Origin of the sequence: Bacillus swezeyi (assembly GCF_001969815.1) — a bacterium.
GTDB classification, from domain to species: domain Bacteria; phylum Bacillota; class Bacilli; order Bacillales; family Bacillaceae; genus Bacillus; species Bacillus swezeyi.
The window spans coordinates 287,950-345,620 of the sequence record NZ_MRBK01000001.1 but is presented as its reverse complement, the minus strand read 5'-3'; the positions used below and the strand labels follow the sequence as shown (position 1 = coordinate 345,620).

At 46.2% G+C, this 57,671-nt stretch carries 9 protein-coding genes and 1 pseudogene (2 of these 10 only partly in view); 3 read left to right on the top strand and 7 right to left on the bottom strand.

Translation table 11 applies throughout. The features are described 5' to 3' along the window. A protein-coding gene (locus tag BTA30_RS01285) for an amino acid ABC transporter ATP-binding protein (RefSeq protein WP_076758267.1) crosses the window boundary here: on the top strand, positions 1 to 534 show its 3' portion. 210 nt of this gene lie to the left of the window's left edge; only the last 534 of its 744 coding nucleotides appear in the window; its start codon lies beyond the left edge, outside the window; the stop codon is at positions 532 to 534. Between the two features lie 41 nt (positions 535 to 575). Here the strand turns inward: BTA30_RS01285 and BTA30_RS01280 are convergent, their stop codons facing one another. Both BTA30_RS01280 and BTA30_RS01275 read right to left on the bottom strand, forming a co-directional pair. Beyond that, positions 576 to 2,297 carry a methyl-accepting chemotaxis protein gene (locus tag BTA30_RS01280; protein WP_076758265.1) on the bottom strand — a complete coding sequence of 574 codons (1,722 nt, stop codon included), beginning with the start codon at positions 2,295 to 2,297 and terminating at the stop codon, positions 576 to 578. 15 nt (positions 2,298 to 2,312) lie between these two features. Further along, positions 2,313 to 3,974 (bottom strand): pyridoxal phosphate-dependent decarboxylase family protein, encoded by a 1,662-nt coding sequence (locus BTA30_RS01275; protein WP_076758263.1) that lies wholly within the window; start codon positions 3,972 to 3,974, stop codon positions 2,313 to 2,315. A gap of 421 nt (positions 3,975 to 4,395) precedes the next feature. Between BTA30_RS01275 and BTA30_RS23590 the strand changes: the two are divergent. Both BTA30_RS23590 and BTA30_RS01270 read left to right on the top strand, forming a co-directional pair. After that, positions 4,396 to 4,524: pseudogene (locus tag BTA30_RS23590) on the top strand (hypothetical protein); the annotation flags it as partial. 256 nt (positions 4,525 to 4,780) lie between these two features. Further along, entirely contained in the window at positions 4,781 to 6,022 is a 1,242-nt protein-coding gene (locus tag BTA30_RS01270; RefSeq protein WP_076758261.1) for a cytochrome P450 family protein, read from the top strand. A gap of 307 nt (positions 6,023 to 6,329) precedes the next feature. On the opposite strand, the gene BTA30_RS01265 is transcribed toward BTA30_RS01270, so the two are convergent. The 5 genes from BTA30_RS01265 to BTA30_RS01245 all read right to left on the bottom strand — a co-directional run. After that, complete coding sequence (locus tag BTA30_RS01265; protein ID WP_076758259.1) at positions 6,330 to 14,018, bottom strand: beta-ketoacyl synthase N-terminal-like domain-containing protein; 7,689 nt, start codon at positions 14,016 to 14,018, stop codon at positions 6,330 to 6,332. A gap of 14 nt (positions 14,019 to 14,032) precedes the next feature. Beyond that, the gene (locus tag BTA30_RS01260; RefSeq protein WP_094777264.1) at positions 14,033 to 30,499 is read right to left on the bottom strand and encodes a non-ribosomal peptide synthetase; all 16,467 of its coding nucleotides are present in this window, start codon (positions 30,497 to 30,499) and stop codon (positions 14,033 to 14,035) included. A gap of 67 nt (positions 30,500 to 30,566) precedes the next feature. After that, positions 30,567 to 43,385: an SDR family NAD(P)-dependent oxidoreductase gene (locus BTA30_RS01255; RefSeq protein WP_076758255.1), complete on the bottom strand. Its 12,819-nt coding sequence runs from the start codon at positions 43,383 to 43,385 to the stop codon at positions 30,567 to 30,569. 15 nt (positions 43,386 to 43,400) lie between these two features. Next, positions 43,401 to 57,131: an SDR family NAD(P)-dependent oxidoreductase gene (locus tag BTA30_RS01250; protein WP_094777259.1), complete on the bottom strand. Its 13,731-nt coding sequence runs from the start codon at positions 57,129 to 57,131 to the stop codon at positions 43,401 to 43,403. Continuing rightward, positions 57,115 to 57,671: the end of a non-ribosomal peptide synthetase gene (locus tag BTA30_RS01245; protein WP_076758251.1), read on the bottom strand. Its footprint extends 14,581 nt past the window's final position; only the last 557 of its 15,138 coding nucleotides appear in the window; its start codon lies off the right edge, out of view; the stop codon is at positions 57,115 to 57,117. The genes BTA30_RS01250 and BTA30_RS01245 overlap by 17 nt, the downstream gene beginning before the upstream one ends.

The window sequence follows — 57,671 nt, the reverse complement described above, 5'->3', positions numbered from 1 at the left end:
CATAAACCTGCTGATCTGCTTCGCCTGCGGAGAAAATCGGGAATGGTGTTCCAGGCCTATCACCTGTTTCCGCACCGCACTGTGCTTCAAAATGTGATGGAAGGTCCTGTGAAGGTGCAAAAGCGCAATAAAGAGGAAGTCAAAAAAGAAGCCGTCCAGCTGCTGAAAAAAGTCGGACTTGAGGAGAAAATGGATCTTTATCCGTTTCAGCTGTCAGGCGGACAGCAGCAGCGCGTCGGCATTGCCCGGGCGCTGGCGATCAAGCCTGAGCTGATGCTTTTTGACGAGCCAACATCAGCTCTTGATCCCGAACTGGTCGGTGAAGTGCTGAAGGTCATGAAAGACCTTGCAAATGAGGGATGGACGATGGTCGTCGTCACACATGAGGTCAAATTTGCGCAGGATGTCGCTGATGAAGTCGTTTTGATCGACGGCGGCGTCATCGTCGAACAGGGTCCGCCCGATCAAATCTTTTCCGCGCCAAAAGAGGAGCGCACTAAACAGTTTTTAAACCGGATCCTCAATCCGGTTTAAAACAAGGCAGCCTGATCATTTCTGATCAGGCTGCTTGCTTTTTATTCGGCCAATTTAAACTTGGATGCCGCTTGATTTAAATCTTCGGACAGAGAGGACAGCTGCTCAATCGCCGACGCGATTTCCTGCATGCCGGCGCTTTGCTGTTCGGCCGCGGCCGCCACTTCTTCTGAGCCTGCCGCCTGCTCCTCGGTTACGGCGGAAATCTGCTCCATAGCAGAAGAAATGCTTTGATAAGATTTTTCAACTTTTAATAAGGATTGCAGCAATTGATCTGTTCTTTCGGCAAATTGAGAAATCCCTTTAAAAATGCCTGAAAAATTCTCATATGTGCCGTTGATTAAAACCTGCCCTTTGTCAACCGCATCATTGCCCTCCTGAATCCGTTCCATCACTAGACGGCTGCTTTCCTGTGTCCCTGTTACAAGCTGGGAGACGGATAAAGCGGCGTCTGCCGAGCGTTCGGACAGCTTTCTGACTTCTCCCGCCACAACTGCAAAGCCTTGTCCTTCTTCACCGACCCTTGCAGCTTCAATCGAAGCGTTCAGCGCCAGTAAATTCGTCTGTTCGGCTATTGAAGAAATCATTCCGATCACTTTTTCGATTTCTTCTGTGTGATTCTGCATGTCTGCTGCCGCTTGTTTTGATTCTTCCATCACGTTCTTGATCATATGGGTCTGACGCAATGTTTCTTCGACAAGCTCCTGCCCGGTCTTGGAATCTTTGCTGACGCCTTCGGCGACATCCTTCATCTCGTTCACTTTGTCTGTCACGTTGGAAATCTGCTGATCAATTTCAGCGGCCGATGTATGACAATCTGTAACAGATGAGACGACCTCATTGATCCCCTCGCTCATGCTGTTCATGGATTCAGCTACTTGAACCGCACTCTCACTAGATTCAGCCGAGACATTTTTGAGCTGGAGACTCGTTTTAGACACCTCTTGGGATGAATCCGAAATTTGTCCGATCAGCTGTTTTAAATTTTCACTCATCCGCTTAAAGGATTCGGCTAATTTGCCGGCCTCATCACGGCTTTTGACAGAGATTTCGGCTGATAGATCACCGTCCGCAATTTTTTCCGAGGCCTTCATCAACTGCCGGATCGGCTTTGCAATGTAAGTGCCGAGGAAATAGGCCATGATCAATCCAATCAGTATGACAAATACCGCGATTCCGAGCGTGTACCATTTTGCTTTATCGGCTGTGGCCGGAATGACAGAAGCATCCAAATCGATGCCCAAAATCCCCGTCTGTTCACCGGAACTGTCTGTCAGCGGCAGAAAAATCGACTGATGAATCCCGTATTTATCCTCGTACACATCGCTTAACATCACTTTATTTGCAGTTAAAGCTTCTTTCATTTCGGGTGAAAAGCCATATGCGGTGCCGAAATCATCCTCTGTATCGGATAAAACGAGTATTCGTTCCTTGCCTCCCTGATTGGAGAGAACATAAATATTTTCAAGGTTGTTTTTCTTTTTTAATTCATTAACGGTTTTTTTCGTTTCCTGATAAAGCGGGCTGTCAGCTGAGTCCATATCAAGCGTGTTCCCGTCAATTCGGCTGATTTGATTTTCCGCGAGATGAATATCGGTATAAAGCCGGTTTTGAAACTGCTGTTTCAGCTGTTCTGACAAGTCTTTGCTTATGATATTAAAAACGATCGAAAAGCTTGCAATCGTAATAAGGAGAACCAAAGCGACACCGATCATGATTTTGGCTGATATGTGTTCCGTTAGCTTTTTCTTCAATGTTTTCATCGTCTATATCCCCTTTTAATTTGTCATGAGAGAACCGTGCGCCCGGCAGACTTCCTCAATATTCTCTTTTAAATAATCAATAATTCCCGGAATATGCTCAGGCATTGTATAAGGAGAAATGACGAAAAATTTGCTGACGCAGAGCGGAACCTCAATCCCTTCACGTGTTCCCGCAAGCAAATGCTTTTTCGTATCGCCAAAAAACATTTGATCCCTCTTCGCTCCGAGCTTTTCAAATAATTTTTCATTCAGTGCATTGTTTCTTTCCAGCTCTTGAACCGTGCACGCTCCCGAGATTTCATCTGAAAACCTCGGCGCCCCTTCAGGATAAATCCGAAACAGCGTCGACATGCCGGTGTTGTCCGGATTCATAATATCCGCCTGTGGAATGCGACGTGCGAGCTGTTCACGAAAATGCAGATTCACTTCAAGAAACTGGCCGAGCAGTTTTTGGTAGCCTTCACGTCCAAATGCCATGAGCGCGCTGTACATACTGATCGAGCTGGCCATCCGGGAACATTCCAGCGTGTAGCCCGTATGATAGTCGCCATAACCGCGGTGGCCGACATAAGGCGTTTCATCAGGATCCAGGTCAATCCGTTTCAGATCATGGGCATCCTGAACGAGAAACAGGCTTGTTACATACGGCGTCTGACCGAGCTTCTGAAAATCAAAACAAAGTGAATCGGCTAAATGCAGGTGCTTCATCTTCTCTTGAATCGGCTTGATCATGCTGATGACGGCAGGGCTGAAAGATAAAGCGTTCTCATGAAGATCATACTCATTAAAAAACGCAAAAAATCCGCCGAGCGCAGAATCTGCGTGAATATGGGGAGCCTGCAATCCAAAATCATGAGCCGTTTCCTCGGCGGCGGACCGGACAGCACTGACATCATCGATTCCGATCGCATCTGTCGTCCCTGTCGTGGCAACGATATAAACAGGAATGCCTCCGCTTTCACACACCTGTCTCAGCTTTCTTCGCAAATCCTCCGTGTCCATGGAATGATCGGAATGAGTTTTGACCTTGATCAGGCGGTCACTCCCGAGCCCAACGGCTTCCATTGACTTATACAAGCTGTAATGAGCCGCTTCAGAACAGAATGCATAGAAGTTTCCGGGCACCCCTTGTTGAAGGGACGAAGGCGCCATTTTGGCAATCGCGATCCGCAGACCGCTGTAGACTGCGCCCTGTCCTCCCCAAGTCGTGTAGCCCCCGCTTTTTTCGGCATCATAACCCGCAAGCTTTGACATCATTGCAGTGACCTTCACTTCCGCCTCTGCTCCGGCAGGACCGTACACATCCCACAGGTTGTTGCCATTGACCATAAAGGCCGTAAGCATTCCTAGGATGCCAGGTATGCTGGCCATAGGGAGAATATTTGTGAAAAAGTATTTTGAGTGGTATGGATGTCCATGCAAAAGTTTCAACAGCTCTTCATTGACATCTTTCATCGGCTTACCTGAATTGGGAATCCGGCTTTCGGAAACCAATTTTTCATAAAACAAGCCTTCCCTGTTCTTTTCACCGCCAAGATTGACTTGATCGGGGTTTTTCAGATCATCCACTCCTTGAATCAGCTGCCCGATCAGATCCATAAATTCATTTCTTTTCGCTTCATTTCCGTCCTCGCTCGGAAACCATTTCTGTACATCTGATATATTGCTTTGCTGCATGTGTCTCTCTCCTGCCTCGTCTGTTTATATTTCAGAAAAACATTTCATTTGCCATATCGGTATTTATTCCTATATTTTTAGACCTTCCGATAAAAAGTTCATGAAATTGTTGATCTTTTACTTTGGATTGAGCTTGCTTCAGCATTAGAACTCTATAATGGTTCTGATTTGGAAGTGATCAATAATGCGTAAAGAAACTTCTCAATCAAACTTAAAAACAGACCGACTAAAGCTCCATCTGCTTACTTGTACAACACACTCGTTTAATATAAGAAAAGATCTCCTTCAAAATTATTTAGGGATTAAAGAAAGAGCCAAGAGGTTTTAAAACTGCCTTTATTAATAAAAAAAGGTCTAAAAGAATATCATAGATTCAAAGAACAAGAAAAAGACAAGGCTCCCTCTTCTGGGAGCCCTTTGTGCTTATGAGATCCCTTTACTCGGTGTCATACACATTCATTAAGAAACCAGAGGACTTAAGGTTCTGACAGATCGTGCGGTATATACAATCGATGTTTCAAAACAACTAACAAAAATTGTAATCCTATGAAAACATACAGTCTTGTTAGCGTCTTTTGAGTTCATTCAAAGGCGCTTATTTAATTGACCATTTATACACCAGACAATCCAATTTTTTCATCTGGAAACTATTGAATCATGTCTGAAATAGATATATAGTTTTAGACATAACAGACTGTCGCTGATCTCAAACGATATCTGTTTTTAAGAGGGCGTACAGACATCGCAAAGCTCGATTCTAACTTCTGATCTATCTGAGTTTTAATTATGAGGCGAGGAGAATGCAAATGGAAAAATTGATGTTTCATCCGCATGCTAAAGAATTTAATGAAAATCCCTTTTCAGTTTTGGGACGTTTTAGAGAGCACGCCCCCATTCATCGATTTGAATTAAATCGGTTTGGAAGTACATATCCGGCATGGTTAATCACCCGTTACGATGATTGTATGGCGTTCCTAAAAGATAATCGAATTACCAGAGACGTAAAAAACGTGATGAGTAAAGAACAAATTAAAATGTTAAATGTCAGCGAGGATGTCGATTTCGTATCTGATCATATGCTGGCGAAAGACACACCTGATCACACCCGCCTAAGATCATTGGTTCATCAAGCGTTTACCCCCCGCACGATTGAAAATCTGCGCAGCAGCATCGAACAAATTACTGAACGGCTTTTAGATGAAATGGAAAAAGAGAATGAAACGGATATCATGAAATCATTTGCGTCCCCGCTGCCGTTCATTGTGATCTCAGAAATGATGGGAATACCTAAAGAAGATCGTTCACAGTTTCAAGTATGGACCAATGCCATGGTTGATACTTCAGAGAGTAACAGAGAGCTGACCAATCAATCCCTCAGAGAGTTTAAAAGCTATATCGGGAAGCTGATAGATGAAAGAAGGATATACCCAAAAGACGACTTGATTAGTAAACTTGTGCACGCTGAAGAGGATGGCCAGAAGTTAAACGAAAAAGAGCTTTATTCAATGCTGTTCTTGTTGGTTGTGGCGGGTCTTGAAACGACGGTTAACTTACTCGGATCAGGCACCCTCGCTTTGCTTCAGCACAGGGAAGAATTAGAAAAACTTCAGCAGCATCCCGAAATGATAGACACAGCTGTTGAAGAGCTGCTGCGATACACCTCCCCTGTCGTCATGATGGCGAATCGATGGGCCATCGAGGACTTCACATACCAAGGCCATTCTATCAAAAAAGGAGATATGATTTTTATAGGCATCGGTTCTGCCAACCGTGACCCTGAACGTTTTGAAAATCCAGAAACATTCGATATTACCAGAACACCTAACCGGCATATCTCATTTGGCTTTGGCATCCACTTCTGTTTAGGGGCGCCGCTGGCCAGACTGGAAGGGCAAATTGCGTTTAACGCACTTCTGAAACGATTTCCGAATATCGAACTTGCCATAGCGTCTGAAGAGATGAAATGGAGAAAAAATGCCTTTTTAAGAGGATTAGAAAGCCTTCCTGTCTCACTTGCAAAGAACAACTCGCTTTCACACCTCAGCTGATCATAAGAGATAAAAGCCCCCTGCCAGCACAGGGGGGCTTCAGATCGTTGACAAAATCCTAAAACGGTTTAAAGTTTTAGGATTTTGTCATCCTTTCAGCGTGATCCGAAACCTTTGCAGTCTAGGAAGGACGAGCATAGGGCTTTCACAGAAAGTGATGACGGCGGCGTTCAGGCAGGACGCCTGAGCGATTAGCCGCCGTTCCTTCCTTGGACGTGACCACCGACTCAGCAGGCCTGACAACGAATGCGAGGGTTTGTCGACACGCTGAAAGCCCCCTGCCAGCACAGGGGGCTTTTGTGTTTCTTCACCGCTTCACCAATTCGTCTGCTCTTTCTTCGCCTGTTTCGTGTCTTTTTCGGAAAGCTTTAAGAAAATTCGCGTTTACTACGCCTCTATTTGAATATAGCTTTTCACAAAACTCTAACATGGCTTTGGATGCTTTAGGCTCCGTCAACATCATTAAATGATTGGTAGAATTCACATCTATCAGATGGAATTGAGAAATTTGCCGTTCCCATTCCTCCCAGTAGGCAGTATGATCTAACGGTATTTTTTCATTTGAAATGGTAAAGTAAATGTCCAAGTCACCAAGGAATGACCTGCTTTTATTGCGGAAGTAATAACATTTTACTGCTTCAGGATCAGCAAGCGGCTGCACAGTGTACGCCTCAAATTCATAAGCGTGCTGAGCTTTCACCATTTGTTTAAGTTGTGTCCGTATTTGCTTCTCCGTTTTGTTCAGCCCCCGTTGTCTGGCCAAACCAATCAGTTCTGTTAAAAATACTTCATCCTCTGCGTTTATATTTGCCTCTTCACGGCTGATGAGAACGTCATGAAGCTTTTCCGGCTGGGAAGCGGCTGCCAGCATCGTATTTATTGTTTGCAGCATTGACGTTTTCAAGGAAGGTTCATTCTCTTGATATTCAGTACTATACGGAGAATCCACCATGACAATGCTTTTGACAACGTCCCCTTGGTTTTGCAGCTGGCGTGTGACTTCATACGCCAGGATTCCGCCCAAGGAATATCCGCCTACATCATAAGGGCCCTCCGGCTGTATGGTTCGAATGATTTCTATATAATAGGAAGCCATTTGTTCAATCCCTTGTAAAGGAGCATGGTTAGTCATAAATCCCTTTGCTTGTATTCCGTAAAAAGGACGCTGGCTTTTACGGGCAAATGGCTGATAGATTTCGACTCCGCCTACTCCTCCATGAAACCAAAACACAGGGCGTCCCTGCTTGCTGTTATTTAACGGTATCAATTCAGGATACTGTCGGCAGACAGTCTGAACCGGCTGGTCTGATAATGATTTATCCTCTTTTTTTGATATCAAATCCATCATATCATGCACGGTTTGACATGCTTTCAGCTCCGCCAGGCTGATCGAAGGATCAACACTGGATTGCAATTGCTGCAGTAACTGTATACAAAGAATAGAATCAAATCCGTAATCTTGCAAAGATTTATGAAGACTTAGTTCTTCCGGAGCCATCCCTAATACATCAGATATCAGCCGAATATCGCCGTCTTTCTGAGGAATATGCCCATCATCTGAAAAAGAAGGGGCTATCTCCGGCGATTGAAAACCATTCCAGCATTTTCTTTTTTCAAACGGATAAGAAGGCAATGATATTCTGCGCGCACCTTTTCCTTGATGGAGCCGCTCCCACGGGATTCGGGCCCCTTTTGTCCAGCAAAAAGCGATCTTTTCAAGATTGTTTTCAGACATCAGCGTCTGCATGACGACCTCTCCCAATGTGCCTTCAAGCAAGGTGCCGATATCTGATAAGCCTTCTTCTGAATTCCCGATAAAGAATGGTACAGTATGTTTCAGCTTATTGTCTTCTGCTTTTAAGTAATCTTCCAATCCAAGCACCAGTTCGTCTTTACTGCGGATCACCAATGCGAGCCGGTCGCTCATCTCCTCGCGTCCGACTTGAAGTGTATAAGCATAATTTTGTAATGATAGTTCTTTTTGCTGTTTTACATAGTCAAGCATTTGCTGCACTGCGGCTCTGAGTCTGTCTTGGTTCTTAGCAGAAAGGACCACTATCTGAGGCTCATTTACGTTTTCGCACAACGCTTCTGGTTGAGAAGGAATATATTCTTCTAAAATGACGTGCGCATTCACTCCTCCAAACCCATAGCTGTTAATACCCGCTCTGTGCGGGGTCCTTCTGCCTGCATCATCGTTTACTTCTTCCCACTGCCGGTTCTTGTCGGTCATTCGGAAACGGCTGCCTTGCAATGACACCTGATCATTTAAAGACACAAAACCGGGAATACCGGGTATTGTTTTATGCCGCATCGCCATGCTGACCTTTATGAGAGCGGCCATGCCTGAGACAAGTTCACCGTGCCCCATTGTCGGCTTTAAACTGCTGATATAACATGGCGTTTCCTCTTGCAATTGCTGTGAGTGCTCCATTTCAAGCTGACTGTAGCCCGATTTCAACGCATCTATTTCAATCGCGTCCGCCAAAGGCGAGGCGATTCCGTGCGCTTCTACATAAGTCACCGTCTTTGGATCGACTTGTGATCCATGATAAGCCTTCAGCATCGCATCCTTCATGCCGACCGGATTAGGCGCGTGCAATGACATACCCTTGCCGCCATGCGATACACCTGTCCCTTTTATGACCGAATATATATGATCTGAATCTTCCATTGCTTTTTGTAAAGGTTTAATGATGAGAACCCCTGCACCTTCACTTCTGACAAACCCGTTCGCCTCTGCTTGAAAGGGCTTGGCTTTTCCTTCCGCGCTCAGGTATCCCATTGAATCGAAGCTGATGAAACCTTTTGGTGAGAGCAGCAGATTCACAGCCCCGACAATGGCTTGCTCACATTCGTCGTTTCGAATGGATTGAATAGCTCTGTGCAAAGCGACAAGAGCTGAGGAACAGGCAGCCTCATAATATTCACTCGGCCCTTTTACATTCAGCGCATAGGATATACGGTTTGGAATTAAAGAAGGGATCACAGCTGCATCGGTATTGCCGGCTGCGACAAAAACTCCTGTCGGGCGGCTGGATAAGGCTTGGCCTGTTATACCGGCGTCTTCCATCGCCTTCCACGCATGTGTCAAAAGCAGAAACTCCTGAGGATCCATTGCCGCCGCTTCTTTCGGTGAAATGCCAAAAAACAGCGGGTCAAACTCACCTATGCCTTCTATAAAACCGCCCCATTGGAGGCTTGACTGCTCCCCTTCAGCTTTTTCGGCATATTCGCGCCAGTCCCATCGTTCTTCCGGCACCTCAGAAATACAGTTCTTTCCGTGAATCAGGTTATCCCAATATTCCGTTACATTATTTGCTTTCGGAAACTGTCCCGACATGCCGATAATGGCTATACCGTCTGCCGGATATTCTTTTGTTTCATCCGCCTTTCTTTCATCTGTTTGAATTGGTTTTATTTTGTTTTCTTTTATATCGGGGAATGCCTGCTGTTGATTGGCCCCGCCAAGCAATTGAACAAAGGATCTTTCATGTTTTTCCGCAAAAAAATCGGTCAATTCTTGAACAGTCGGATATTCAAAAAACAAAGTAGGGTTTAATTCGATCTTTGTCTCTGATTCCAGCTCTCTTGTCAATGCAATCAATTGGGAAGAATCGATCCCCAAATCCATGATATGAACTTTTGTCAGAGACAGTTTTGATGGATCGGCCATCTTGTCAGCCAGTTTATCTGTGATATAGCTTCGAATGCGGTCTCTTATATCGTACATTTGGACTTCCTGATTCCCCTCTTTTTCCCCTTGATCTGTCAAACGGAATTGCTTTAAAGAGTACCCTGAATAGCGCAGTACCGTCTCTGACGATTCATTGATCACATCTACGTCAAACAACAGCATTTCACCGGTATTCTTAACGAATGTGATCAGAAGCCAGCAATCTTCTTTTATTTTATTTTTTGTGAATTGTATATCGTTGATTCCAAATGGCAAGAAACGGCCCGCTATGTCGAATTGTTCTATGAAACTGAGAATGGCCAAGTAAGCGCTGTTAGTAATCAATGGGTTTACAGTGTAGTGATGCGCATTTGCCATGCCGTTTTGAGACAAACGCACTTTTGCAAGGATCGAGTCATTGCCTCTGTATAGATGAGTAATGGTTTTATACAAGTCTCCCCACTCAGCGCCGCCATCGCCGGTTTGATACATTTGTTCAATATGATCCAGCTCGATTAACGAATGTTTTAATCTTTCGATGTTGACTTTTTTTGTTTCAAAATGACCCTTTTGACATTGTCCGATTGCGGCAGGCTTCCAGGTCTCAGATGCCTGCTCACGATACATGATTTGCAAATCGAGTTCATGATCTTTTTGAAGCGGCTCAGTTTTCAGTTCAATTGTTTGCCCTTGTTTTATGACAACAGGGTTTAGATAACTTAATTTACTGATACGGCCGCCGTTTTCCTCAGGGAACATGTCAAAAAATGCATCAATCGCCAGACTTGCGTAGGTTGCACCGACGAGCACCCGTTCGTTGTTGAACACATGGCCTTGAACATAAGGCTCATCGTAATCGAATGAATCTTGGATCAACGGATGATGAGCCGTCTGCTCATCATGTCTTTTCCCATTTTCATCCGGCAGGGCATCAAAATGAAATGCTGTATTATGGTCAAATGCATAGTGAGGCAGATTGATCCAGCCAGATCCTTTCCCTTGATGTATATGGTCAAAATGAATCGAGGCCCCCGCTGCCCATTGCTGCGCTGTTTCATGGGCTAATCCTGCATTCGGAGAAATCGCACCTGATTGTAAATCAAAGGATGTATAGATACCTTGCTGGAGTGAGCTTTCTTTTGATATTTGGAAAATCTTTAGTTTTTCAATCAATTCTTGCGTCGACGTAACCGTAAAAGCAGCCCTATGTTCTAAGTCGTGGTTGATCCTGTGTAATGAATGTACAACTGCTTCAATAGCAGAAGAAGGGTTCTTTTCTAAAAACACCCGCATTTTTTCAAGATAGCTGAGCAGGCTCCATTTCGTTTTCGCTGAAAAAACGGCCAGACATTCCTGCTGGTGAGACACTGTTTGTTTCTCAGGTGCGGCGCCGATAAATTCTTCTATAATGAGATTCGCATAGGCCCCTCCCGCCCCGAAAGAGTTAATCATGCTTCTTCTGGGCAGATACTTTCCTGTTTCAGGATCTTTTAACTGATGCCATGGCTCCGTTCGTTTCTGAAGAAAAAATGCTGTGTTTTCCAGGTTAATATTTGGATTGACAGGAGCGGCATTGATCGTCGGCACAAGCGTTCCCTTTTTCATCTGTAACAGAACTTTCGTCAGCTGAGAAATGCCGGAAGCCGCCTCCAAATGTCCAAGGTTCGATTTCACAGAGCCTATCGCGCAAAACTGCTTCTTATTTGTGTACTGTTGAAATGCGTTCGTTAGTGCGATCACTTCAATCGGGTCGCCTAACGCTGAGCCGTTTGCCGCAGATTCAATATAGCCGATTGTTTCCGGGTCAATGCCGGAATGCTGAATCGACTTGGCGATTAATGCAGCTTGCTGCTTCGGATCTGGCGCTGTATACATCTGTCTTCCGCCGCTATGATTGGCAAAACTGCTTTTGATAACGGCATAAATATGATCCTGATCTTCTATCGCCTTAGAGAGCGGTTTTAGCAGGACAGCTCCGACACCTTCACCCGGAATAAGTCCGCTTCCTGTGCCAAAGCTTTTGCTTTGATTTCCGTTTTCCAAAAGATTTGCGCGCTCCAGCGCATCATACTTGGAGAGATCCAGTGTTAAATTGACACCGCCGGCTATTGCCATCGAACAGCTTTTCAGTTTCAAACTTTCACACGCAAGATGGATTGCGTTTAATGAACTGGAGCATGCGGAGCTGACAGCCAGACTCGGTCCTGTCAGATTAAAAAAATGAGAAACGCGATTTGCAATATGCCAGTCTCCGCCATTAGAGCTCAGTACCGCCTGTTCTAATGAAGGGATATTCCAAAAATACTGATTATACATGTTTCCAACAAAGACGCCCACACCCGCTTCGCTGTCTTGCAGTTCATTTAATCGGATTTGGGAATAGCCGCCGTCCTCAAATGTTTCCCAGACGGTTTCTAGAAACAATCGGAGTTCTGGCGTCATTTCCATCACTTGGTTCTGATCCACTTCAAAAAGATGATGATCAAACGCATCTATGTCTTCTAAAAATCCGCCGTAGCGTTTCTTATCTGATGACTGTAATGGTTCTTTCGATAATGTGTTCAATAAAGATGTCCGCCATCTTGATTGCGGGGCCTCTGCAATACAATTGTCTCCGGCTATTAAATGCTCCCAGAACTCTTCTAAGTGATCAGACATCGGATAACGGCCGCTTATGCCGATAATCGCAATATCCTCTGTGCCATGATGATTCGGCGTCGTTGCTTGGGAATTGATTGCCTTTTCCTTTTTCACTGTCCCGGTTTTTTCTTTTGGATTCACCTTTGCCTGCTGAGTTTTGATAGTCTGCTGCTCTCCGGCAAAACGGCGCGTTTCATAAGTAAACGGTTGTGCAGGGCTTTCAGGCTTTGTTTGGACAGGTGCTTCTTTTTTTGCGGGATGTGATTTTTCTTTTAGCAGTGATGTCCGCAGCTTCCCTTCATGCTCCTTTATGAGATAATCGACGAGTTCTTGCGTGTTGCTGTGTTCAAATAAAATCGTTTTCGGAAGCTCACCCGTCAGTTTTTCTAACTCACGAATAAAGTTCACCTGCAAAATAGAATCGATCCCATACTTCTCAAACGTTGTTTCTGCATGTATACGCTCCGGTGACAGTTTGATGGATTTTGCTAACGTGTTTTTCACAAATTGTGTCGTTTGTTCAAGGAGAGAATCGCTTTCCTCATCACTGTCTTTTTCAGCCTTTATTTGTGAATGATGTGTTTCTTGACGGTGATCTTTGATTTCTTCCGTTAAGTGCGCTGTTCTCATTTTTTGGCGGACGATTCCGTCACTTTCAGCTGCGATGATCTGCTGGCCGAGCTGATGTGATTGTTCAGCCATAAAGGAGACATAACGAAATCCCTCACTCTCAAGCACCATTTTCCATGTGTCTGGATATAAACCGGGGCAGCCCGGGATACGCAGATCGGGGTCTTCATACAGCCACCAGCCTTCTAATAGGCCAAATGTCAGGTGTGAATACACATTATGGTCATTAATTTCATTCAGAAGGAGAAGGCCGTTTTTCTTCAACACCGCTTTGGCATTTCGCAATGTCTGCCGGATGTTTTTCGTCGCATGAAGCACATTTGCAGCGACAACCACATCATAGCCGCCCGCTTCTATATGTTGTTCAGCCGCCGGCTCTTCCACATTAAATACCTGATACGTCAAATAAGGATTGTCCGGACCGTACGCTTTCTCTGCATGCAGTAAAAACGCTTTAGAGAGATCTGTATAGCAATATTCTTTTATATGTGACTGATAGGCTTTCATTTTTTGAAAAACGGCCGCGCTTGTACCGCCGGTTCCCGCTCCGATTTCTAATATACGAACCCTTGCTTCAGGCTCTTGCTTCAGACGTTCTTGCATATAGGCAGCCAAAGTGTCCGCCAGCACATCATTAAAATAGTCTGCGACTTGATTGTTTTTATAGATTCCTTCTACTAACTCCATAGATGAGTTCGGAAAAAGGATATCGGTGGCAGATGCCTTGCCGGTCAGAATATCCGGCAAGGCTTTGAGTGCGGTCTCCACTAACACCACCATGGCTTTCATGTTACTGTCTTGAAGCAAATCTGCTTTTTTTTCATCCCATTCGTTCCACAATTCATTTATGTCATCTGTTGAGCGGGTTAGAACGTAGCCATTTTCCGTTTGTTGAAGAAAGCCATGCCGCTCCAAAATTGATAGGCTCTCGTCAAACCATCTGCCATAGAAATTCTGCAACACCGGCTGAGGTTTATTTTCTTTGAAAAATCCTATCGACTGCAATTGTGCTAACAGCATCTTACAGAGAATGTCTTCTGTGTTTCGCATTGGCGCTTCCCCTCCTATAACAGTTGTTGTATCTTTGTGCTGTCTCCCGGGTGATAACTTCGCAGTTTCTGAATGGCGGAGCTATGAGTTTCCGGATACACTTCAATTGTTTCTTCAGTCTGTCCCGAGTCATTGCCGGTTTCGTCGTTTGCCATCTTCATCATCACAAGCTGTTTCAGCGGTCCCCCGAGCAGCAATTCCAATGCTTCCATCGCTTCAGGGGCTTCAATGGAGCCTATGCCCGCCTGAGCCATTCTTCGCTGATAATCAGGTGAGGATACAACCCCAATACTCCCCCAGTAACTCCAATTGATCACAGCCACTGTGCAAGGCCATACTTGTGAAAGCCGATGAGCAAAAGCATCCTTAAAGCTGCAGCCGGCAGCATAATTGCTCTGTCCGGAAGCTCTTGCAAATGATTGGACTGAAGAGAAAAACAAAACAAAGTCCAAGGGCTCTTTCTGGAAGACTTGAGCCATTCGCACACTTACATCCACTTTTGCAGAAAGAACATTTCTGAAACGTTCCTCGTTCATATTCATCAGGCTTTGGTCTTGCAAAACGATGGCAGAATGAATGATGCCGTTGATCTCTCGATGAATTTGTTTGATAGTCGCATAAGCGCGCTCCAATTCCTCTCGGTTTGCCGCATCAGCTTCGATATAAAACGGAGCCGGCCCTAAACGCGCAAGTCTGTCCAGCTTGCTTTGAATGGATGCATCTTTTTTTCTTCTGCCAATCCAAATGACATGTGCTTGGTATGTTCGAATCACATATTCGCTCCAGGCTTCTCCAATTCCGCCCGCGCCTCCTATGACAACATAAACGCCTCCGTGCTTATACTTGGTGTGCACCGGCTGATTGCTGTGTACAGGGATCAGACGCTGTTTATGCCAGATCTTGTTCCGATACGCCCAAGTATTTCCCTCTCGGTCGGAAGGCAAGGAAAAGATCTCAGACACCGGCCAATCCTCATTTTGATCTACATCGATCAGCTTTGTCTGCCAGTTTGTATATTCTTTTGCCATCGAGCCGATCAGACCGTGAACACCGGCATCAATTGGATCGACAATGTCATGCTGATCAACACATTGCGTATTCGCCGTCACGACCGTCCAGCTTATCGTCTTCTCTCCATAGCCTAAAGAAAGCATCGCCTTAATAAGTCTGTACAATTGAATAACGCCTTGGTTTTGGGCTTCAATCATTCCATCACCGACTTCGCACTCCGTAACACGGGAAGGAGAAATCCACACAATACGGTCAAACGCATCAAATGCTTCAAGCTGGCTTGCGATATCGTGCGGCTCGATGTGCAGCTCTTTGGCAAGCGGGAACTGTCTTTGCACAGCGCTTCTGCTGTTGTCATCCCCTCCGAGGATGACAACACGCTCATCAGCAGACGGAATGTCCCCGCTCTTCTCCGTTTTCACTTGATCCCATACCGGGGCCATTAGAAGTGCTCCATTAAGAGACGCCTCAATTTCGGACGATTTCAGTTCTTCCGGGCGTTGAATGTCTTCTTCCATCATCCTTGAAGAGATGCCCTTGATTCTTACACACACTTGGCCTTGTTCATCACACAAATCAATATCAAGTCTTTGTATTCTGTCCTCGTTTGGACGAGATGTGACAGACACCCACATGTTATTTGTACATGGACTATATACTTCAAGCTCTTGCAGTGCAAAAGGCAATGAAAGCTGTTCGTCACCGGAATTCAGCTTTAACCCGATCGACGCCTGCAAAGCAGAATCCGTCATACTCGGATGAAGAACAAATTCGTTCAGCGTTTGAGATACACTAGGAGGCAGTGAAAGCTCTGCCAAGGCTTGATTGCGGCCAATGCAAAGCTGCTGTATTCCTTGAAAACCAGGTCCGTATTCTATGCCGATCGCTTTAAATAACTCATAGCACTGTTCGTTTGCAAGTGCGCTTTGACTGCATTGCGCTTGCAGCGCGCTGATGTTATGGGAAGGAATGTCCCTTGCTCCGCTTATTTCAACACTGCCCTGACTGTGTATCTTTCGTGCGTTCTCCCCGTCTTCTGTAAAGATTTCAAAAGCAATCTCACCATCGCGCTGAGGATCAAGACTGATATGCACTTGGACAGGCTGATCATCCGCCACGATCGGCTGCACCCAAACAACATTTTTTATATGGATAACAGATTGATGATCTTTGAGTCCCCGCACTGCCTGCGAAATGGCTGCATGCACCATCTCAAGATATGCCACCCCCGGCATGACCGGCTTTCCCTTCACCTTGTGGTCGGTGAAAAAGAACTCAGTGCCTGTAAAGGTTGAGCTGAAACGCTGCTCTGACAAATCGGAAGTGTTGGTCTGTACTAACGGGTGCAAAGCTGCTGTATCGACAGTTTTTGGCGATACCTTATGTGTAATGGCTTCATCTTTCATGTCCGTTAACCAGTAGCGTTCTTTTGCAAATGGATAGGTCGGCAAACTGATGCGGTTTGGCTGTTTGCCGCTATACAGTTTGTTCCAATCTATTTTTAATCCTGCCACCCACAATTCAAGCAGTTTTGCATATATTCCAGGCTCCCAGTCATTTTTGAGTGTTTTCTGAATTTCTTCGTCTGACCTGAGCGTCTGTAATATCCCTTTATCTGCCCTGCCTCTGCACATGTTCTTCGCATTGGTTTGTCCTTCTATAAAGAGGTGCAGTTTTTCCAGCAAATCTTGAACCGAGGCGGCGATAATCCCTAGTCTCTCCTCCATTGCATCGCGCCCCTCTTGGAGTGTATAAGCAATATCACTGAGATCATGATCTGTAATGGAATGCTTGCTGATAAAATCCGCTAATTGCTGTGCTTGGTCCTTCAGGCGGTCCTCATCCTTTGCCGACAAGACAAAGATGCCCGGGTGTTGTGATGTCACTGCCGGCGCTTGTTCAGAAGGAGCGGTCTCTTTTGGAATATATTCCTCAATGACCACATGGGCATTGACACCGCCTATGCCAAATGAACTGACTCCGGCTCGGCGAGGCAGCTCCCGTCCCGCTTCATCTCGCAGCGCTTTCCACTCTCTGGATTCCTGCACGATATAAAATGGACTGTCTTCTAATCTGATATACGGATTGAGTGTCTCACTGTGCAGACTTTTTACCAGCGTTTTGTGTTTTAGCTGCAATAAGATTTTGATGACACCAGCTACACCGGCCGCGAGCGATAAATGGCCGATGTTCGTCTTTGCTGAACCCAATCCGCAATGGCTGGCATGAACAGAAGGATCTCCCGTTTTCTCGTACAGCTCTTTAAAAGCAGCCTTCAGTCCGTTGATTTCCACCGGATCACCAAGCTCTGTTCCAGTTCCATGCGCTTCAATATATGTCACGGTTCTCGGGTCAATTCCCGCCTTCACATAAGCGGTTTTTACGACTTCTGCCTGAGCCTTCGGATTAGGAGTCGTCAAAGAATTCGCGCGGCCTCCGTGATTGACTGCACTTCCTTTGATCACACCGTAAATATGATCGCCGTCGCGTTCAGCCGCTTTAAGTTTTTTCAGGAAAAGGATGCCTGCACCTTCACTGACCGCAAATCCATCGGCTTTGTCAGAGAACGTTTTGCATTTTCCTTCTTTGCTCAGGGCCCCGGCTTTATCGTAGGCGATGTGGCCTTGCGGTGTTACAACCGTGTTGACGCCTCCCGCGATCGCCATTTCACAGTTTCCGTCTTCAATTGCGCAAACCGCATGGTGAATGGCGACCAGTGAGCTTGAGCATGCGGTGTCAATCGGTTCGCTCGGTCCATGAATGTTCAGAAAATAACTGACTCTATTCGGTCCGGCAGAAGGACTCATATTAGCAGCTGCTGAGCCTTCGATATCTACATTTGACAGAAGAGAGCTGTATCCCGTGTTTCCAGTACCGATGAATATGCCCGTTTTGGTTCCTGATAGGCTTTGGGCTGAATGTCCCGCTTCTTCTATGGCTTTCCAAGCATAGGTCATTAATAGACGCTGCTGAGGCTCCATCTGCTCAGCCTCAAGCGGGGAAATGCCGAAGAACAACGGATCAAAGTCGGCCACTCCATCAATAAAGCCGCCCCATTTGACGTTCGTTTTATTTGCTTCTTTTAGAGGGTCTCCGTAGTACTCACGCCAATCCCAGCGGTCTTTTGGAACCTCTGTAATACAATCCGCCCCTTCTTTCAAATTCATCCAGTATTCCTCTACATCCTCTGCCTTTGGGAAAACGCCGCTCATCCCTACAATGGCAATGGGTTCAGGCTCAGGCACATGCTCGGCTGCCTTCTTCACTGGCAGCTCCTTTGGTTTAACAAAACGGTTTTCGGTTGAAAACCTGATGTCTTTCATGGCTTTTTCCGCAGGCTGTACAGGCAGCTCCTCTTTGACAGGTGCTGCAAATTGCGCAGAGAATGTATCCTGATATTCGGCTGATAAATACGCAGCAAAGGCATGAACGGTTGCATGCTCAAAGAAAATTGTAGGCGTCAGATCCAGTTTGTATTGTTCATTCAGTGCATTAGCGAATTCAGTCAAAGTGATTGAATCAAATCCATATTGATTAAACTCCATATCCGGATCAATCTCTTCAGGTTTGATTTTGAGCAATTGCGAGATTGCTTGCTTTAAAACTTCTTGTATTTGGTCCGATAAGCTGTCTTGATCGATTCTTGCTTCCTGGGTCACCGGTTCTTGCGTTGTTTTTTTCGAAACACCTTCAGAAGGCTGCTTTTGAGACAGCTTTTCCCTCATCATGTCTTTGATACCTTCCATGACGATGACGTTATCTTTATCGAAGGCCAAGCCTTTATAAAGTGCCTGAATACCGGTTTCGGTTCGCATAGCTGTAACGCCCGTATTTTTCATTGTCATTTTTTCAGTTTCTTTATTTACACGCATACCGCCCTCTTTCCACAGCGGCCAATTGATCGACAATGTTTGGCCGTGCCTGTACATGGCGGTCACAAGCGCATTACGATAAGCAGCATAACTGTCCATAAAGGCATTAGCCATCGCATAATCCGCCTGCCCCGCGCTGCCGGTGACACTAGATATTGAAGAAAAGAGGATAAAGAAATCTAACGCGAGATGCTCGGTTGCCTCATCCACATTTACGAGTCCTTTTACCTTAGGGGCGAGGACCTGCTTTAGTTCTTCATTCGTTTTATTCATGAGATAGTTGTCTTTAATCAGTCCAGCGCTGTGAATCACGCCATTCAAGTCTTCGTAATCAGCGGTGATACTTGTGATTAACTCGGATGCAGCCGCCGATTGGGTTACATCGATCTGCCTGTACTCCGCGCGAGCACCCATCCGTTGCAATTCGTTAAGCTGTGAATGCTGATCGGCGCTAAGCGCGGACCGGCCTGTAAGAATCAGAACAGGCTGGTTGACTTGGCTTGCAATTTCTTTCGCAAAAATAAATCCAAGTCCCCCCGCGCCGCCTGTAATAAGGTACACACCCTTATCCCTCCACGGCAATCTGATTTCTCGTTCAGGCGTATGAATTTCATTTAATTCCTTGATGTACCGTTTGCCTTTTTCATATTTGATGCGCTGATCTCCTGTGTTTCTTTTATTCTCTTGTACTATATCTGCGATCCTTTCAATTGTTTCGTTTGTATCGATTTCAATCGTCTGGCTTTTCAGCTTTGCATTCTCCAGACCGGCCGTTTTAAGGAGCGCCGAAAGCCCTGAGAATGAGTAATGCTTTCTTTGTGCGGAGGTAAGCATTTGGATCAGAACATTGCCTTGCGGCTTGCTTTTGAGGATACTCTGAATCGTCTCAAGCGCTTGTTCGGCATAATCTTGGAATCGCTCTGCCAGACCCTCCCGGTAAGACTCCAATACTATACATTCCGTTCCATTGAGCTTTGATTCAATGCTGTCTTTTGAGAGTCCGTTCATTTCACAAAGCATGACAATATGCCGTTGATATTTAGGCTCCGGAGCGTCTTTGTCGGTATCCTTAGGCATCCATTTTTCCTCAAACATCAAAGTTTCCTTTGTTTGATCGGGCTCCGCTGATCCAGTATCATTCTCTGCCGCTCTGAAAGACAATCCTTTTATCCGTACGCAAACATTGCCGTTCTCATCTAATATATCGATATCCCGCTTTTGTACCTTATCAGTCGCTTTGCTGTCTTCACTGTATCTGGCGTATACCCACATTTTCGAGGAACATGTCCCGAAGACTTCAAGCTCTTGAACCGCAAAAGGCAGCATCAGCCGGTTATCTCCTGCGCCTGTCAAAATGCTGGATGCCTGCAAAGCGGAGTCCATCAGACCCGGATGCATGTTGAATTGGCTGACCGTATCCAAAACAGAGGGGTGCAATGACAAGCTTGCCAATACAAAATGTTCAGCTGTATAAATCTTTTCCACCCCGCGATAAGCCGGACCGTAGTCAAAACCGATCATTTTATAGGTGTCGTATACTTCGTTTACAGTGAATCGAGTTTGCTGACACTTCTGGCGCAGGGATTGTAAATCAATGACCGGCGTATCCGCAGCAGGATTTAATACAGCGCTGCCTTGACTGTATACGATTGGTTTGTCACCGGCCGTTTCCGGGTTGCCGTAGATTTCATACGTAATGTCACCATGCTCTTCCGGAAAAAGCCTGATGTTTACTTGCAGCAGCTGCTCCTCCACCACAATCGGCCGCACCCACACTGTGTTTTTCAGCGTCATGCTGTACTGACCGTTTTGTACCTCTGCCGCCTGCTCGATGGCAGCCCGCGCCATTTCGAGATGCGCCACCCCCGGCAAGATCCGTTGGCCTTTGACAACATGATCCGCAAGGAAAAACTCTTCTCCCGTATAGATGGAGCTAAACCGCTGTTCCGATAGATTCGATGTGTTTTGATGCATTAATGGATGCAACACAGCCGCGTTGATGGAAGATGCTTTTTTGTCGGTTTCAAGGCTTCCGCTTTCAATTTGATCAGAGATCCAATAACGGTTTTTCGCAAACGGATATGTCGGCAAACTGATGCGCTTTGGCTGATTCTCGCCATACAGCTTCATCCAGTCCACATCAAGCCCTTTCACCCATAATTCCAGCAGTTTTGCATATTTTCCGCGTTCCATCCATTTTTCTACCGCTTCTCGAATTTCTTCATCTTCTGTCAGCATTTGCAGCGTACCTTTATCAATCCGCCCTCTATATACATCCTCCACATTATTTTTGCCTGCTGCGTAGTCTTTTAGCTTGTCTTGCAAATCCTCAATGGACCCGGAAATGATTCCCAGCCGTTCTTCCATCGCGTCTCGTCCGGCTTGCAGCGTATAAGCGATACTTGCGAGATCTGCGTCTTTATAAGTATGCTGACCTAACGCTTCTGCCAGCTGCTGTGCGTGTTCTTTCAGCCTTGCTTCATTTTTGGCTGATAAAACGAAAATACCCGGCTGTTCAGAAGTGATCGACGGTATGTTACCTGTGTCCGCCTTCGGAATATATTCCTCGATGAGCACGTGGGCGTTTACCCCTCCGATACCAAATGAACTGACGCCTGCACGGCGAGGCAGCTCCTGTCCCCGCTCATTCTGTATTGCTTTCCATTCTTCTGTTTCCCGAACGATATAAAACGGGCTGTTTTCCAGCTGAATATACGGATTGACAGTCTCGCAATGAAGACTTTTCACCAAGGTTTTGTGTTTAAGCTGCATTAATATTTTAATGATGCCTGCCGCACCGGCTGCAAGCGATAAATGCCCGATGTTTGTCTTCGCTGAACCGAGGCCGCAATAATGATTGGCAGATGTGTCTCCTTCGTTTACACCCAGCGCTTTAAAAGCCGCTTTCAATCCGTTAATTTCAACCGGGTCTCCAAGCTCCGTTCCGGTTCCATGAGCCTCAATGTAGCTCACAGTTTTGGGATCGATTCCCGCCTTTTGGAATGCCGTTTGAATGACTTCCGCCTGGGCCTTCGGATTAGGCGTCGTTAAAGAGGCGGCACGTCCGCCGTGATTGACTGCGCTCCCTTTTATCACTCCGTAAATATGGTCCCCTGCTTCTTCAGCCGCTTTTAATTTCTTTAGAAACAGAATGCCGGCTCCTTCGCCGTGAGCAAAACCATCGGCTCGATTTGAGAACGTCTTGCATTTGCCTTCTTTACTCAGGGCACCCGCTTTATCAAAGCTGATATACACCTCAGGCAGAATAATCGTATTAACGCCGCCGGCTAATGCCATGTCACAAGTGCCTTCCTCGATTGAGGAAATGGCGTGGTGGATAGCTACTAATGAGCTGGAGCACGCCGTATCGATAGGTTCACTCGGTCCATGCAGATTAAGGAAATAACTGATACGGTTCGGACCGACTGACGGACTTGTGTTAGCCGCAGCAGAGCCTTCTATTGCCGAGTTTGCTTTTGATAAAAGAGAGCTGTATCCTGTATTTCCCGTTCCGATGAATACGCCTGTTTTTGTGCCTGACAGACTTTTTGCCGAATACCCCGCATCTTCGATCGCTTTCCATACGTATGTCAGTAATAAGCGCTGCTGAGGTTCCATTTGTTCTGCTTCACGCGGGGAGATGCCAAAGAATAATGGATCAAATTCCGCAATGCCGTCGATAAAACCTCCCCATCTTACATTCGTTTTATTGGCTTCCTTCGCAGGGTCCCCTTCATAGTCGCGCCAATCCCAGCGGTCTTTCGGGATTTCCGTCATGCAGTCTTTGCCTTCTTTTAAGTTCTTCCAGTAGGCATCGACATCTTTCGCCATAGGGAAGATGCCGCTTATTCCCACGATTGCGATTGGCTCGGGCCCGGATTCACTCTGTATGGTTTTTGGCAGCATAACTGACTGCTTCCGGCGCCTTTTAGCTGTGACATGCATCGTTTTATCCTGTTCAGATGCAGGCTGAGCCTGGGCTTTCGGCCTGGTCCGCACAGCAAATGTTTCCGCAAATACCGCTTGATATTCTTCTGACAAATGCTTGCCAAACTCATGGATCGTCGGGTGATCAAAAAAGACGGTTGGCGTCAGCGCCAGTTTATAGATCCGATTGATATGGTTGGTGAATTCCGTCATGGAGATGGAATCAAAACCGTACCCCGTCATTTCGGCATGGTCATCAATCGTTTCAAGTTTAACCTTTAATAGCTTGGCAACCTCCCGCTTCAGCATCGCCTTTACTTTATCCAGCAAACTGCCTGTATCAATGCTCTTTACCGATTCAATCATGGTTTCTGTTTCCTTCTTTTCAATAGGCGCTGAGGCTGTTTTTGGCAGCATGTTTTGTTTTATTTTTTGAACGTCGCCTTCAATCACCATGACCTGGTTTGCCTCGGTATTGAGCGCTTGATAAAAAGCCTGTATGCCTTTGTCCGCTTCAAGAGGAACGATTCCGGCCAGCAGCACAAGCCTTGTCTCCGTTTCACGATCGACCTTCATGCCGCCTTCTTTCCATAATGGCCAGTTTACAGAAAGCGTTCTGCCATGCCGCTGACCGATTCCGGCGAGTGTATTGCGGTATCCGGCATACATATCCATAAATACATTCGCTGCCGCATAATCAGCCTGACCGATGCTGCCCATACTTCCTGAAAGAGACGAAAAGAGAATGAAAACATCCAATGCCAAATCCTTGCTCGCTTCATCCAGATAAACGAGTCCTTTTACTTTAGGCGCCAGCACCTCATGCAGGTCTTCTGCTGATTTATTGATCAAGTAGCTATCTTTAATGATTCCCGCGCTATGAAGAATCCCATCAAGACGGCCGTGTTTTTTCTGAATATCGTTCATTAACTGGTACACTTCGATTTTATCGGTAACATCTGTTTGCTGATAGGTGATCATGGCCCCCCTGGCGCGAAGCTCTTCAATTTTTCCCCTTTTACTTTCATTTAGAGGTGAACGGCCCGTCAGAATGACTGTCGCATTCTTCGTTTGTTCCGCAATTTCTTTTGCGAAAATAAGGCCTAAGCCTCCGGCACCGCCTGTGATCAGGTAGACGCCATCGTCTTTCCACGGCATGCCGATGTCACGGCTTGCCGTTTTCATTTCAATCCAATCTGCAATAAATCGTTTACCGTTTTGATATCTGATATGTGCACCGCTGCTCATTTGATTTTCTTTCAGTTTGCCGGCAATACTTTCCCCGCTTTCTTCACTGCTGATTTCAATCATTTGCCCGGTTAGTGTGGCCGTTTCCAGTTCGGCCGTTTTCAGCAGTCCTGTCAATCCTGAAAACAATTGCCGCTCGCCTTCTGCGGAGGTCACGACCTGAATCAGAATATCTCCTTGCGGTTTAGTGCGCATCATCGCCTGCACTTTTTTAAACACTTGTTCCGTATACGAATGAAAACGTCCATCCACTGAAGAAGGCCTTTCTTCGAGGCTGAATACATGAACATGCTCCATTTCTGCTTCGATCTTTTTTCTCATGTCTTGATCACATTCACAGAGGAACACGAGATGTTCTGCATATTCTTTTGCCGCTTTTGCGTCAGCCTTTTGTTCTTTCCAAACAGACTGACGCAATAAGGTCTCTGAGTTTGATGATCCGGTTTGTGTGTCGGCCTCCATCACTCTCGTCGAAAATCCTTTCATACGTAAGCAAATGGTGCCATGCTCATCGCATAGATCAATGTCGACTTTCTGTATCAGATCGCCCGGTTTATTTTTCGAATTGAATTGAACATAAACCCACATATCAGAAACGCATTGATGAAAGACTTCAAGCTCCTCTAAAGCAAATGGCAGTGCCGCTTGAAAATCTTCACTGTCAGAAAGCTCCGCCCTGGTGACGTTTTGCAAATATTCTGCCGCCTGTAACGCTCCATCCATTAAACTTGGATAAAGAACATAATCGTCTGACGTATGCGAGACAGATTCCGGCAGCGATAATTTGGCGAGCAGCTGGCCTTCTCCTTTATAAACGGCCTCTACACTCTTATATCCAGGACCGTAATCGGCTCCAATCATGCCTTCATAAAATAAGGAGGCGTCCATTATGCCTTGATGACATTGATTCTTTACCGCCTCTAGATCCAATGCCTCTGAATGCTGCGGCTGACATAATTCCGCTATGCCCTGGTTATATACAATCGGTTCTGCCTCAGCGGATTCCGGTTCACCATACATCCGGTAAAGAATATGTCCACCGTCTTCATCATAGAGTCCGATGTTGACTTTAACCGGCTCATCTCCCGCTACAACCGGACGCATCCAAACCACATTTTTCAGGCGGATTCCGGTTTCTTGATCATCTAAACCGCCAATTCCTTGTTCGATAGCGGATCTTGCCATTTCAAGCGTGACAGCCGCCGGCAAAATCGCCATCCCTTTAATGATATGCTCGGCAATAAAATACTCCTGTCCTGTGAAGATGGAGCTGAACCGCTGCTCCGATAAAACAGATGTATTATGGTGAACCAAAGGATGCATACGCGATGGTTCGGCTGTTTTGCTATTGTCCATGCCGATCTCAGGCCAGTACCGTTCTTCAGCAAAAGGATATGTCGGCAGACTCATGCGGTGCGGCTTCGTATTCGGGTAAAGGCTGCGCCATTCAACACGAAAACCTTTGGCCCACACTTCGGCAAGCTTTTTCAATTTGCCTTTGGAAATCCATGATGCAACAAGTTCTTCTGTTTCATCATCTCCAAGCAAGAGCTCAGCGGATTTCATTCGCGTTTTTTCTCCTTGAATACAGCCTTCTGTCAATGGTTTTCCATTCACAAAACTCTCCAGCTGCTGTTTCCATTCTTCCATATCGTTCGCTATAAAAACGACTCTGCTGTCCATCGCCTCCCGGCCGACTTGGAAGGTGTATGCCAAATCCCTTAATGAGATCTGCGCTAGCTCGTTTTGACTGACAAATGTCAGCAGCTCCTCTACATATGCTTGCAGCCGCTCCCTGTTTTTTGCCGATACCGGAATGAGGTACGGTCGATTGCCTTCGTTATCCGCTTTTGTATCATGGGCATTTTTATATTGTTCGAAAATCGCATGAGCGTTCGTTCCGCCAAGCCCGAACGAGCTCAGCGCCGCCCGATGTACACTTGCATTTTTCTCTAACGGCTTTCGTTCGCGGACAACATAAAATGGAGAGCTGTCAAAATGAATATTCGGATTCGGCTCATGGCAGTTGATGGTCGGCGCAAGTTCGTTATGGTATAAGCTCATGGCAACCTTAATGGAGCCGGCTAATCCTGCGGCTGTATCCAAATGTCCAATATTGGTTTTCACCGAACCGATTCCGCAAAATTGTATTTTGTCCGTGTATTGCTTGTACACTTTGTTTAAGGCGGAAATTTCAATAGGGTCGCCTAATTTAGTCCCTGTACCGTGTGCTTCAATGTAGCTGACAGTCTCGGGATGGATATTGGTTTCATCCAATACGTTCTGTATGACCTCTGTTTGGCCTTTTACGCTTGGTGCATAAAAGCCTGCCTTATCAGCCCCGTCATTATTGATGCCTATTCCGCGCATGATGGCGTAAATATGATCTCCGTCTTTTACCGCATCCACAGCTTTCTTCAATAGGACGACAGCTGCGCCTTCTCCGCCGGCCATTCCGTCAGCTGCAGCATCAAATGCCTTAACATGCCCGTCACTTGAAAAATTCAATCCGTTTTGATGCACATAGCCTATTCCTGACTGTGCGTGCAAGGTTGCGCCGCCAACAAGCGCGTATTCAGATTCACCAGATGTTAGACTTTTGTACGCTTGATACAAACCCACTAGTGAAGAAGAGCAATTGGAATGTACAAAGTAGCTTGGCCCCTTTAATCCGAGCTTGTGCGAGATCATTGTCGGGATGGTTCCGCTTTGGGCTAATACCCATGAGACATAGCCATCCGGAGATTCATGCCCTTCTGTCGTCTCCTTTGGCAATAACGTTCTGTATGAATTGTTGCTTGCAGACATATATACGCTTGTTCCCGGAATCTCTTTTGCCACATAGCCCGCATCCTCAATTGCTTTCCAGGAATGCAGCAATAAGAGACGGAGCTGAGGGTCCATAAACTCAGCATCTTTAGGAGAGATCTGAAAGAAACCTGGGTCAAACAAATCTTTTCCTTCAATCGCAGATTGCACAGGAACGTAATCAGGATGTTGGATCAATTCTTCAGGCACACCATATTCACGAAGCTCTTCTTTAGAGAAAAACCGAATACTTTCCTTGCCCTCTTTGATTTGATTCCAGAACTCATGATGATTTTTCGCACCCGGAAACTGGCAGGAGATCCCTACAATGGCAATACTGTCGTCAAAATACGACGGCAGCCCTTGCTGTTCCGGCTGTTTCTCCCTCTTCACATTCCGCTTGCTTTCATCTTGAGGTATGGCCGCCGCATCTGTGTTTTTCATATCAATAATGTATTGGCTGATGGCCCGGATATTGGCGTACTCGAACAGCTCCGTTACACTGAATTCACAATCAAATTCTTTTTGGATCCGTTCCGCCACGGACACGGCGAGAAGTGAATCACCTCCCACATCGAAAAATCCGTCTTCCGGCCCAAAGCCGCTGACTTTCAGCATGTTCTCCCAAATGAGCTGCACTTTGCCCTCTACTTCTGATAGCTGTAAGTGATGTGTTTTCCTTTTATTTAAAATAACCTTGCGGTGTTCCAATTCCTTGCGGTTCACTTTCCCGCTCGGCGTTAACGGCATCTCATCCAGGCGGATAAAGTGCGCAGGTATCATATATTCCGGCAGGCTGGATTTCAGGTGGCGGCGCAATTCTTTTTGATCGATAGGCGGATGTCCGTTTTGCTCAGTATAATAAGCAGCCAGCTTTTTATGGCCCTCCAGCTGTTTGACCACTACTGCCTGATCTAAAATGCCCGGATATTCACTCAGCTTCGTTTCTATTGCGCCCAACTCAATTCGGAAACCGCGAATTTTCACTTGGCTGTCAATACGGCCTAAATATTCAATATTGCCGTCAGGCAGCCATCTTGCTGAATCACCGGATTTATAAAGCTTTGTCCCCGGTTCAAACGGATTGTCAATAAATGTTTCGGCTGTCAGACCGGGCTGGTTATAATAGCCCCTTGCCAATCCGTCTCCTGCGATGCAAAGCTCCCCGGGCTTGCCGATCGGAACAGGTTTCAGATGCTGATCCACGATATAAATCTTCGTATTAGATACAGGTTTGCCAATCGGCGTATGATGACTGGCGATATCCCCTGTTCCGCATCCGAAATACGCAGCGTAAATGGAGGCTTCCGTTGGTCCGTAAATATTTTCAACCCGGCAGTTTTTAAAGATGGTTACCGCCTTTTTCACCAATTCCTTAGGAAAGGCCTCTCCTGCAACCATCATGTATTTGATCGGTCCATCCTCAGTTAACTGCCTGTTGTCCTTCGCCGTTTCTAAAAATACATGCAGCATGGCAGGAACAAAATTAATATGGGTCACTTTATACTTTTCAATCACATCCATGCACAGCTGTGGTGATTTCTCTCCATCCGGCGGAAGAATAATGAGACGGCCATTTCCGATAAACCAGCCGAATAATTCCGATATGGATACGTCGAAAATATAGTTCGTCTTTAATAAATAAGCATCAACAGCAGTAACAGGATACTGAGATTCAAGAAAATTCAGCGTATTCATAATGCTCCGATGCTCTACCATGACTCCTTTAGGCTGTCCGGTACTGCCCGAAGTGTAAATGATATAGGCGAGATGATACGGTTTTACTTCCCGTTTCAATTCTCTGTTTTGTTGTGCCGTATTAGTGTGACTGTAAGCCAAATCAATATTGATTACTTTTACATGGTCATCATTTAATTTGTTTACTTTGTCATAAAATTTAGATTGGGTAAGGACAATTGATGCTTCACTGTCTTTGAGCATGTACTCTAATCGCTTTTGAGGGGAGTTCGGATCTAAAGGCACATACGCTCCGCCGGCTTTAAGAATCCCCAAAATTCCGATCATCATATCAAACGAACGCTCTGCACAAATTCCTACCGGGCGTTCAGGTCCTACCCCCTGTTCCTGAAGGTAGGTGGCCAGCGATGTGCTTTTTCGATCTAATTCCTTATATGTAAGAGTCTCCTCTTCGAATACGACCGCTATCGCATCGGGATTTATTCTCGCTTTTTCCTCAAAAATCTCATGTATGCACTTGTCTTTGGCGTCATTTGTCTTTGTTGCATTCCATTGCTCGAACAAGTTGATTTGTTCTTGATTTAACTGTAAAGAGTATGTTTCAAGTGATAATGACGGATCGTGAATGATGTTTGCAGCGAGTTTGATATAGTTCTCCATCATTCTTTCAATGGAGGATAATTCATATACATCAGGGTTATACAGAAGATGAAGCACTGTTTCATTTTCTTGTTCATACACTTCCAGTGCCAGCTCGAATTCTCCCTCTTGCCGAATGTCTTCGATATATTCGATGCCGAGAGTTTGATATTGTTCCAGCATTTTTTGTAAGCCTGCTGTCTGAAAGAAGTTCTGGTAGAGAAAGGCCGTTTGAAAAACCGGAAAATCGGCTGCTGAGCGATCTACATTCAGTTCTCTTACCAGTGCCGGAAACGGGTATGCCGCATGGTCCAGGCCGTCGGCCACTGTCAGCTGCAGGTCTCGAAGGAACTCTTTGAATGTTTGCGTTCCTATGTCTTTGCTCCGAACAGCCATCATATTGATAAAATATCCGATGATCGATTCAAAACCGTCTTCAGGCCGCCCCATAGTCGGAACGCCGACAATGATGTCCTTTTGTTTTGTATAGTGATGCAGCAGTACTTTATAAATGGAGAGATACACAACAGATTCGTTCACATGATGAGAGCGGGCAAACGATTTTATTTGTTTGCTCAGGTGATGAGGGAGCAAGCTTTTGTAAGCTTGCCCCTTATATTTTTGTGCTGAAGGACGGGGACGGTCGGCCGGCAGTTCAAGAACAGGCAGCGTCCCGGAAAGCTGCTCTTTCCAATAAGCGAGATGCTCAGCTCCTTCTTTAGCGTCCAGCAGACGATTTTCCCAGTCAACAAAGTCAGGATAATCGGCTGGTAAATTCTGCAGCACCAACTCTTCGCCTTGCAGCAATTGTTGATACGCCTCTAAAAGCGTCGATATAAATGTCAGCATTGACACACCGTCAAATATGATATGGTGAACCGTTATAAGCGCAACGCATTCTTCCTCTGACTGATGAAAAAGATGTGTGCGCATTAACGGACCTGTTTCCAGATGAAAAGGTTCTTTAGCTTTTTCTTTTAGGAAGGGCAATATCTCAGCTGAATTCATAGCTGACATATCCGCTTCCTCAAAATGAAGGGCCTGTGACGGCTGAACCGTTTGAAAAGGAATGCCGTTTTCCTCTTGAATCACACTCGTTAAAACAGGATATTGTTTCTGTACAAACAGAAGGGCTTGCTTGAACGTCTCGACATGTAATTTTTTGCTGATGCGAAAGCATAAAGGAATATTATACGCACCCATATCAGGAGACATTTTTTGAAGCATCCATAACCCTTTTTGACCTTCTGAAAGCGGGCTTTTCAACTGACGCTTCATGCCTTGAAGATGCTCTTCTACCTCAGTAATGGATAATTCTCCTGATCTGTAGGCATCGAGAATTTCTTTATGATTCATACGATTTACTCCCTTCTATGATGTTTTGCACACTCTTAAAATCCAATTTTCCTTGCGCCACCTCTTGCATCAAACCGATGATCTGCTCGTCAGTGTACAGGCTTTTCATTTGATTTTGCGGCGGGGCTGCCGCGCTTTGATGTTGCCCTTCAGCTTTTAGAGCCACATGAGCAGAAAGTGCTTGAACTGTCTGGAATTCAAGGATATCCCGGCCGGTCAACTTGATCCGAATGGTCTTTTCTAAATGACGCATCAGCTTTCGGCCAAGAATCGAGTCCATCCCATATTCCTGAAAGTTCCTTTTGAAACTGATTTGATGCCGTGACAGGCTCAGCTCTCGTTCTAGAAATTGTACGATGATGTCTTGAATGTGTTTCTCTTCCTTGGACTCGTCAGTCTCACTTTGGATGACTTGTGACGACAGCCTCATGGCATTTGGTTTTTGGTTATCTGATGAAATCCAATAGCGTTCCTTTGCAAATGGATAGCCGGGTAACGGAACGATACGGACCTTATTGTCTTCATGGAGCAATTCCCATGAAATTTGATTTCCTTTCGTCCACCAATCTGCTATCTTTTTAAAATCTTTTTCTATGACGACCGTTTTCAGAGATGTTTCATCTCGTTCTTCTGAAATGTCTTCCACATTCCCTGTATAAAAGGATGTAAATTGGCCGAATGATTCACCATTCTTCACCGCTTCTGCATATTCCTTCAATTTTCGCACCAGTTGTTCCTGATGATTCACTACGATCGCCAGTCTTGCTTCCATTGCTTTTCTTCCAACCTGGAGTGTATACGCAACATCAGGTAAAGAAAGGTTGTCATGATGCTCTGCATACTCAAGCATTTGCAGAACAGCATCGTGAAGCCGATCCTCATTTTGAGCAGAAAGCACGATGACTTGCGGATGTTCAGTTGGCTCTGGGTGCGTGTATGGCTGCTCATCCGGAATGTATTCTTCAATGACAGCATGCGCGTTCGTACCGCTGATACCCGTTGTGCTGATTGTTCCCATCCTCGGCTTATGATTTTTTCTCAGCCATGGCTGATTCTCTTTGTGCAGCACAAAAGGACTTTCTTTAAACTGAATATACGGGTTGCTCGTTTCGCATTCATGAGTAGCCGGAATGGTCTGATTTTTCATCGCCATCAGCATACTGATCAAAGCCACCACACCGGAAGCTGCAAAAGTGTGTCCGATTAATGATTTAATCGAGCCGATCGTGCAGAATTGCTTCTGTTTCGTATATTTGCTGAACGCGCTCGTTAATGCTTGGACTTCAAGCGGATCTCCCAGATTTGATCCAGTGCTGTGCGCCATCACATATTGAATATCCAGCGGATTGATCTGATAATTTTCATAAATGCTTTCTATTAATTCTGTCTGGCTAAAAGGATTGGGAGCTGTCATTCCATTGGTTTTGCCGTCATAATTCACACCGCTTGCTTTGATACATCCATAAATGTGATCTTGATCTTCCATTGCCTTTGATAATGGTTTCAGCAGTACAGCTGCTACCGCTTCACCAGGCACAAGCCCATTGGCATCCTGATCAAACACTTTGCATGTTCCGTCTGGAGAAAGCATTTCGGCTCGTGTCAGCGCCTCATAAGACATTTGAGAAATATTCAGACTGACGCCACCGGCTAAAGCCATTTCACAGTCTCCCTGACGCAAGGCTGCACAAGCCTGATGAATGGCTACAAGTCCTGAGGAACACGCCGCCGTCAACGCCATATTAGGTCCTTTTAAATCTAATGCGTATGCGATTCGCGCAGCCAATGTGGCGTTTTGAGTGCCGGTAATGTAATCCGTCTCACCGGTTAAATGCGCATATTCTCCTTCTTCCACACCCACATAAACGCCGCAGGACTTTCCTTTAATCCGGTTTCCCATATATCCTGCGTCCTCAAATGTATGCCAAGCTTCCTCCAGAAAAATTCGCTGGCGCGGGTCCATGCTTTCGGCTTCTTTAGGCGATATGTGAAAAAACAGCGGATCAAATTGGTCTATGTCTTTCAAAAATGCGCCCCATCTTGGCACTGCTTGTTCTGGATCTCCTTTCACTTCACGCCAGTCCCAGCGGTCTTTCGGAACTTCAGAAATGCAATTTTTCCCGTGTTTCAGATTGTCCCACAATTCATGAACCGAATCAGCTTGAGGAAACCTGCCGCTCATTCCGATAATGGCGATAGGCTCTGCGTAATGCCGCCGGCCGCTTTTATTGCTGTTTTCTGACTTGGGGGCTGCAGGAACAGGCTCATCAGCTTCAGGCTGCTTCTGTACGCCAGCTGTGTCATCCCGGTAAAATTCCTCGATCAGCTCTTTATGATCCGTTAAAAAGTAGCGGATCAATTCTTTTAAAGTCGAATAGCCAAAAAATAAAGCAGGCGTTATCTCGACTTTGTAATGGTTAGTTAACACGTTCGAGAATTTAGCCAAGTAGATGGAATCAAATCCAAAGTCGGCCCAGTTCTTATTCAAGTCCAGCTTGTCTTTTGAAATCTTAAGCAATGTGTGAATATGCTCTTTCAAGTCCATTTCCAAACGTTTTTCAACGCTTAACGTCTTCATCTCACCCGATGTTTCTTGTACAGGAGGGTCTATCATGTCCGGTTCTGGCATTGTATGTTCAGTCATTCCTAAAAAACGGCGGACCCGGCTCGGCGGACCGGCTATGATGAGATGCTGCGCATCCTCCTGAGACAAGATGTGTTCAAACATACGGATGCCTTCATCCGCTTCTAAGAAGCGCTGGCCGCTTGATTTCAGGTACATCTCGGTTGTTTCGGCATCCCCGATTGTCATCCCGCCATCTTTCCATACAGGCCAGTTGATGACAAACGTTTTGCCGTGATGAAGCTCGTTTCTGTAATGTGCATAAGCCATTTGGAACCGATTCCCTATCGCATAATCACAAAAACCAAAATCTCCCAAAATAGCGGAAGACGATGAAAAGTAGCAAATAAAATCAAGGGTTTCCTTTTGAAGCCACTCATCAAGCGCTATCGTTCCATTGATTTTCGGTTCAATAATGCGCCGGAAGCTTTCCATCTCTTTTTCAAAAATAGCAGACTCGCTCTCGATACCGGCGGCATGAATGACGCCGTTGATGGCGCCGAACCTGTCTTTTCCGCGTTTCACACAGTCTCCCATAGCGATCGGATCACACACATCCGCCTCTGCATACATGGCTTCGCCGCCTAGATCCTTCAATTCTTTTAATTGTTTTTGTTTTTCTTCATTGATAGGCGTTCGCCCTGTCAGAATGATGTTTGCGGCATAGTTTTCAGCTAAATGCTTAGCGAATAAATAACCGAGACCTCCTAAACCGCCTGTAATCAGGTACGTCCCTCCGGACTTCAATTTGCTGTTGTTTGGTTGTATCGTGGTTTGTTCAATCTGACATACGCATCGTTTCCCATTCTGATACAAGACCGTTTGTTCAGTTGCAGCCTGCAGCTCCGTCCAGATCTTACTTGTCCAATCGTCCATTGATTCTTTTAGATGTTGATCAGCCGCCTGAAAGATTCCTGTCACTTTCGTATTCGGAAGGACAAGCCCGAGTGAACGTTCGAATCCAATCCATGATTCCAGATAACTTCGGTCAAGACCGTTTTCAAAACATCCCGCCAATAACACCCGGGCAGGATGAAGCTTCGCGGCCGCCATGGCTTGCAATAAATAGACTGCACAGGAATAATCCTGAGTAATGCTTGAGTCCTCCGCCGCCCACAAATAGAGGATTGCATCCGGTTCACCATGTTCTTCCTGAATACTCCGGAAGGCTTTCTCAAAAGTGCCGGGGTCTTGCCGTACAATTTGATAGGCGTATGGAGACTGTTTCCCGTACATCTCGCCCTGTGCAATAAAAATGACCTTGGTCTCTGGATCAAAGCTTTTCACAGATGAAGCGAATGCTTTTTGCTCTTCACTGTCAGTCAGAAAACAGACGAGCGTTTTGAAGCTTTTCGATGTGAGAGATGCCTGCCGCTCTGTCCACACTTCTTTAAAAGTCATAACCTCGAAGTTTTCTTCCTCTTCTTGTTCTATATTGTTTTCAAAGGACGTTGTTCTCTTTTCAACATCTTGTGCCCAGTAATGTTCCTTTGCAAAAGGATATGTCGGCAGGCTGATTCGGATCGGCTTATGGGCTCCGTACAGCTTCGTCCAGTCAAAAGACAAGCCCTTCACCCAAAGATCCAGCAGCTTCGTATATTTTCCTTTGCTCACCCAGGCGTCTATCATTTTTTCCGTATCTTCATCAGCTGATAAGACAGCTAATGCTTGTTTGTTATCGTCGATACGATCGAGATACAGGTCATCTGCTTTCATTTCTATAAAATCTTGCAGCTTGCTCTCAAGATCTGTTATTGATTCCGTGATAAAGCCAAGCCTTTCCTCCATTGCTTCACGGCCGGTTTGCAGCGTATAGGCCATCCGGATCAGATCTGTTTCACTGTACCTTTTTTCGCGAACGGCGGAGAGCAGCTGCTCCGCTCTTTCTCGAAGCCGTTCATTGTTTTTCGCTGACAGCACGATCAGAGCAGGAGGATGAGCTTGAGGCGTTTGTGCCTCGATTTTCGGAATATATTCTTCTAAGATCATATGGGCATTTGACCCTCCGGCGCCAAAACTGCTTAATCCGGCGCGTCTCGGCACTTCCCGTCCGTCAATAATCGGACGCTTCCATTCACCGAGCTTTTGCTGAACGATAAACGGAGTATGGCTGAATTCAATATTTGGGTTCAAACGCTCAGAATGCAATGATGGCGCGATTTGACCGTATTTAAATTGAAAAAGGATTTTTGTTAAACCGGCGATGCCGGCTGCACTTTCACAATGACCGATATTGGACTTGCTGGAGCCGATTGCACAGAACTGTCTTTCTTGCGTATCTTCCTCAAACGCTTTTGTTAATCCCGCAATCTCAATCGGATCTCCTAATGCAGTGCCTGTTCCGTGTGCCTCCAGATAACTGATCGTTCGGGCCGGGATATCGGCACGCTGAATGGCTTCTTTAATCAACCGGGCTTGGGCATTTGGATTTGGAACCGTATATCCGTTGGTTTTGCCTCCGCTGTTAATGGAGCTGGCCTTTATCACCCCGTAAATATGGTCACCGTCTTCTATTGCTTTTTGCAGAGGCTTTAAGATAACAGCGCCCACTCCTTCTCCGTCAACAAACCCATCTGCGTGATCACCGAATGATTTACACTTGTCACTTGCAGAAAGCATGTTCATGACAGATAAATTCTGATAGTGAACAGGGTCGACAACCAGATTGACGCCGCCGGCAATGGCGCAATCGCTTGATCCGCTGTAAATGCTTTCTAACGCTAAATGAATCGCAGTCAGAGAAGACGAACAAGCCGTATCAACTGCAAGGCTCGGCCCCTGGAAATTCAGCAAATAGGATACCCTGTTGGCAATGGACCAATAGCCGTAGCCGGTAGGATAATTTTTGTTCATGACCCCGGCAAAGACACCGACCTTTCTGCTTGAACAGAGCGTGTCAGGCGTGTATCCCGCATCTTCAATACTCGCATAGGCGGTTTGCAGGAATAATCGTTCCTGAGGGTCCATTCTTTCTGCTTCCAGCGGAGAAATTTGAAAGAATAAAGGATCAAATGTATCCATACCTTTGATAAATCCGCCCCATTTTGTATAAATCGAGCCCTCTTTTTCTTTATCGTAATATGCTTTCCAATCCCAGCGGTCTTTCGGAATTTCCTCAATACAATTTCTGCCTTCTCTCAGATTGTTCCAAAAATCTTCTGCTGTCTCCGCCTGCGGATAACGTCCGGATATACCGATAATGGCAACATCACGGCTGGCCGGAGCTTGTGATGGCGATGGCGCTTCTTTCTCGCGGCTGCGGCCAAGCTTACGATAGCGCTGGGTTGTTTTAAACGCCTGCCCAGCCTCCTGTGACGATTCGTTATTGATTGTGATCGGCTTGTCATTTTGCACTTGACGGTCAAAACCCGTCAGTTTCATGAGCGCTTCTTTTTTCGTTTTGATTAAGTGTTCCACTAACGCGTCTATTGTCTGATACTCAAAAAATAAAGTGCTGCTCACATGTTCTAGTTCCTTACGTAATGTATTCGTGAGCTGGACAACGACAATAGAATCGATGCCGTACTTTTCAAGCTGTTCAGATGAATCAATTTTACTTGCAGGTATTTTCAATGTTTCTCCGATAAGTTTTTTCATATACTCGGTGCTTTTTTCTATCAAGACGGCATCATTTGATTGTCCGCCTATCTCTGAAGCTATGTTTTGGACAGGTGCCGGCTCCTTCCATGTTGGAGAAAAATCCTTTTCTGCAGAAGGCACACTTTCCATAGCCATACGGCGCACCACTCCGTTGCTTGAGGCTGCTACGATCTGGTGACTGAGGTCATGAACAGCTTCCGCCGGGAAGAACACGGATTCAAAGCCTTCGCTTTCTAATGCCTCTTTCCATTTGTTTGGATATAGACCAGGACAGCCGGGAATTCGCAGTGCAGGATCTTCATACAGCCACCAGCCTTCCAACAGTCCGAAGGTGATATGAGGGAACAAGCTGTTTCCCGCCATTTCATTCAGTAACAGCAATCCGTTGTGCTTCATCACCGCTTTTGCATGCCGCAGCGTTTGACGAATATTTTTCGTCGCGTGAAGGACATTAGCGGCAATTACAATGTCATAGCCGCCTGCCTCGATTTCCTGCTGGTCAATCGGTTTTTCCACGTCAAATTGCTGATATGTCAAGTAAGGATTTTCCGTCCCGTACTCTTTTTCTGCATGCAGCAAAAACGCTTTAGAAAGATCTGTATAACAATATTCCCCTATATGATTTTGATAGGTTTTCAGTTTTTGAAAGATTCCCGCGCTCGTGCCGCCAGTGCCTGCCCCTATTTCCATAATGCGAATAGAGGTTTTAGGGTCCTGCTTCAGCCGTTCATCTACGTAAGCCGTCAACGTATCGGCAAGCACTGCGTTGAAATAGTCTGCAACTTGGTTATGCTTATAAATACCTTCCACCAATTCCATTGAGGAATGCGGGAACATGATATCTGTCGCAGGCACCTTCCCCTTCAGGATATCCGGCAATGCTTTCAGCATGGCCTCAGCTAACACGGTCATCGCTTTTGTATTGCTGTCTTTGAGCCATTCCGCTTTTCTCGTATCCCACTCTTTCCAAAGCATATCTATATCCTCTGCCTTACCCTTCCTCACCAACGAATCTCCATCTTTCTTAAGAAAGTCATGCTGCAGAAGGAATTCGCCGCTTTGCCGGAGCCACTTTTCATAAAATCCACGAGTATTCTTGTTTCGTTGAAGGCGTTCAATCGATAATGTATGACCTTCAAACAGCCCGGCCGTCTGCAATTGTGCTAACAGAATTCTGTAAAGGAGATCATCCAGCTCCTCGTGTGTTACTCTTTCTATTTCTTCTGTTTCCGGCAGGCGCCTCTTCAAGCTTTCGGCGTCTATCGAAGGGTGCTGCGGATAAAGGGTGATGAATTCCTTCTGATTCACACCTTCGACTGCAACAGGTTTAGTCGTATGAATGAAAGCCGTTTGGCTGGCAGGCCCTGAAAGCAGTGCTTCTAACGCCTTCATCCCTTCCTCAGGTTCAATTAAGCCTAAGCCAATTTGATTCATGAGCTGTACATAATTTTCATCTCCGGCCGCTTCACTGTTCCCCCAATATCCCCAATTCATGACTTTAACGGGACAAGTCCAGCTTTGGGAAAGCCGGTAAGCAAAAGCATCTGCGAACGCGCAGCCAGAGGCATAATGGCTTTGCTTCACATTTTTGATATGGGCCACAAGCGAAGAGAAAAACAGAACAAAATCCAAATCCTCCTGCTGAAATACTTGGGCCATACGAACACTTACATCCACCTTCGGCGCCAGTCCGGTTCTGAATTCTTCCAGCGTCATATTTTCCAGGCTTTGCTCAAATAAAACCATTGCAGAATGAACGATCCCATGAATGCGAGAATGGCGCTTTTTCACTTGTTCATAAGCGTGCTGCAATGAATGGATATCCGCGGCATCGGCTGCAATATAGTAAGGCTCAGGTCCAAGTGCTGAGAGACGGTTTAATTTCGCCTGGATGGCATCATTGATTTGACTGCGTCCAATCCAAACGATCTGCGCCTGATAGCGGCGGATCATATACTCACTCCATGCTTCTCCGATGTACCCCGCACCTCCGATGACCACATACACTCCGCCCGTTTGATATAACGTGTCATCTGACGGAGATTGCTGATATGGGATCAATTGCTGCTGATGCCATTGCTGATTCCGATAGGCCCAAGCGTGTCCGTGACGATCTGCAGGGAGTGTAAACATCTGTTTGATCGGCCAAGTGCAGCCTTCTTCAAGGTCAATCAGGCGGATCTTCCAATGCGGGTATTCCTTAGCCATTGTGCCTGTGAGTCCATGAATGCTTGCATGAGCAGGATTGACAGCTTCATATTGAGTAATCGGCTGCGCTTGGACGGTTACAATGGACCACTCCAGCTTTTTCCCGCCATAGCCTAATTGAAGAAGTGCTTTTACAAGCTTAAATACTTGAAGAACGTTTTCTTCCTGTCCTTCGATAAACATATGCTCTGAGTGTGACGGGGCAATCCACATCACATGTTCAATGCTGCCGTACGTTTGCAGCTTCTTCGCTATCGCATCAATGTGATCTGCAGGTTTGATATCCAAAACGGGAGCCTGAGGATAGCGCTGTTTCATTAACTTCCGTTCGTTCTCAGTACCACCTAATAAAACGGCTTGTTCACCAGCAACCGAAACACCGCCGCCCTCCGCATCCGGAGAAACTGGTTCCCAGACAGGAATCATCATCGTATGCCCTATTGGTGAAGAACTAGCGGCTATGACTGCATGTGACTGCTGTTCCCCTTCCAGCGCTCTAATGGAAGCACCCTTCATTTGCACACAAACTTTCCCGTTTTCATCGCATAAATCAATATCGTACTTTCTGATTTTGTCCTCTGCTTTACTGTCTGAACTGAATCGAATATAAGACCACATGTCAGAAGGGCAAGGGCCAAGTATATTAAGCTCCTGCATCGCAAACGGCAGAGACGGCTTATGAGCTTGAGCATCCTTATTGACTGAGCTTACGATAAAACCAATCGATGCATGGAAGGCGGAATCCATCAAACTCGGGTGAAGCAGGAATTGCTGCTTGCCGTCTTCCAAAAAAGCAGGTAAGGAGATTTTTGCAAGCAATTGTTCTTGTCCGACAAGCACTTTTTCAATCCCTTGATAGCCCTCGCCATAGTCAAGCCCTATCTTCCGAAACGCCGCATAGCATTGTTCTGACGTCACTGTGTCCAGACTGCATTCCGCCTGCAGCGCTTGAAGGTCTAAAACAGGAGTGTTCGGTTCAACCGATATGATTGCACTCCCTTGGCTGTGTATCATCGGATTTTCATCTTTGCTGTAAATCTCATAGGTAATCTCTCCGCTATCCTCAGGATAAAGGCCGATATGTATCTCTTTTGGTTCACTTTCAATCGCAATAGGGCGAATCCAGACGATGTCTCTGAGCGACACAACTCTTTGTCCATCTTCCAGATCACCCGCTGCTTTTTCCGCAGCTTCTCTTGCCATTTCTAAATAGGCAACGCCCGGCAGAATTTTCTGTCCCTGCACAATATGATCTGATAGAAAAAATTCCTTGCCTGTAAAGCTAGAGCTAAAGCGCTGCTCAGTAAAGTCTGACGTATTCCGGTGTAGCAGCGGATGTAATGAACTGTTCGCTGCGTCGCTGGTTTTCGTTTCAGGTGCCGGAATCCAATAGCGTTCTTTTGCAAACGGGTAGGTTGGGACACTTATTTTTAGCGGCTTGCGATCGCTGTATAGTTCATCCCAGCCGACCTTTTTTCCTTGAACCCATGATTCCGCGAGGCTCTTCAAATCCTCCGATTTTGTCCCGGCAAACTCATGGCCTTCCTTGGCCTGTCCGGTCCAGCAGTGATCGACTTCTTCACCTTTTACAAATGCTTGAAGTTTATGAGTTAAATCCTTTATGTCTTTAACGATGAAGGCTGCCCGCTCCTCCATCTCCACCCGTCCTGCCTGCAACGTATAAGCAAGCTCCAAAAGATTCATGTCCTCGTGGAGAAACTCAAGGAGTTTCCCGGCGTAAGCATGCAGCCTGTCTTTATTTCTCGCGGACAGTGGAATAATAGTCTCTTCATATTTCACTGAAACAGGGGCTGAGCCGTTCTCTACAGGGATGTATTCCTCCAAAATGATATGCGCATTGGATCCTGACGCTCCAAATGAACTTACACCGGCACGGCGGGGATACTTGATCTCCTTGCCATTTTCTGAAAGTGAGGGCTGCTGCCATTCCTTTGTTTCATGCTGAACAAAAAAAGGTGATTGCTCCAGCTCCAAATACGGATTCAGCTCTTCTGAGTGCAGAGATGGCACAAGCGTTTTATAATGCAGCTGCAGAGCAGTCTTCGTTAAGCCGCTGATGCCGGCCGCAGATTCGGCATGACCAATATTTGATTTCACAGAACCGATCGAACAGAATTGCTGATCCTGCGTATTCCGGCTGAAAGCCTTCACCAATCCTTGAATTTCAATCGGGTCTCCTAAAGAGGTGCCGGTGCCGTGGGCTTCCACATAGCTGACCGTACGCGGATCGATCCCTGTTTTCTCCAAGCAGGCTTCAATGACATCGGCTTGCGCTACAGGGCTCGGAACCGTAATGCCGCTTACCTTGCCTACATGATTAATGGCGCTTCCTTTGATGACGGCATAAATCCGGTCACCGTCCTGTTCGGCTTTTCGCAAGGGCTTTAATAATACCGTTCCAACCCCTTCTCCAGAAACGTATCCGTCACCGCCTTCGCCGAATGTATGACAATAGCCGTCGCTAGAGTGCATCCCAACACTGCCATAGCTGATATATTTAGCCGGATGCAGCGATAAATTGACACCTCCCGCCAGCGCGGCCTCACATTCTCCATTTCGGATGCTCTCTATTGCCAAGTGAACAGCAGTCAAGGAGGAGGAGCAGACCGTGTCCACCGCCATGCTCGGCCCATGGAAATTACAATAGTAAGAAACTCTATTGGCAATTTGCGCATAATTCAGTGACAGAGGGAATGGATTCTGTTCGGATAAAGCCTCCGCACCTATAAGGGAGTAGTCCTTATGCATGACACCGGCAAATACGCCGACATGCCGTCTTTTATTTTCGCCCCGCGGTTCGGCAATTGTCTCTGGTGTATAACCCGCATCTTCAATAGCTTCCCAACACGTCTCTAAAAACAAGCGTTCTTGAGGATCCATGGTTTCCGCTTCTCTTGGAGAGATTCTGAAGAATTGAGGATCAAAGCAATCAGCATCCTCAATGAACCCGCCCCATTTTGAGAAGGGCTTGCCAGAAGGTGATGTCAGCTCTTCGAATTCCTTCCATTCCCAGCGCGAGTTCGGGATTTCACTGATGCAGTCTGTACCTGCCTTCAGATTTTCCCAAAATTGTTGTATGTTTTTCGCTTTAGGGTAACGGCCTGCCATCCCAATAATCGCAATGTCCTCCGCTTTTTTTGATGCAGAGGGGACAGCATCTAAAGACTCCTGCTTTGGTGCAGGAGTCTGGCGGACAGCATCGTCCGCCTCTCCAATCGAATAGTTTTCAGCCAGATACGCTGATAATTCTGCAATCGTTGTATATTCAAACAGCAACGTGGGAGAGAGTTCCTCTCCAATCTGAGATCCTATCGCCTGAACCATTTCAAGCAGGGACGGCGAATCTAACCCAAGCTCATAGTAGCCGGCATGGATATCCATTTGTTCTGCCTGTTTTTCAAGCTGTTCAGCCAGCAGCTGACGTAAAAAACCTTCAATCGCATTGTATTCCCGGCCAGCGTCATGAGAGACAGAAGATTCTTTTAGCAGTCTCTCTTCCTGGGGCTGATCGATTTCTTTTTCAGGCTGAAAGGCCTTCGCGTCCCGGACAGACTTGCTTGCAAAATTTTTGAGTTCGGCTACTTTTTGTCCGGATGAATTAAAATATTCAATCGTCATATAAGTGAGCTCGTTTTTCTGACGCACGGATGAAGCTTGAATTCGCGCCGCACATTCTTTTTGTAATCGCTCTGAAGCTGAAAAGGATTCGTAAAACAAAGGCAGATATACAGTCTGTTCATTTTTATTTACCTTTGAGAGCAGGGTGCTTGACCCTAACCCGCTGGCATCGATGAGCGTCGGATGAAACATAAAAGCCTCAGAATGAAGCAATGCTTCTTGTCCGACAGTGATATCAATCAAAGAGCCCTCTTTTGTATCATATACTTGTCCTTCTGCTTTCATCATGCCTGTATGCACTAAATCTTGACGGCGGCATTGATCATAGATGTCATCGAGATTCAGAATTCTATCGGCCGTTTTTTTCCATTGGTTAAGATCAATCTTTTCCGTGAAAACAGCTGGTTCTTGATGATGCATTTCAGCCGCAGCATATCGTTTTTTGTCCGATAACGACTCTCCATGCTGTTTTTGTCCGTCGATGATGACGGACCATGTCCCTTTTTTGCTTTCAGACACGTGAATTGTCAGGGCAATGTCATACGATGCTTCCGCGATCAGAGGGTAAAAAATGGTCAGGTTTTTTAATTCAAGCTCTTGATAAGCGTAACCATGTTCTTGGAATACTTGATAAATCAAATCTATATAAGCAAGGCCGGGTAATAACGCTTGTCCATATACCTTGTGATTGCACATGACAGGATTATTTAACGAGATGTGCATTTGTTCAGTTATCATATTCCCACTCCTCTCTTATTTGAAAGTTTTCCAAAACATTTCTTTAGAAGCACCCGTATCTGAAAGCTCTTGTCCCCGCACGGTTTCAGCTGATACAGCTCGATTTTCTGTTAAAACGGGCCGCCGGTGTAATGCCGGGAGAGGCAGGGGCGTTCTTCTGATTGGACGCTCAGCCGAGTCATCCCAGGCCTCTATAATCAGGTGGGCATTCGTTCCTCCATCAGCAAAACAATTGATCGCCGCAGCCGGCATTTTCTCTTTCCACGCGGCTGGCGTTTTACAAAAATACAAATCCGTTTCTTCTACATTAAAGTGCGGCATTTTTTCATCTCCTGACAGGAACGGAACCAATTGTCTATGTTTCAGCATCAAAGCGACCTTAACTAGGCTCGCTATCCCTTCTGCACATAATGGGTGGCCGATGTTCGGTTTAACCGACCCCACTCCTAGTGGAGCTTTGCAGCGGGAACGGTAAATGGCTTGAATCGCCTTAAGCTCAAGTAAATCCGTCACTACGGAGCCTGATCCATTTGCTTCAAGATAGCTGATTTCTTCAGGCTTTTTTCCGCTTTTTTCAAGCGCAGACTGCATCACGTCCTTTTGCGCCTCAAGATTCGGTGCGGACGGGCCTGCCGTTCTTCCGTCATTGTTAACAGCCGCGGCTTTAATGACAGCATAGATAGAGTCTCCGTCTTCAATCGCTTGGCTGACTGTTTTGACTAATACCATTCCCACGCCTTCTCCTAAAACGACGCCTTCTGCCCGCTTGTCAAATACATGGAAAGACGGCTTTTCACATAAAAGTCCGCGCTCCTGAAACATTTGATGCGCATCTGTATCAAGCAAACTGACACCGCCGACAACCGCTGCCTCGATATCTCCGCTTCGTAAAGCCTGAATGGCCATATTCAAGCCGACCAATGCAGAGGAACAAGCTGTATCCAGCACGATACTCGGTCCCCGCAAATCAAAAAATTGTGAAATATTAGCGGCTAAATAGTTTTGCCCCCCGGCCACAATCGGATTTCTCGCTTTTGAAAGACTGGACTGTTCAGGTTTGTGCTGACTGCGTCCTCCTATATAAACACCAGCCCGCATGCCTTTCATTTCCTTTTCAGTGTAGCCGGCGTGGTACATCAGTTTCAGACTTTCTTCCAATACAGCCAAAGCCTGAGGGTCCATTGCTCTGACATCATCATCGGACATCAGGAAGAAATCCGGATCAAATCGGTTCATATCCTCAATGACCCCGGCATAATAAGAGCTTGAATGACCAAAGCGTTCAGGCGGCACAGGTTTGATCGCTGACCGACCTTCACGTATTAAATCCCAGTATGCCTCAAGCGTTTCAGCGCCGGGAAATCGGCATGTCAGGCCAATGATCGCGATGTCTTCTGCATGAAGCGCCGGTTTTACATCATTCCCCTTTTGTGTTTGCTGTTCCGCCGCAGAAGCCTGATCGAGTGGCAATGACGCCGCAGCAGGCTTCTGTGAGGCAGTTGGTTGTACAACATCCGGTAAGGCGGATTCACATTCAGATACCAGCCACTTTGCAAAAGATTCTATTGTCGGATATTCAAATAAAATAGATGGATCAATATCTCCTTTTATCTTTTGATTGATCTGCTGTAATAGCTGAGCCAAAATAATCGAATCTATTCCGTATTCTTGAAAAGGCTCATCGGTTTCAAGGTCTTCAGCGCCTATCTTTAGCTCGTCAGAAAAAATAGTCACAAGCCATTCAACGGTTTCACGGAACAAGTTTTGAGCGCTGTCTTGTTCTTTTGCCTCAGCAGTTGGAAACGCCTTAGCTGTGAGAGAATGGCGCATGAGCTTGTCCGGCTGCCATACATCTGTATTGGGCAGCGCCGGCAGGACGACGGCTTGCCGTTTTTCAGAAAGGATCTGATCCAGAAGCTGCAATCCCTCTTCGTTTTTCAAGCTTACTAGTCCGGTCTGTTCTAAAGCTTTGCTTCGAACCTCGCCTAAGCCGGTCTCCTTCCAGTTTGGCCACTGAATGCTGACAATCGGATATTCACCTTTACGGGATTCTGCAAAATAATCCATAAAAGCATTCGCCATCGCATAATCAGCTTGTCCGGCTGCAAGCACGGGAACGGTGGCTGATACTGATGAAAATAAAACAAAAAATTGCAGCGGTTCATCTTTGAGCAGGTCAAATAATGTTTGAAGCCCATCGACTTTCGGCTCCAGTACGTCTTGTATCTCTTCTGCTGATTTTCTTATAAACGCCGGATTATGTTTATTCACTGTCCCGGCACAATGAATCACTCCGCCAATTGATCCCATTGTATGCCGAATCGTCTCGATGCTCTGTTTGACAGCAAGCGGATCGGACAGCTGAAGGGACAGCACTTGTACTTGGGCGCCCATTGCTTCCAACTCTTGGATGACTTTCACTTTCTGAGCAAGCGGCGTGTTTTTCTCTTTGAGCGAATCCCACTGTTCACGCGGAGGCAGCTCTTCACGGCCGGTGAGCACCAATCGTTTCACCCCGTATGTTTGCACAAAATGACGCGCACACACGAATCCAAGTCCTCTTGTCCCGCCTGTAATCAGCAGCACCCGGTCTGACGGAAACGATAATCGCTCTTGATCAACAGCATCTGCTGTTCGCTCTTCCAAATATGCGCGATAACGCCGCCCGCCTCGATAACAGACTTCGGTGTCTGTGCTGTCAGCATAAAACTCATCTGTAATCTGTCTGGCCAGCTCCTTTTCGGCTGTTACATGATCTGTGTCCATATGTCTTGATGTAAGGTGACTGTATTCGCTTTGAAGCATTCGGTATAAACCGGCCCGGGAAGCACCGGACAGATTAACAGCCTTATTTTCGTAAGACTCGAGCCCCTTCGTCACACACAAGACAGTCAAATCTTGCTTCTTTTTACGGCCATGCTCAATCAGTTTTTGCAGCCAACTGATCCAGCTTATCGATTGCTCATGGCTCATTCCGCAGCCGATCAGATCCACTGCTCCGCCGACATTTTCCAAGTCGGCGTCTGATAAATGCTTAAGCTCTCGGCTGTCAATCATGCGATAGTTCGAGAAATACACGGAAAGCTCGCTGGCTAATGTCATGGTCTCGGCGTTTGCCAATATGGCAACCGTTTGGCTTTTACGTTCTGCTGATGTAACCGGGCAATGCTGCCACTGTTTTTGTAAAAAGCAGTGTGTCGTCATCGGTGCAGCAGATTGCAATGCCGAACGGCTGTCTTTTGCTGCGGCATCTTCGTTTGGGAGCCAATAGTACTCTTCTGCAAACGGATAAGCAGGCAGGCTGATTCGGTGAGGCATGTGATCGCTATAAAGCTCGTTCCAATCGATCCGCAGCCCTCTTACCCATAATTCCGCCAGCTTCTCCAGCCTTTTCTTCTCAATCCATGTTTCCAGCAGGGCTTTGGCATCTTTATCTGTTTCATATACTTTCATTTCGCTTTTCTTCGTTTTGACATGCGCAGCATAAATTTCTGTATTGGGAATATCTGCAATATAGTCTTCAAGAGTTTTCATAAGCGCTTCTCTCGAATCAGCCAAAAATGCCATTCGGTAATCCATCGGTTCCCGGCCAGTCTGAAGGGTATATGCCATATCATCCAGATTGATATCTTTATTGGAATCTGCGAAATCTCTCATTGATTGGGCATAGACCTTCAATTGCTGCCTTTTTTTCGCTGAGAGTACAAATAACTTTGAATGATGGCGATCTGGTACTGGATCATTGTCCCTTTCAGGCCGGTATTCTTCAATCACGAGGTGGGCGTTCGTTCCGCTGTATCCAAAGGAACTCACACAGGTCCGCCGCGGTTTTCCATCAGCCGTTTCCCAATGCTTAAGCTCCGTATTGACATACAAAGGCGAATCTTCAAATCGAAAATGCTCATTAGGCTCAGAGAAGTTCAATGTAGGCACCAGCGTTTTGTGTTTCATGCACATCAGCACTTTTTGAACACCGGCTACACCCGCTGCCGCTGATGTATGGCCAATGTTGCTTTTCACTGAACCGATCGCACAAAATTGCTTTTTGTCTGTTTTCTCTTTAAATACGGTTGACAGCGCCTCTAATTCAATTGGATCCCCTTGTTTTGTTCCGGTGCCGTGCATTTCAACATAACTGATGCTTTCAGGATGTATCCCGTATGTCTCGTATATATCCCGTTCCAGATCCATTTGGCTTTTCACGCTCGGTGCTGTAATTCCGTTTGTTTTCCCGTCCTGATTAATGCCCGAACCGATAATAACGCCATAGATGTGATCACGATCCGCTTCTGCATCTTTCAGCCGTTTCAGAACGAGTGCTCCTGCACCCTCTCCGGGAACGAAACCATTTGCGCCATTATCAAATGCTTTGCATTGTCCATCAGGAGACAGCATGCCGGCTTCACACATACTGATGTAAGATTCCGGCGTCAGATATAAGCTGACACCGCCCACCAGCGCCATATCAATTTCTTTGTTTACCAATGCTTGGCGTGCTAAATGTGTGCCGACTAATGAGGATGAACATGCCGTATCAATCGGAATTGCAGGCCCTTTTAAATTCAGATAATACGGAATACGCGCTGCCGCTATCGCAAAGCTGTTCCCGGTGGCGCTTGCTCTGGCCTGATTCCGATTCAGCATCACCCCGTATTCATTGCTCATAATGCCAAGATAAACCCCGCACTTTTTATTGTTTAATGTTTGGGCGTTATATCCGGCATCCTCGAATGCTTTATAACCTTCCTGCAAAAAGATTCGGTGCTGCGGGTCCATCAGCTCAGCCTCTGACGGCGGAATATTAAAAAACAGCGGATCAAAATGTTCAATATCATCCAGCATCCCCAGTGATTTGCAGTAGACTTTCCCCTTTTGATTCAGTGCCGGGTCATAGTATTTGTCCACATCCCACCGCGATTTCGGAATGTCACGGATCGCATTTCTCGCATTGACCAAGTTATCCCAATACTCTCTTACATCCTTGGCACCAGGGTATCTGCCTGACATCCCGACTATGGCTATCGCATCGTCTCGGTGACTTTGATAAGAACGGTCTGTTTTCCGCTCGCGTTCTTTCATCACTGGCAGCTGCACTGGCCGCTCTGCAGGCTTCGCTTCAGCCCGTACTGCAGGCTGTGTGTCCTCTGCAGAAGGCCCATCCTCTATTTCTTTTTTTCTGTCACTATGCTTCACAAGCTCGGCTTTTAACATGTCTGCAAACTGACGAATCGTTGGATAATCATAAACTTTGGTGACTGAAAATGATGTTCCATATTGTTTATTCATTGCATTTATCCATTCAAGTCCTGTAATGGAGTCCATTCCGATATCGATAAAGGTTTCATCAATATCGACCTCGTGCGGATCCATGTATAACACTTCTGCGATGCTTTCCTTTAATTCATCATGCAGTGTTTCAATTGTCCCACCATCTTGGCTGGATACCGATATCTCAGCAGCTGCATACTGAATGTCTTCAATTGGTTTCTTCTGCACAGGCTGATGAAGGCCTAAAGGCTGCAAAGAAATATTGTCCGGTTTAGCAGAGACGGTTTCCCGTTTTATCGGTGCATACGTTTCCTCTTGTTTTGGCGGATGGTTTCCCGCGATCTCTTCTTCAGCTTGTGTGCTTAATTCATCTTTTAAGAAAACGGCAAAATCACGGATTGTCGGATAATCATAAACCTTTGTCACAATAAACGATGTACCATACTGCTTATTGATTGCTTTTATCCATTCAAGCCCGGTAATGGAATCCATTCCGATATCAATGAAGGCTTCATCCGGGTCGATTTCGTTTTGATCCATGTATAACACTTCTGCTAAGCTTGCCGTCAGTTCATCGCATAACAGCTCAGCAGACATGGTTTGCTGCTTTTTAACCGGCTGCAGCGGAACGGCTGTCCTTTGCGGTGTTTCCTGACTTGCCGTCAAAGGCTGCAAGGAAATATTGGCGGGCTTACCGCTGACTTTTTCAGGAATAAATGGCTCTTGGATGACTGGCTGCGCTGCAACAGCCGGCTTCACCGGTCTTTTTTCATCCGCCTTCATCACAGTTTCTTCTATCCAATAGCGGTCTCTTGCAAAAGGATAGGCAGGCAAGCTGATGCGGCGCGGCTTACCATTTTGATAAAGCATGTTCCAATCGATATTTAATCCTTTTACCCAAAGGTCTAAAAACTTCGCGAATTTCCCTTTGCGAATCCATGCTTCAATTGTCTTCGCCATATCTTCGTCAGCCGCAAAAACTGCCATCGTTTCTTTATTGCGTTTCACTTGCCCGCGGTATAGATGTTCAATATGTTCTTTTCCGGAGATGAAGTCATTCAGCTTTTCTTCAAGCTCCTGCATATTTTCAGCCGTAAACGCTAAGCGCTCATTCATCGCTTCACGTCCGACTTGAAGCGTATAGGCGATCCGAGGCAGATCCGCTTCAGAATAACGCTGCTCACGGATGGCATCCAGCAATCGTTCCGCCCGTTTTTGAAGTCTCTCTTCATTTTTTGCTGAGAGCACAATGACAGCCGGCTGTCCTGCTGAAGAACGTTCCGGCTCAGATTTCGGAACATATTCTCCTATTAAAATATGGGCGTTGCCTCCTCCGGCGCCAAATGAAGAGATGCCTGCGATTCTCGGATATTCGATTTCTTTTCCATTTACCTGAATAATAGGTTTCTTCCATTCTTCAAGCTCTTGCTGTACTTTAAATGGAGAATTGAGGAAGTCAATATTCGGATTCAGCACCTTTGAATGCAGGGAAGGCGCCAGTTGTTTGTATTTCATTTGCAGCAATACCTTCGTTAACCCCGCAATGCCCGCCGCACTCTCACAGTGCCCGATATTTGATTTGGCTGAACCTATGGCACAAAATTGTTTGTCTTTCGTATGTTCTGTGAACACTTTAGCCAGTCCTGTTATTTCAATAGGATCTCCGAGTGAGGTGCCCGTGCCGTGCGCTTCAATATAACTGATTGCCCGCGGGTCAATTTGCGCCTCTGTAATCGCCTTTTTGATGACATGTGCCTGGGCATTCGGGTTAGGGACTGAGTATCCGTTTGTTTTTCCTCCGTGGTTAATGGCCGTACCCTTAATGACTCCATAGATGTGATCGCCATCTTCAACCGCTTTAGACAATGGCTTAAGGAGTACTGCTCCAACGCCTTCTCCCGGCACATAGCCGTCTCCTCCCTGTCCAAAGCTTTCACACCTGCCTTTGCTTGACATAAATTTGTTCTGCCCAAGCATCAAATATTTATTTGGGTGGATTGAAACATTGACTCCCCCCGCGAAAGCGGCCTCACATTCACCGCGCTGCAAGCTTTGGCAAGCCAAGTGAATAGCGGTTAATGAAGATGAGCACATCGTATCCAGAGCCATACTCGGTCCATGGAAATCGAAATAATAGGATACCCGGTTTGCTACGGAGGATGGATTTCCCGGTAAAGCCAGAGCCCGGCCCCGCGCTTGTTCTTGCGCTCCGTACAGCTGATATTCTTCGTACATGACACCGACGTAAACGCCTACGTTTCCGCCAAGCTCGGCATCCCGTTTACAGCCGAGATGCTCTCTAGTATATCCGGCGTCCTCCATCGTTTCATAAACACATTGCAAAAATAAACGCTCCTGAGGGTCCATTAACTTCGCTTCACGAGGAGAAATATGGAAAAACTGCGAGTCAAACTTATCTACATCCTTAATGAATCCTCCCCACTTGCTGTACGTTTTTCCCGGTTTGTCCTTATCTTTATCGTAATAGAGACTGTGGTCCCAACGGTCTTCAGGAATCTTTGTAATACAGTCCTGGCCGTCCCTCAAGTTTTTCCACAATTGATCGATGTTGTCCGCTTGCGGATAGCGGCCGGAGATTCCGATAATCGCAATCTCTTCCGTTTCTTTTTCAATTGACGGCTTTTGTACTTTTCTTTGCATAGGGACAAAACCAGACTTTCTTCGGAGAACAGAAATCTCTTCTCTCTCTTCGTCTTCTGAATCTCTATTTTCCTCTTTTAGAGAAGGTTTTTCTTGTTCAATCCCCAAGATGTGTAACAGCTGTTCTCTATGAGATTCAGCAAAATACTGTGATAATGACCGAATATTGAGATACTCAAAGAACAATGTTTTGGACAATGAACCGAATACTTTTTCTAATTGTCCCGTTACATGCATGATCATAATAGAATCGATTCCGTAGTCCTCCATAGGAGCTTCAGCGTCAATCTGGCTGACAGGCAGCTTGGTAACTGAAGAAAGCACACTCTTGAAATAATCCTCTGCTTTTTCTCTCAGCGTCTCTTCGTCGACTCCCATCATGGTGTTTGCTTGCTCTGTATGCTGAATTTCACTGTTGTATTTTAATTCTGGAGATTGTCCATTTCCTGTTTGGTTCAAAAATGATTGAATTTTGCTTAGGACGCCCGAAGCCACCATCAGCTGCGATTTTCCCGAGGCCCATCCATGGTATAATGCCTGAATTCCGTGATCTGTTTCCATGGCGATCATACCCGTATCTCTCGTCAGCATTCTTTCGGTTTCAGCATCAACATGCATGCCCCCGTCTTTCCACAACGGCCAGCTCATGGAAAGGGTTTTCCCGTAACGCTTGTGCTGTGCTGCTTGGCCATTCCGGTATTCGCTGAATGTATTCATAAAAGCATTCGCCATTGCGTAATCTGCCTGTCCCGCACTTCCCACTGTTCCGGCATTTGAAGAAAAAAGGATAAAAAAGTCGAGCGGGATATCTTTTGTGGCTTCGTCAAGCTGGATCAGGCCGGTTACCTTTGGAGCAAGCACGTCTTGAATTTCGTCTTTCTTTTTCTTAATAATGAAATTATCTTTTATAATGCCTGCGCTATGAATGATGCCATCCAAGCTGCCGTACTCCTCTTGAATCCCTTTCGTTAAAGCCGTAACAGCTTCTTTTTCAGTCATATCGGTTTGTCTATAAACAACACGCGCGCCCATTTCCTGTAACTTCTGAAGCTGTGACTGCTTCCTGTCATTGAGCGGAGACCGGCCTGTGAGAATCATGACAGCCCCATGCGTTTTGCTTGCAATTTCATTTGCAAATAGGAAGCCAAGCCCCCCTGCACCGCCTGTGATCAGATAAACCCCTTTATCCTTCCATGGCATGTCGGCGCCCAGTTGATCAGCATCCGCCTCTTTCCATTTGCTTACATACCGTTTCCCTTGCCAATATCGGATATGGTGATCATGAGGATATTGCCTGCTTTCTGTTAGTTTTTCAGCCAGATCGCTTGCAGATATCTCTGAATCAAACTCAATCAGCTGGCCGGTGAATGTTGGATTTTCCAGCTGGGCCGTTTTAAGAAGTCCTGTTAAACCGTTTAGCAGCTGCGGTTCGTTCAATGCAGGAACAGCGACTTGAATGAGGACATTTCCGCCAGTTTTTGAGTTTAACAGCTGTTGGATTTCTTCGAATAACTGCACGGCATACGCTTCAAACCGTTCATGAACTGCCTGCCCGTCTTTTTCTAAAACCGTACAGTCAAACTCGTCCCGCATTCTTTCGATCTGCCTTTCTGCAATATCACAAACTACGACTTTATGCTTCTGATATTCTATTAACTCATACTTCCCGGAAACTGCTTTTTCTTCCCATATATGCTCAAACATAAGCGTGCCAATTTTTCCAGATGAAACAGCTTCTAAATGTGTCTCGGTTTCTAAAGTTCTGGCAGAATAACCTTTCATTCGCACGCATACCCGGCCCTCTTCATTACATAAATCAATGTCCAGCTTCTGTATGCGATCCGCAGCGATATTATCCTCGCTGTATTTAACGCGGGCCCACATCGAAGTTTCACAGCCTTTGAAGATTTGGACATCCTGCAATGCGAAAGGCAGCATTGCTTTTCTTCCTGCCAAACCTGCATCATCTGTTCCGATCCTCAGACCGATAGAAGCTTGAAATGCCGCATCAATCATGCTCGGATGCAAAACATAACGGTCTTGTGTATGGGAGACCACAGACGGCATAGTCAATTTAGCTAGAGCTTCGTTTGCCCCGACATATATATTGTCAATCGCTCTGTGGCCGTCACCGTACTCAATTCCCATTTCCGCATATGCGTTATAGCATGCAGCAGGTGACAGAATACGTTCACTGCAGCTTGCCTTCACCTCTTCAATGTTCAGTTTAGGAGTATCTTCAGCCTGACATAGCACAGCACTTCCTTGGCCGTATATCATCGGGTCCTCCCCTGTGCTGTCAATCTCCTCCCTGCAGATTTCGAAGAAAATGTCACCATTGTCTTCCGGATAAAGGCGAACGTATATGTCTGATTGCAGATCCGTGATGGCAACAGGGCGAATCCAAACGATATCTTGGAGACGAATACCTGTCTGCATCTGATCCGCAGCCGCCTTTTCTACAGCCGCCCGAACAATTTCTAACAAGGCCGCGCCCGGTAAGATGTGCTGACCCTTAATGACATGATCCTTTAAGAAAAATTCGCGCCCTGTGAACACTGAACGAAAACGCACACCCGACATATCGGACACATTTTCATGCAAAAGAGGATGAATGACGCGGCCTTCAGTCAGATTCTGTTTTGACAAGTCAGTCCCTGCCTCTTTCTCCGGCACCCAATACCGCACTTTCTCGAAAGGGTATGTCGGCAAGCTGATCCGCTTTGGTTTGTTGACTCCGTATAAGAGCTTCCAATCAACCGCAGATCCATCGGCCCACTTTTCGGCGATCAGGTTTAGATTTTCTTGTTCCAGCCATTTATGTACCGTTTCCGCGGAAATCGATGTATCACCGTTTTCTTTTGTCATGCGGCCCTTCCAGCAATGTTCAATCGTTTCCTGTCCTTCTAGATAAGCTTCCAATTGGCCGATCAATTCTTGAATTCCGCTTGCCAAAAAAGCAACCCGTTCTTCCATCGGTTCACGGCCAACCTGCAATGTATAAGCCATATCCCTGATCTGGAGTCCATCGTGAAGAAAATCCAGAAGACGTTCCGCATACACATGAAGACGTTCTTGATTCCGGGCAGAAAGCGGAATAATCACCGGTTTAGTGTCAGGAACAGATACAGCCTGCTCAGCTGTTTCAGGAATATATTCTTCTAAAATCACATGCGCATTGGACCCCGTGGCCCCGAACGAACTGATGCCCGCCCTGCGCGGATAGATGATTTCCTCGCCATTCTCCTTGATAACAGGCTGCTTCCAAGTTTCTGTTTCATGCTGCACATAAAATGGCGATTTTTCAAAGTCCACGTACGGATTCAGCTCTTCTGAATGTAAAGAAGGCACGAGAGTCTGATGGTGAAGCTGAAGGGCGACTTTGCTTAAACCGCTGATACCTGCTGCGGATTCCGCGTGCCCGATATTTGACTTGACAGAACCGATTGAACAGAACTGCCGATCCTGTGTATATTGGCGGAACGCTTTCACCAGCCCCTGTAATTCGATCGGATCTCCTAAAGATGTACCGGTTCCGTGCGCTTCCACATAACTGACGGTCCGCGGGTCAATCCCTGTTTTCTCCAAGCATGTCTCAATCAGATCAGCTTGTGAAACAGGACTTGGCACAGAAATCCCGCTAACCGTTCCTACATGGTTGACCGCACTTCCTTTAATCACTGCATAAATACGGTCTCCGTCTTCCTCCGCCTGGCGCAAAGGCTTTAATAAGACCGCGCCGATTCCTTCTGCCGGCACATAGCCGTCCCCGTCCTTGCCAAACGTGCGGCAGTGCCCGTCAGTGGAAAACATATCCCAAACACCGTACGTCATATATTTATTCGGATGCAGAGAAAGGTTAACCCCGCCAGCTAATGCGACCTCACACTCTCCGTGACGAAGGCTTTCCAACGCCAGATGTACGGAAGTCAGAGATGAGGAACATACCGTATCGACCGCCATACTCGGGCCGTGGAAATTGCAAAAATAGGACACTCTGTTGGCGATTTGCGCATAGTTGAGAGAAAGAGGAAACACATTTTCCTTCGATGCTGCTTCAGCACCGACTAATGTATAATCCTTGTGCATGACGCCGGCAAAAACGCCTACATGCTGTCTTTTGTTTCGTCCTCTAGGTTTCGCCAAAGTCTTCGGCGTGTACCCTGCATCCTCGATCGTTTCCCAGCATGTTTCTAAAAACAGCCGCTCCTGAGGGTCCATTGTCTCTGCTTCTCTCGGCGTTATTCTGAAAAATTGAGGATCAAAGCAATCTGGATCATCAATAAAACCGCCCCATTTAGAAATGTTCTTTCCTGAAGGAGAGGTGACTCCTTCAAAGCGCCGCCAGTCCCAGCGTGACTCGGGAATCTCGCTAATACAATTCTTTGCCTTTTTCAGATTGTTCCAAAATTCGCGTATATTGTTTGCCTTCGGGTACCGGCCCGCCATGCCGATAATCGCAATATCCCCTTCTGCCGCCTTCAGAGGTGCAGTTTGAGAAGAATCTGCATGTACACTTTTCTCCCTGCTTTCAGCAGCACCACGGTCGATTGTGCTAAAAGCGGCGTGCTTTCGTTCATTTTGTTCAATAGAATGAGAGGAATTAAAATGCTCACCGTACTCCTCGGCAAGAAACGCTGACAACTCCGCAATCGTGGTATGCTCAAACAGGAGAGTCGGTGAAAGGCTCTCGCCGATTTTGTCACTGATCGTTTCTACCACTTCAAGCAAACCGGATGAATTCAACCCCATCTGGTAATAGCCGACCTGCTTTTCAATCTGTTCGAGCGGCAAATTGATTTTGTCTGCGATTAATTGGCTGACGAATTGTTCAGCCGCCTCGTATGGCCCTGTACTGTCGGCTGCCGATGACACCTCCATCATTCCTTCAGCAGCCTGCGAGAGTGCAGCTGTATCTTTTCTCATCTCTTGACTTTGCGGTAAATCTTTGCGATCTCCATTAATAAGCTCTGCTTCCCGTACTAATTTACTTGTGAAGTTTTTCAGTTCAGCCACCTTTTCTCCGGAAGCATTAAAAAATTCAAGCGTTACATAAATCAGCTCTTTTTCCTGACGGACTGAGGACCGCTTAATTCTCGTCATGCAATGCGTCTGCAAAAGGGCTGAAGCGGAAAAGGATTCATAGAACAGAGGCAAAAACAGCCTCTGTTCTCCTTTAAGCAAAGATGTGAGCAAATTGTTGGCGCCCACCCCGCTCCCGTCAATGAGAGTCGGATGAAACATAAAGCCTTCTGCATGAAGCATGGCTTCTGAGCTAAGAGAAAGATCAAGGAGCACGCCGTCTTCCTCTTCATAAATGCACCCCTGCGCCTTCATATATCCGCTGTGCACGAGTTCCTGACGTCTGCACTGTTCATACACATCATCGAGCCGAATAATAGTGTCCGCAGATGCTTTGATCTGTTTAAGCTCCAGTGTTTCTTCAAATACTGCCGGCACGGCGGTGTGCATATCAGCCTTCATATAGAGCTTTTCATCTGAAGCTTCTTTACCGTGACGTTTTTCGAAGCCTTTAGCTGTTATTTGCCAATGCCCTTCTTTTTTCTCCGCGCATTGGATATTGAGGACAATCACCGAATCCCGTCCCGCAGTCAGCGGCTGATAGATCGATAAATTCCGCAGCTGAAGGTCTGAGCAGGAATAGCCGTGTTCTCTGAATATCTGGTAGATCATATCAATGTAAGCCAATCCCGGAAGGACATGTTGTCCGTAAACCACATGGTGATAAATAAACGGATTTTTTAACGATAGAGTGAGTTGCTTCGTTATATTTTTCACGTTAGACCTCCACTTCATAAGTATCCCATATGTTTGCCGTATCCATTTTTAAAGTCTTTGCTTCCGGCTTTGACGCGCCGGCCGAAAACGCCCGTTTCTTTAATTCAGGAGGCGATATTGGACTGCGCTTGATCACACGTTTTTCATCTTCGTCCCACGCCTCTAAAATGACATGGGCATTTGTCCCACCATCGGCAAAGCAGTTAATGGCCGCAGCAGGCAGCGGATCTTTCCATTTTTCCAGTGTCCGGCTGAACGTGATATTCGCTTTCTGCTGATCGAAATGCGTCATCTCTTTTTCACCTGATAAAAATGGGACAACACTGCGCTCTTTCAGCATCAGCACAACCTTGATAAAACTTGCGATTCCTTCAGCGCAAAGCGGATGTCCGATATTCGGCTTGATTGATCCGAGCGAAAGGGGATTAGCATTCCCGGAACGGTATACGGATTGAATCGCTTTAAGCTCAAGCAGATCGGTTACCATTGAACCTGATCCGTTTGCTTCAAGATAGCTGATGTCCTCTGGTTTTTTTCCGCTTTTGGCAAGCGCGGCCT

Bases quoted from the DNA above. Each gene is read 5' to 3' on its own strand.
- BTA30_RS01280 (WP_076758265.1), bottom strand. From the start codon at position 2,297: ATGAAAACATTGAAGAAAAAGCTAACGGAACACATATCAGCCAAAATC.
- BTA30_RS01275 (WP_076758263.1), bottom strand. From the start codon at position 3,974: ATGCAGCAAAGCAATATATCAGATGTACAGAAATGGTTTCCGAGCGAG.
- BTA30_RS01270 (WP_076758261.1), top strand. From the start codon at position 4,781: ATGGAAAAATTGATGTTTCATCCGCATGCTAAAGAATTTAATGAAAAT.
- BTA30_RS01265 (WP_076758259.1), bottom strand. From the start codon at position 14,018: ATGCGAAACACAGAAGACATTCTCTGTAAGATGCTGTTAGCACAATTG.
- BTA30_RS01260 (WP_094777264.1), bottom strand. From the start codon at position 30,499: ATGAAGCGTCAGTTGAAAAGCCCGCTTTCAGAAGGTCAAAAAGGGTTA.
- BTA30_RS01255 (WP_076758255.1), bottom strand. From the start codon at position 43,385: ATGATAACTGAACAAATGCACATCTCGTTAAATAATCCTGTCATGTGC.
- BTA30_RS01250 (WP_094777259.1), bottom strand. From the start codon at position 57,131: ATGAAGTGGAGGTCTAACGTGAAAAATATAACGAAGCAACTCACTCTA.